This is a genomic window from Acidobacteriota bacterium, assembly GCA_033549365.1.
GTDB lineage: Bacteria > Acidobacteriota > Aminicenantia > Aminicenantales > Saccharicenantaceae > JAWSUF01.
Genome location: JAWSUF010000002.1, coordinates 458,415 through 516,085, shown reverse-complemented (window position 1 = coordinate 516,085; position 57,671 = coordinate 458,415). Strand labels below are relative to the sequence as shown.

49 protein-coding genes (2 of these 49 cut by a window edge) are annotated in these 57,671 nt (G+C 59.5%); 24 read left to right on the top strand and 25 right to left on the bottom strand.

The window, feature by feature from the left end; genetic code table 11:
• The 7 genes from SCM96_05065 to SCM96_05035 all read right to left on the bottom strand — a co-directional run.
• Positions 1-785: the 5' portion of a prolyl oligopeptidase family serine peptidase gene (locus SCM96_05065; GenBank protein ID MDW7759994.1), read on the bottom strand. It extends 1,300 nt beyond the left edge of the window; the window shows 785 of its 2,085 coding nt (coding positions 1-785); it begins with the start codon at positions 783-785; its stop codon lies beyond the left edge, outside the window.
• A 77-nt stretch (positions 786-862) separates the two neighbouring features.
• Positions 863-1,747: a 4Fe-4S binding protein gene (locus tag SCM96_05060; protein MDW7759993.1), complete on the bottom strand. Its 885-nt coding sequence runs from the start codon at positions 1,745-1,747 to the stop codon at positions 863-865.
• A 6-nt stretch (positions 1,748-1,753) separates the two neighbouring features.
• Complete coding sequence (locus SCM96_05055; GenBank protein ID MDW7759992.1) at positions 1,754-1,891, bottom strand: CD1871A family CXXC motif-containing protein; 138 nt, start codon at positions 1,889-1,891, stop codon at positions 1,754-1,756.
• Complete coding sequence (locus SCM96_05050; protein MDW7759991.1) at positions 1,888-2,502, bottom strand: TlpA disulfide reductase family protein; 615 nt, start codon at positions 2,500-2,502, stop codon at positions 1,888-1,890. Before SCM96_05050 ends, SCM96_05055 begins: the two co-directional genes overlap by 4 nt.
• A gap of 118 nt (positions 2,503-2,620) precedes the next feature.
• Entirely contained in the window at positions 2,621-3,961 is a 1,341-nt protein-coding gene (locus SCM96_05045; GenBank protein MDW7759990.1) for an FAD-dependent oxidoreductase, read from the bottom strand.
• The gene (locus SCM96_05040; GenBank protein ID MDW7759989.1) at positions 3,958-4,608 is read right to left on the bottom strand and encodes a CoA pyrophosphatase; all 651 of its coding nucleotides are present in this window, start codon (positions 4,606-4,608) and stop codon (positions 3,958-3,960) included. Before SCM96_05040 ends, SCM96_05045 begins: the two co-directional genes overlap by 4 nt.
• A 101-nt stretch (positions 4,609-4,709) precedes the next feature.
• Positions 4,710-5,723, bottom strand: a complete 1,014-nt coding sequence (locus tag SCM96_05035) for a class II fructose-bisphosphate aldolase (GenBank protein MDW7759988.1) — start codon at positions 5,721-5,723, stop codon at positions 4,710-4,712.
• 134 nt (positions 5,724-5,857) lie between these two features.
• On the opposite strand from SCM96_05035, the gene SCM96_05030 reads away from it, so the two are divergent.
• Positions 5,858-6,847 carry a radical SAM protein gene (locus SCM96_05030; protein MDW7759987.1) on the top strand — a complete coding sequence of 330 codons (990 nt, stop codon included), beginning with the start codon at positions 5,858-5,860 and terminating at the stop codon, positions 6,845-6,847.
• Positions 6,848-6,861: 14 nt separating this feature from the next.
• Here SCM96_05030 and SCM96_05025 read toward each other — a convergent pair whose 3' ends face one another.
• Positions 6,862-8,262 (bottom strand): sodium:glutamate symporter, encoded by a 1,401-nt coding sequence (locus tag SCM96_05025; protein MDW7759986.1) that lies wholly within the window; start codon positions 8,260-8,262, stop codon positions 6,862-6,864.
• A gap of 88 nt (positions 8,263-8,350) precedes the next feature.
• On the opposite strand from SCM96_05025, the gene SCM96_05020 reads away from it, so the two are divergent.
• On the top strand, positions 8,351-11,263 hold the full coding sequence (locus tag SCM96_05020; GenBank protein MDW7759985.1) for a prolyl oligopeptidase family serine peptidase: 2,913 nt from the start codon (positions 8,351-8,353) through the stop codon (positions 11,261-11,263).
• Between the two features lie 26 nt (positions 11,264-11,289).
• Positions 11,290-14,016 (top strand): hypothetical protein, encoded by a 2,727-nt coding sequence (locus SCM96_05015; GenBank protein ID MDW7759984.1) that lies wholly within the window; start codon positions 11,290-11,292, stop codon positions 14,014-14,016.
• An 18-nt stretch (positions 14,017-14,034) separates the two neighbouring features.
• Here the strand turns inward: SCM96_05015 and SCM96_05010 are convergent, their stop codons facing one another.
• The 7 genes from SCM96_05010 to SCM96_04980 form a co-directional block, all read right to left on the bottom strand.
• A complete protein-coding gene (locus SCM96_05010; GenBank protein ID MDW7759983.1) occupies positions 14,035-14,733 on the bottom strand; it encodes a response regulator transcription factor in 699 nt (232 codons plus the stop codon).
• A complete protein-coding gene (locus SCM96_05005; protein ID MDW7759982.1) occupies positions 14,730-16,694 on the bottom strand; it encodes a HAMP domain-containing sensor histidine kinase in 1,965 nt (654 codons plus the stop codon). The genes SCM96_05010 and SCM96_05005 overlap by 4 nt, the downstream gene beginning before the upstream one ends.
• 145 nt (positions 16,695-16,839) lie before the next feature.
• Entirely contained in the window at positions 16,840-17,874 is a 1,035-nt protein-coding gene (locus SCM96_05000) for a DUF6569 family protein (protein MDW7759981.1), read from the bottom strand.
• A gap of 118 nt (positions 17,875-17,992) precedes the next feature.
• Positions 17,993-18,676 carry a tetratricopeptide repeat protein gene (locus SCM96_04995; protein ID MDW7759980.1) on the bottom strand — a complete coding sequence of 228 codons (684 nt, stop codon included), beginning with the start codon at positions 18,674-18,676 and terminating at the stop codon, positions 17,993-17,995.
• A gap of 154 nt (positions 18,677-18,830) precedes the next feature.
• Positions 18,831-20,771 carry a copper-translocating P-type ATPase gene (locus tag SCM96_04990; GenBank protein ID MDW7759979.1) on the bottom strand — a complete coding sequence of 647 codons (1,941 nt, stop codon included), beginning with the start codon at positions 20,769-20,771 and terminating at the stop codon, positions 18,831-18,833.
• Between the two features lie 171 nt (positions 20,772-20,942).
• Positions 20,943-21,122: a hypothetical protein gene (locus SCM96_04985; protein ID MDW7759978.1), complete on the bottom strand. Its 180-nt coding sequence runs from the start codon at positions 21,120-21,122 to the stop codon at positions 20,943-20,945.
• 23 nt (positions 21,123-21,145) lie between these two features.
• Positions 21,146-21,844, bottom strand: a complete 699-nt coding sequence (locus SCM96_04980; protein MDW7759977.1) for a hypothetical protein — start codon at positions 21,842-21,844, stop codon at positions 21,146-21,148.
• A gap of 166 nt (positions 21,845-22,010) precedes the next feature.
• Here SCM96_04980 and SCM96_04975 point away from each other — a divergent pair, with 166 nt between their 5' ends.
• Together SCM96_04975 and SCM96_04970 are read left to right on the top strand one after the other, a co-directional pair.
• Positions 22,011-22,319: a hypothetical protein gene (locus SCM96_04975; GenBank protein ID MDW7759976.1), complete on the top strand. Its 309-nt coding sequence runs from the start codon at positions 22,011-22,013 to the stop codon at positions 22,317-22,319.
• Positions 22,320-22,369: 50 nt separating this feature from the next.
• Positions 22,370-22,891, top strand: a complete 522-nt coding sequence (locus SCM96_04970) for a GNAT family N-acetyltransferase (GenBank protein ID MDW7759975.1) — start codon at positions 22,370-22,372, stop codon at positions 22,889-22,891.
• Between the two features lie 10 nt (positions 22,892-22,901).
• Here SCM96_04970 and SCM96_04965 read toward each other — a convergent pair whose 3' ends face one another.
• Together SCM96_04965 and SCM96_04960 are read right to left on the bottom strand one after the other, a co-directional pair.
• Positions 22,902-24,674: a DUF885 family protein gene (locus SCM96_04965; protein MDW7759974.1), complete on the bottom strand. Its 1,773-nt coding sequence runs from the start codon at positions 24,672-24,674 to the stop codon at positions 22,902-22,904.
• Positions 24,675-25,211: 537 nt separating this feature from the next.
• A complete protein-coding gene (locus SCM96_04960) occupies positions 25,212-25,382 on the bottom strand; it encodes a hypothetical protein (protein MDW7759973.1) in 171 nt (56 codons plus the stop codon).
• Between the two features lie 753 nt (positions 25,383-26,135).
• On the opposite strand from SCM96_04960, the gene SCM96_04955 reads away from it, so the two are divergent.
• Both SCM96_04955 and SCM96_04950 read left to right on the top strand, forming a co-directional pair.
• Positions 26,136-27,146, top strand: a complete 1,011-nt coding sequence (locus SCM96_04955; protein MDW7759972.1) for a hypothetical protein — start codon at positions 26,136-26,138, stop codon at positions 27,144-27,146.
• Positions 27,127-28,158: a hypothetical protein gene (locus SCM96_04950; GenBank protein ID MDW7759971.1), complete on the top strand. Its 1,032-nt coding sequence runs from the start codon at positions 27,127-27,129 to the stop codon at positions 28,156-28,158. The genes SCM96_04955 and SCM96_04950 overlap by 20 nt, the downstream gene beginning before the upstream one ends.
• A gap of 53 nt (positions 28,159-28,211) precedes the next feature.
• On the opposite strand, the gene SCM96_04945 is transcribed toward SCM96_04950, so the two are convergent.
• The 5 genes from SCM96_04945 to SCM96_04925 are packed head-to-tail and all read right to left on the bottom strand — an operon-like array spanning position 28,212 to position 33,260.
• Positions 28,212-28,775, bottom strand: a complete 564-nt coding sequence (locus SCM96_04945; protein MDW7759970.1) for a YeeE/YedE thiosulfate transporter family protein — start codon at positions 28,773-28,775, stop codon at positions 28,212-28,214.
• 16 nt (positions 28,776-28,791) lie between these two features.
• A complete protein-coding gene (locus SCM96_04940; protein ID MDW7759969.1) occupies positions 28,792-29,310 on the bottom strand; it encodes a YeeE/YedE thiosulfate transporter family protein in 519 nt (172 codons plus the stop codon).
• A 12-nt stretch (positions 29,311-29,322) separates the two neighbouring features.
• Entirely contained in the window at positions 29,323-30,702 is a 1,380-nt protein-coding gene (locus tag SCM96_04935; protein ID MDW7759968.1) for an MBL fold metallo-hydrolase, read from the bottom strand.
• A gap of 58 nt (positions 30,703-30,760) precedes the next feature.
• Positions 30,761-32,548: an SLC13 family permease gene (locus tag SCM96_04930; GenBank protein ID MDW7759967.1), complete on the bottom strand. Its 1,788-nt coding sequence runs from the start codon at positions 32,546-32,548 to the stop codon at positions 30,761-30,763.
• On the bottom strand, positions 32,538-33,260 hold the full coding sequence (locus SCM96_04925; GenBank protein MDW7759966.1) for a hypothetical protein: 723 nt from the start codon (positions 33,258-33,260) through the stop codon (positions 32,538-32,540). Before SCM96_04925 ends, SCM96_04930 begins: the two co-directional genes overlap by 11 nt.
• 152 nt (positions 33,261-33,412) lie before the next feature.
• Between SCM96_04925 and SCM96_04920 the strand changes: the two genes are divergently transcribed.
• From SCM96_04920 to SCM96_04905, 4 genes are all read left to right on the top strand, one after another.
• Complete coding sequence (locus tag SCM96_04920) at positions 33,413-34,831, top strand: sodium:alanine symporter family protein (GenBank protein MDW7759965.1); 1,419 nt, start codon at positions 33,413-33,415, stop codon at positions 34,829-34,831.
• Positions 34,832-35,010: 179 nt separating this feature from the next.
• Positions 35,011-36,405 carry a sodium:alanine symporter family protein gene (locus SCM96_04915; protein MDW7759964.1) on the top strand — a complete coding sequence of 465 codons (1,395 nt, stop codon included), beginning with the start codon at positions 35,011-35,013 and terminating at the stop codon, positions 36,403-36,405.
• A 127-nt stretch (positions 36,406-36,532) separates the two neighbouring features.
• On the top strand, positions 36,533-37,909 hold the full coding sequence (locus SCM96_04910) for an MFS transporter (GenBank protein ID MDW7759963.1): 1,377 nt from the start codon (positions 36,533-36,535) through the stop codon (positions 37,907-37,909).
• The gene (locus tag SCM96_04905; protein ID MDW7759962.1) at positions 37,906-38,835 is read left to right on the top strand and encodes a diacylglycerol kinase family protein; all 930 of its coding nucleotides are present in this window, start codon (positions 37,906-37,908) and stop codon (positions 38,833-38,835) included. The genes SCM96_04910 and SCM96_04905 overlap by 4 nt, the downstream gene beginning before the upstream one ends.
• Here SCM96_04905 and SCM96_04900 read toward each other — a convergent pair.
• Complete coding sequence (locus tag SCM96_04900; protein MDW7759961.1) at positions 38,779-40,332, bottom strand: serine hydrolase domain-containing protein; 1,554 nt, start codon at positions 40,330-40,332, stop codon at positions 38,779-38,781. The two genes, SCM96_04905 and SCM96_04900, sit on opposite strands and share 57 nt — an antisense overlap.
• A 150-nt stretch (positions 40,333-40,482) precedes the next feature.
• On the opposite strand from SCM96_04900, the gene SCM96_04895 reads away from it, so the two are divergent.
• The 5 genes from SCM96_04895 (at position 40,483) to SCM96_04875 (ending at position 45,788) form a co-directional block, all read left to right on the top strand.
• Positions 40,483-41,232 (top strand): tRNA-uridine aminocarboxypropyltransferase, encoded by a 750-nt coding sequence (locus SCM96_04895; GenBank protein ID MDW7759960.1) that lies wholly within the window; start codon positions 40,483-40,485, stop codon positions 41,230-41,232.
• Between the two features lie 206 nt (positions 41,233-41,438).
• On the top strand, positions 41,439-41,864 hold the full coding sequence (locus tag SCM96_04890) for a hypothetical protein (GenBank protein ID MDW7759959.1): 426 nt from the start codon (positions 41,439-41,441) through the stop codon (positions 41,862-41,864).
• Positions 41,865-41,882: 18 nt separating this feature from the next.
• Positions 41,883-43,766 (top strand): sugar phosphorylase, encoded by a 1,884-nt coding sequence (locus SCM96_04885; GenBank protein MDW7759958.1) that lies wholly within the window; start codon positions 41,883-41,885, stop codon positions 43,764-43,766.
• Positions 43,767-43,878: 112 nt separating this feature from the next.
• Positions 43,879-45,120, top strand: coding sequence for a DUF1015 family protein (locus SCM96_04880; protein ID MDW7759957.1), 1,242 nt, complete (start codon positions 43,879-43,881; stop codon positions 45,118-45,120).
• Positions 45,117-45,788 carry an HD domain-containing protein gene (locus SCM96_04875; protein ID MDW7759956.1) on the top strand — a complete coding sequence of 224 codons (672 nt, stop codon included), beginning with the start codon at positions 45,117-45,119 and terminating at the stop codon, positions 45,786-45,788. Before SCM96_04880 ends, SCM96_04875 begins: the two co-directional genes overlap by 4 nt.
• Before the next feature lie 18 nt (positions 45,789-45,806).
• On the opposite strand, the gene SCM96_04870 is transcribed toward SCM96_04875, so the two are convergent.
• On the bottom strand, positions 45,807-46,925 hold the full coding sequence (locus SCM96_04870) for an NADH:flavin oxidoreductase (protein ID MDW7759955.1): 1,119 nt from the start codon (positions 46,923-46,925) through the stop codon (positions 45,807-45,809).
• A 244-nt stretch (positions 46,926-47,169) separates the two neighbouring features.
• On the opposite strand from SCM96_04870, the gene SCM96_04865 reads away from it, so the two are divergent.
• From SCM96_04865 to SCM96_04850, 4 genes are all read left to right on the top strand, one after another.
• Positions 47,170-49,368, top strand: a complete 2,199-nt coding sequence (locus tag SCM96_04865) for a bifunctional alpha,alpha-trehalose-phosphate synthase (UDP-forming)/trehalose-phosphatase (protein ID MDW7759954.1) — start codon at positions 47,170-47,172, stop codon at positions 49,366-49,368.
• Positions 49,361-50,569, top strand: a complete 1,209-nt coding sequence (locus SCM96_04860) for a glycosyltransferase (GenBank protein MDW7759953.1) — start codon at positions 49,361-49,363, stop codon at positions 50,567-50,569. Before SCM96_04865 ends, SCM96_04860 begins: the two co-directional genes overlap by 8 nt.
• A 53-nt stretch (positions 50,570-50,622) precedes the next feature.
• Positions 50,623-51,039, top strand: coding sequence for a nickel-responsive transcriptional regulator NikR (gene nikR, locus SCM96_04855; protein MDW7759952.1), 417 nt, complete (start codon positions 50,623-50,625; stop codon positions 51,037-51,039).
• A 194-nt stretch (positions 51,040-51,233) separates the two neighbouring features.
• A complete protein-coding gene (locus tag SCM96_04850) occupies positions 51,234-53,003 on the top strand; it encodes a phosphoenolpyruvate carboxykinase (GTP) (GenBank protein MDW7759951.1) in 1,770 nt (589 codons plus the stop codon).
• Positions 53,004-53,108: 105 nt separating this feature from the next.
• On the opposite strand, the gene SCM96_04845 is transcribed toward SCM96_04850, so the two are convergent.
• Complete coding sequence (locus tag SCM96_04845) at positions 53,109-53,828, bottom strand: hypothetical protein (GenBank protein MDW7759950.1); 720 nt, start codon at positions 53,826-53,828, stop codon at positions 53,109-53,111.
• A 132-nt stretch (positions 53,829-53,960) separates the two neighbouring features.
• On the opposite strand from SCM96_04845, the gene SCM96_04840 reads away from it, so the two are divergent.
• The 4 genes from SCM96_04840 to SCM96_04825 all read left to right on the top strand — a co-directional run.
• Complete coding sequence (locus tag SCM96_04840) at positions 53,961-55,277, top strand: L-serine ammonia-lyase, iron-sulfur-dependent, subunit alpha (GenBank protein ID MDW7759949.1); 1,317 nt, start codon at positions 53,961-53,963, stop codon at positions 55,275-55,277.
• Positions 55,278-55,302: 25 nt separating this feature from the next.
• Positions 55,303-55,761 (top strand): MaoC family dehydratase, encoded by a 459-nt coding sequence (locus tag SCM96_04835; protein ID MDW7759948.1) that lies wholly within the window; start codon positions 55,303-55,305, stop codon positions 55,759-55,761.
• Between the two features lie 79 nt (positions 55,762-55,840).
• Complete coding sequence (locus tag SCM96_04830) at positions 55,841-57,208, top strand: alpha/beta fold hydrolase (GenBank protein ID MDW7759947.1); 1,368 nt, start codon at positions 55,841-55,843, stop codon at positions 57,206-57,208.
• Positions 57,209-57,266: 58 nt separating this feature from the next.
• Positions 57,267-57,671 carry the 5' portion of a hypothetical protein gene (locus SCM96_04825; GenBank protein ID MDW7759946.1) on the top strand. The gene runs 201 nt beyond the window's last position, so only the first 405 of its 606 coding nucleotides appear in the window; the start codon lies at positions 57,267-57,269; its stop codon lies beyond the right edge, outside the window.

The following is a 57,671-nucleotide window of genomic DNA, read 5'->3' as shown; positions in this document are numbered from 1 at the left end:
ACGCCCGAAGTCAGATCGGAAAGCTCCCCGAAACGAAGACCCGGCCGGCGGATGAAGGCGATGCGCCGTCCGTCGGGAGCCCAGACGGGATTCATGTCGTGCCCCGTGTCCGGGGCAATCCAGCGGATCGCAACACTTTCCAGGTTATAGACGCCGACATAACTGTGATCGCCGCGGGAGCTCGTGAAAAGAACCTCCTTCCCGTCGGGGGAAAATGTTGGACCCACGTTCCGGCCCCTGGCGCTGAAGAGCGGCCGGGCTTCGGCGCCGGGAGCGACTTCGGCCTCGAAGATCTGTCCGCCGCGCGAAAACAGGATTTTCCGGCCCTCCGGGAAAAACACCGGGGAACTTCCCGCCGCCACGCGGAACGGTTCCGATCGGCCGGACGAATCGACCGCCCAGATCGCCTGCTCCACGCCTTCGGGGAGACTTGCGGGGTTGGGATTTTCGCCCTGCCGGTTGGGAGATCCGCCGCGGACATAAACCAACCGTGAACCGTCCGGCGAAAAGGTCAAGCCGGAAAGTTCCTGACCGTCGTCATCCGCATAGCGCGTCAGGGGGAAGACCCGGCCCTGAGCGTCGCGTTGATGGATGTTCCGCAGACCGCGCTCATTGAGAATCCAGGCGATCCGCGCTCCGTCGGCCGAAACCGCAAGCCCCGATGCGACGGGATGGCTCAAAAACGTATCCAAATCCATGTCCGGAGCCGCGGCCGGAGCCGATACGATGGGCGGCACGGCGCTGCAGAGAAGAATTCCCAAAATTAAGCCGAAAAGACGTTTCATATCGCACCTCTCCTTCTTAAGTCGAATGATCTCTTCGACTCGGTCCGTTCATGGGCCGGAATCCGGACGGTCGTTTTTCAGGTTGTTTCGCTTGGTATCTTTTCCGACTTAAAGCCGTAGCTGATGGCGCCGTAAGTGCAGGCGTCGGAGCATTTCAGGCAGCGGATGCAGTCGGGGCTGTTCGGCGTCTCGTAAAACTTGACATTGACCGGGCAGGTTTTCCGGCATAGGTCGCAGCGCGTGCACTTCTCCTCGTCGACCTCCATGCGGAAAAAGCTGGCCCTGTTGAAAAGCCCGAAGATCGCGCCGAGAGGGCACACGGTGCGGCAGAACGGCCGCTGGCTGAAAACCATCCAGACCAGGAACAGGCCGAGCAGGACCATCTTCCAAGTGAACATGAATCCGACCAGGCCGCGGAGATCGGCGTTCAACAGAACGAGCGGGATGCCGCCCTCGAGAGTCCCGGCCGGACAAACCCACTTGCAGAACCAAGTCTCACCGAAACCGAACTCGTCAACGATGAGAAGCGGCAGAAGGACAACCATCCCGGCCAGAAAGACATATCGGAAATAATTCATAAATTTGGGAATGCCGATCTTGGGCGAAGGGATTTTATGGACAAGCTCCTGGAAAAGGCCGAAGGGACAGAGCCAGCCGCAGGGCATCCGGCCGACCAGGCTTCCGACAAGACCGAGAAAACCGAGAACGTAAAGCCCGAACTGGAACTCGGCCAGACTGATCTTGAAACGCAGCGAGGCCATGAACGTCTGGATCGCTCCGATCGGGCAGGCGCCGACGGCCGCCGGGCAGGAATAGCAGTTGAGGCCGGGAACGCAGATCCCCTTGATGTTGCCCTGAAAGATTCTTCCTTTGAACAATCCCGGAAGATAGATGTTGAAACCCAGGGCGGCAAGAACCTGAACCCGTCGCCGTGTCACTTGCATATGGGAGAGCTTGCCCATGGCCCGTCATCCGATCCCGATGCAATCCAGGCAGACAATGACCGCCTTTTCCAGAACCGAACGGTATTCCCCCATCAAGAGGCCCACGATCATGAGAGCGAGGGAGACGCCCAGAACAATCCAAGGAAGGCGGCGCTTCTTCATTTGATTTTCCCGGATCCCGGGGAAACCAGGGCCGAAACCGCCGCTTCGAGTTCCGCGGCATGCTCATCCTTGAAGCCGACGTGGACATGGACGATCGTTCCGGATGCATCGATGATATATACGACGGGGATTTCCTGGACGTCGTAGGCCGCGGCGATCTCCTTGGCCGTCCCCAAGACACCCGAAGGAAGCCCGGCGGCCGGCGGATCGGCCAGCATGGGGTATGAGAACTTCATTCGCTCGAAAAATGGTTTGGCGATTCTCGATCCCTTGACATCGAGCGAGATTCCGAAAAGCTTGAGCCCTCCTTCGGTCTCACCCAAAGACGGTTTGTAGGTGTCATGAAGTTTCTGCAGGGTCGGCATGGCCCTGCGGCAGGGCACGCACCAAGTGGCCCAGAAATCCATCAGAACGGCCGCAGGGTGAAAAACGTCCTCCTCCTCGATGACGGTCAGCCGGCCGTCCTGAACAGTGACTGTCACCGGCCTGCCGTCAAGCGCTTTGAGGGAAAACGGCAAGAGGCGGTCTCCCTTGGTCAGAACGGCCTCGGCGGGCAGGGAGACAAGAAGAAGCAGGACGGAAAAAACCGCCGCGGTTCGATGGACAATCATTTTCCACTCTCCTTTTCTCCCAACGGGATCCGTGCAACTCTGCCGGGTATTTTACCAGAAATCGTCAGGAAAAACCCAAGCCCGGCGCCCCTTGTCGATTCGCGGCCGATCGGGTGTCTTAAAGCCGCAAGGCCTTGAGGGCGGCGAGGGACAAGGCATTCCAAACCGGAGCAAACGGCGGCGTGTAGGCGGCATCCAGCCAGGCCAGGTCACGCACGGTCATTCCGGCCGTGACGGCGGCGGCCGCGGCGTCGATGATGATGACGGCATTGTCCGGAGAAACGACCGCGGCGCCGAGAAGGCGCCCGCTTCCCTTTTCGCAGACGATCTCGATCTCGACCGTCCCGGCGCCGGGGTAGTATCCGGGTTTGTCCCGAGCCGCGGACGAAACCGTAAAGGCTTCGAGCCCGGCGGCCGCGGCCTCTTCGGCATCCACTCCCGTCCTGGCCAGCGAGAGCCCGAAAAATTTAAAAACCTGGGTGCCGATGATTCCGGGATATTCCACGCTTCCCCCGGCCATATTGATTCCCGCGACACGGCCCGCCTTGTTGGCCGTCGATCCGAGCGGCATCCAAACGGGATGATCCAGAATTCTGTGGCGCACGGCGGCGCAATCGCCCGCCGCATAAACATCGGCCGCCGATGTCCGGCAGAAAGGGTCCGTGAGCAGAGCGCCGTTTTCGAGCGCCTTGATCTTTCCCCCGCAGAACTCCACGGCCGGCCGCACGCCGACCACGGAAAAGATCACGTCCGCTTCGAAATCGTCTTTGTCCGAGCGAAGCACAAACCCCTCCCCGCGCCGCGCGGTTTCGGCGATTTTCATGCCGCCGGCGAACCGCACGCCGCGGGTCCGCATTTCCCGCAGAACGGCCTCGCGGACAAGGGACGGCCACGTTGCGATCGGGGTCTCGAGAATGTCGATCATCACGACGTTCATGTCTCGGGCACGCAGGGCCTCGGCGAGTTCCAGACCGATATTCCCGGCGCCGACGACGGCGGCTGTCCGCGGCCTTTTCCCGTTCATAAAGTCCAGGATCCGGCCCAGATCATCCATATCATGAAGATTGAAAACACCTTCGGCCGCATAGTCGAGAAAGGGCAGCCGCCTCGGCGTCGCTCCTGTTGCAATCAGCAGGCGGCCGTATGTTTCCCTCGTCACTTCGCCGGTTTCGAGGTTTTTCACCTCCACATCTCGCGCCTCGGGATCGATGCCGACGGCCTCCCGCAGGATCTCCACTTTGATCCCTCTTTCTTTTTCCATCGTCTCCGGGGTGTAGTGGATGAGTTTTTCGGCCTCGACCACATCGCCGGAAATGACATAGGGGATGCCGCAGGCGCCGTAGGAGATGGTCCGGCCTTTGTTGATGACCTTGAGTCCGGCCTGCGGCCGCTTGCGACGGATCTGCACGGCGGCCGAAAGCCCGGCCGCGTCGGCGCCGATGATCAGGAAATCGTTCATGTCCCGCCATCCTTCAAAATGTGAAGAAATTCCGCCAACACCATGGCCGTTGCACCCCATATCTTGTCGCCCTTGAAGGCGAAATGGGGAACCGTCATCTCAAGCCCGCCGACATTCCACATCTCCCGGCACCGGCTTTCGGGAGCCAGAAGCAAGTCCAGCGGAACTTCAAGGATTTCCGCGACTTCGAGCGGGGCCAAACGAAAATCCGGCCGGATGTCGGCCGTCCCGACAACCGGGTAGACACAATAGTTGCTCGGCGGAATGTAGAGAGGCGTCAATTCGCCGAGGATGCGGACGTCGCCGGGGCGGACACCAACCTCTTCCTCGGCCTCCCGGAGGGCGGTTTCGACGACGGTTTCTCCCGGCTCCCGGTGGCCGCCGGGAAAGGAAATCTGCCGGGGGTGATGCAGAACTTTTTCCGTACGCCGGGTGAAAAGCAAATGGGGGCGCCCCTCGAGAGGATAAACAAGAAGAAGAATGGCCGCCTTGAGGCTGATATCCTCGACTTCCTCATAAGTCTGATGGCCGGGCCGGGGTTCGGGAAGCATGTCGAGCTGAGCCTGGAGCCCCGGCTTGGGGCGGCCGAGTCCGGCTTCAAGCCGGCCGACAAAAAACGGCATGTCTTGACCATCACGCTTCAACACTATGCCTCCGTTTCGTTATCCTTAATCCTGTTGATGAAATTCATGCTCCGAAAGACGTCTGTCGGCAAAGCCGCTTTCTCCCGGAGAAACCGGCAAGAGAGTCAGTACCGGTCGGCCGATCCGAGCACATCCTTGTTCTTCTGCTTGTACATCTCGATCAGGGCCGCCCGGGCCGGTTTCAGATATTGCCTGGGATCGAAATCGCCCGGGCGGTCGGCGAAGTGCTTGCGGATGGCCGCCGTCATGACCAGACGCCCGTCGGAGTCGATGTTGATCTTGCAGACGGCGGACGAAGCGGCCCGCCTGAGCTGATCTTCGGGAATTCCGATCGCGTCCTTGAGGGCCCCGCCGTGAGCGTTGATGGTCGCCACCGCCTCCTGCGGCACGGAGGACGATCCGTGGAGAACAATGGTGAATCCGGGGATTTTCTTTTCGATGGCCTCGAGGATGTCGAACCTCAGGGGCGGCGGGACGAGAACGCCGCGCTCATCGCGCGTGCACTGTTCTGGTTTGAACTTGGTCGCCCCATGGGATGTGCCGATCGAGATCGCCAGGGAATCGACCCCGGTGCGCTCGACGAAGTCGAAGACTTCTTCGGGTTTCGTATAGTGAGACGTCTCCGAGGAGACATGCTCCTCGATTCCGGCCAGCACGCCGAGTTCTCCTTCAACGGTGACATCGTGTTCGCGGGCGTATTCGACAACCCGCCGTGTTAGAGCGATATTCTCCTCGTAAGGCAAATGGGAACCGTCGATCATGACCGAGGAAAACCCGGTCTCAACGCATGATACGCAGATTTCGTAGGAGTCACCGTGGTCGAGGTGAAGAGCAATGGGGATTTCTCCCGTGACCCCGAGCTTTTTCTCCAGCTCACGGGCCATGCGGACACCGCCTTCGGCCATGTAGCGCAAAAGAGTCTGGTCGGCATAGGACCGGGCGCCTTTCGAAACCTGGAGAATGACGGGCGATCGCGTCTCGACACAGGCCGTCAGGATGGCCTGAAGCTGCTCCATGTTGTTGAAGTTGTAGGCCGGGACGGCGTAACGCCCCTTAAAAGCGCGTTCGAACATCTCCCGGGTGTTGACGAGACCGAGGTCGCTGAAAATGGATGCCATATTGCTCCTCCCTCATATGGATTATTTCGCTGTTTGTTTATCATACCTTGGACTGATGAGTTTGACAACCTCACCCATCTCCCCTATTAATATGATATGGATGCTATGATGACAAATCGAGATTGGGAGGCCCGGTGACCGACTCATTGACCCGCCGACGATTTCTGAGAAACGCCGCGGGTGTGCCTGCCCTCCTGATGACCTTGAAGGAGAGCGCCATCTATCCCTCATACCTGAAGCTTCACGCCGACGGAACTTTGGCCCGCCGGGCCGAGGAGCTCCGCGCCCACTATTCCGAATGCTCGCTGTGTCCGCGCGACTGCCGGGTCGACAGAACCAAGGGAGAAATCGGCAAATGCCGGGCCTCGGCCAAGGTCAGAGTATCGAGCGCTTTCCCCCATTTCGGCGAGGAACCGCCCCTGGTCGGGACCAAGGGATCGGGCACGATCTTCCTGTCCCACTGCGGCCTCCGCTGCGTTTACTGCCAGAATCACACGATCAGCATCGACGGCCAAGGCCAGGACATTTCAGTGGCGACTCTGTCCGATGCCATGCTCGGCGTTCAACGGCACGGATGCCACAATGTCAACCTGGTGACACCGACACACTTCCTTCCGAGCATCGTCTCCGCGCTGACCGATGCCGTCCCCCGCGGCCTCAAAATCCCGATTGTCTACAACACGGGCGGATATGAAAAGGCCGACATCCTGCGGCTGCTCGACGGTATTGTGGACATCTATCTTCCGGATTTCAAATACTGGAATCCTGAAACGGCCGCTCGGTTGAGCGCCCGGGCCTACAATTATCCCCACTATGCCCGGGACGCCTTCCGCGAAATCCACCGCCAGGTCGGCGTTCTGCAGACGGACGCCCGCGGCGTCGCCGTCCGCGGGCTCATGGTCCGCCACCTCGTCCTGCCGAACGACGCCTCCGGCACACGCGACGTCTTCCGTTTCATCGCCCGCGAACTGTCCCCCGACCATTACGTCAACGTCATGCGGCAATACCGCCCCGAACACCGAGCCAATGAGTTTCCCGAGATCTCCCGGCGCCTGACAAGCAAAGAGTTCAGCCAGGCCTTGGTTTGGGCCCGCGAAGCCGGACTCACCCGCATCTCCCGCTGAACTGCGGCCGTAATTTAAGAGCGGCGGATCGGGTGAAACCCATGAATCCACCCCGACAGCCAGGCCACGCCCAGCATGACCAGGATGGAGGCGAACCCGACGGCATAGGGGATGCCCAGCCCGAAACTGGCAATCAGGATCGGCGAAGACGCGGTGATGAATCCCCCGCCCAAGAAGGGTTCGTAGATGATCTGCTTGAAGCCGAAGGACTCGGCCGCCGGCGTTTTGAAATTGGGATCGGCAACCCGGAGAAGCAGCAACCCCATGGCCGTCACTCCCGTCTGCATGCCGTATTCCGTGATGGCCCGTTCGAACCAGGCGTCGGGCAGCATGCGCGGGGCGATGAACAGCGTACAGAAAAGAAGCCAGGCGATTCCGACGGCCATGAGAATGAGAAACGGCCAGATGTAGGCCAGAAAGACATCAAGCTTGATGGCGGCGATCGCGGCGACGACCAGGAGATCCAGCGCCGTCCCCAGGATGCGATCGAAGGTCTTGCGGTCGAAATAACGGGCCACTCCCGTTTTGGACGCCGCGATCTGGATCAACAGGCCTCCGATCATGGCCAGCGGAAAGAGAGGGAAACTCCGGAACAAATCGGGTTCCATATCGGCACTCAGGCTCTTGATGCCCTGCAGGATATACCAGCCGATGAGGATGGCGACACCCACGAAGGCCCCATGAAAGGCGAAAGGCTCCAGGGCATCCGGCGAAACCGTCATCAGGCTTCCGGGCTGTCTTCGACCCTCGGGAATCAACCCCCGAATGCTGTCGGCCGGCATTTTATCGGGAGATTCGATGACCGTGGTATAGCCCTTCCGGACGGCGTAATTGATGAGGATCATGCCTACGACGACCGCGACGAAAATGCCGACCGTGGCCGACATCAGTCCGAGGTCGGATCCGGCCGGAAATCCGAGTTGCGTGAACGCCTCTTGCATCCCGGCGGCGGTGCCGTGGCCTCCGGAAAACCCGATCTCGAGGAGACAGCCGAAAACCGCAGGCACACCGAAGAGCGGCGTGAGCAGAACAACCGTGATCCCCAGACCCACCATGTACTGCCCCATCCCCGCGACCCACCCGTAACAGAGCTGAGGCCCGCCTTCGCGCCAGATCGTCCGCAGCGAAGGGATGTCGACACCCAGAAAGAGGCAGGCGAAGACGACGCTGATGAGAACGGCCGGGAGCGAACTCCACGTGGCGAGAGTTTCCGGAGGAATGATCTCAACCCCGGTCGAGCCGAGGATATAAGGACCCAAAGCCAGACCGATGAAGCCGGCGATGATCGAGGCCGGAAGAAAGATCTTCTGAAACAGGATAACCTTGGACCGGATGAGCTTGCCGGCGAGAAGAAGAAGGGACAGCCAGCCGAGGTCGATCATGAACTTGGTCAGCACATCGGCGGAAAGGCTCATGCCTGAGACTATAAACCCCGGGATATTTCAAGTCAAGATAGGCTTGTCCTTGTGGCCAAGCGTTGGTATATTACCAATTCCAGGAGGCATGATGTCCATTCACAGCAACATTCCGGTTTTTCTCATCCCGGCTCTCGTCCTGAGCCTGGTCCTTTTTCCGGCCGCCGCCGTGACGGCCGAAGGTGTCAAAAAACCGCTTTCCTACGACGCCTACGATTCCTGGCGATCCATCCAAGGAACCCGGATCTCGAGCGACGGCGTCTGGACCGCATATGCGCTTGCGCCCCAGGACGGCGACGGAGACCTTGTCGTTCGCAACCTGCGAACCGGACAGGAGTATCGCCATGCCCGCGGACGGCAGCCCATCATCACCGCGGACGGCCGATTCGTCGTTTTCGCCGTGGCGCCGCTCAAAGCCGATGTCGACAAGGCTCGAAAAGAAAAGAAGAAACCCGAGGACCAGCCCAAGAGCGGTCTCGGCATCCTCAACCTCGAGACCGGCGATGTCGTCGTCATCGAGCGGGTCAAGAGTTTCAAAGTCCCGGAAGACGCCGGGTCGCATTTCGCCTATCTCCTTGAACCTCCTCTCAAAAAGCCGGAGGACAAGCCCGAGTCCACCAAAGCGGAACCGGAGAAAAAAGCCGAGCCGACGACGGAAGCCGGGACTGCGAAACACGGTGAACCCGCAGCAACTGAACAGAAACCCGGCGAAAAGAAAGAGGAAAAGAAAAAAGACCCCGGCACGGAACTCGTCATCCGTGAGCTTTCGACCGGCACGGAACAGACTGTCTCGGATGTCGTCGACTACACCTGGGATAAGAGCGGCGGTGTCCTGGCTTACGGGACATCATCCAAGACTCCGGACAACGACGGAGCTTTCCTTTGGCGGGCATCCGACGGAAAAACCCTGTCCCTCATGACGGGTCTCGGCCATTACAAAGGATTCACCTTCGACGAGAAGGGCGCGCGTCTTGCTTTTCTCAGCGATCGGGATGATTATCAGGCCAAAACATCCGCCTGGAAGCTCTATCTCTGGACAGCCCCCTCCGAAAAGGCGGCGGAAATCATCCCCGGAACGGCCAAGGGTTTTCCGGCCGGGATGTCCGTCGGTGAACACGGTTCTCTCGAATTCTCCAGGGATTCGGCCCGGTTGTTTTTCGGCCTCGTCCCGGCGCCCCAACCCGAACCTGAGGACGCTCCCGACCCCATCAAGGTGGACATCTGGCACTGGCGGGATCCCTGGCTCCAGCCCATGCAGAAGGCCCGGGCCGAGGACGAAAAAAAGCGAAGCTTCCGCTCCGTTTTTCACATCCGGGACGGCCGGATGGTCCGGCTGGCAACGCCGGACATGCCCGACATCGTTCTCTCCGATGACGGCGCCAAAGCTCTCGGCGTCTCCGATCTTCCCTACCGCAGACTTATCTCCTGGGACACGCAGTACGCCGACTATTATCTCGTCAACATCGCCGACGGATCGCGCCGGAAAATCCTCGAGGCCGGCTCCTCCTCCGTTTCTTTCTCCCCAGCCGGAAACCATCTCATTTGGTACGAGAGGGACGACCGTAACTGGTATTCTTACCGCATCACGGACGGCCGCAAATCCAATCTGACGGCCGGCCTGGACGTCCGCTTCGAAAACGAACTCCACGATTCGCCGAGCGAACCCTACCCTTACGGCATCGCCGGCTGGACCGAAGGCGACCGGACCGTTCTAATTAACGACAGATACGATATCTGGGAGATCCGGCCGGACGGGTCAGGCGCACGGATGATCACCCGCGGGCAGGGCCGCGCCGAGGGCATCGTCTTCCGGTATTTTCGGCTCGACCGCGAAGAAAAGACCATTCCCGCGAAAACCCCCATCCTGATTTCGGCATCCGAGGAGGCCGTGAGAAAATCGGGCTATTACCGGACGACCCTCTCCTCCTCTGCAGCGCCCGAAAAAGTCGTCATGCTCGACAAGCTCTTCGGAGGACTTCAAAAAGCGAAAGCCGCGGATATCTACCTCTTCACCCTGCAACGCTTCGAGGAATTTCCCGACCTCTGGACGAGCGGGCCGTCCTTTGCCGACATGAAAAAAATCAGCGACGCCAATCCCCAGCAGGCGGATTATTTCTGGGGCAAGGCCGAACTCATCGAATACGTCAACGCCGACGGCAGGATCCTGCAGGCCGTTCTCATCAAACCCGACGATTTCGACCCGGCCAAAAAATATCCTCTGATGGTCTACATCTACGAACGGCTCTCCCAGGGCCTTCACCGCTATTACCCGCCCTCGCCGGGAACAAGCATCAATTTCTCGCGCTACGTTTCGAACGGCTATGTCCTCCTTATGCCCGACATCGTCTATGACATCGGATACCCGGGACGAAGCGCCCTCAAGTGCGTCGTTCCGGCGGCCAATAAAATCCTGGAGGAGGGCTATATCGATCCGGCCCGCGTCGGCATCCAGGGTCACAGTTGGGGCGGCTATCAAATTTCCTACCTCATCACCCAGACCGACATGTTCGCGGCCGTCCAGGCCGGCGCCTCGGTCGTCAACATGACGAGCGCCTACGGCGGCATCCGCTGGGGATCGGGGATGTCGAGGGCCTTTCAGTATGAAAAGACCCAGAGCCGGATCGGAGCGCCGCTCTGGACACGGACTCTTCAGTATCTTGAAAACTCGCCCCTCTTCTGGGCCGACCGCGTCAACACGCCTTATCTGACCATTCACAACGACGAGGACGACGCCGTTCCGTGGTATCAGGGCATCGAATTCGTCACCGCCCTCCGGCGTCTGGACCGGGAAGCCTACATGTTCAATTACAACGGCGAAAAACACGGGCTTCGGGAACGCGAAAACCAGAAACACTGGACCGTCCACCAGGATGAGTTTTTCGACCACTTCCTTTTGGGGACGCCCCGGCCGGAATGGATGGAAAACGGCGTCCCCTATCTCGAGCGCGGCAAGAGGGACATCAACGCATTGTTCAAAAAGGCCGAGGATAAGAAAGACTGAGGACGAAAGACGGCAGGAGATAAGATATGAAAGACAAACAACACCGGTCGAAACGGGACGGGACGAGCATGCGGGCCGGCTTGTTCCTTCGCGCCGCATTCCTGAGTTACCTGAGCGCGACGATTCTTCTGATCCTTCCCGTTGCGGGGTCAGCCGGCGCCGCAACCGATGCGGCCGGTTCCGATGCACTTTTCCAGGCCTTTTCCTGGAGAGCCGTCGGCCCGGCCCGCCAGGGCGGCCGCATCCTTCATATCGAGGCTCTTCCCGAACGGCCGTTCACGTTCTATATCGCGCCGTCCACGGGAGGCCTCTGGAAGACGGAAAACAACGGCACAACCTTCACCTCACTTCTTCCCGAAGAGAGCAACGTCCCCATCGGACACTTCGCCCTGGCTCCCTCGAATCCCGAGATCATCTGGGTCGGGACGGGAGACCCGGCCTCGGGCCGGCTCCCTCTGCGGGGCTTCGGCATCTATCAATCGACCGACGGCGGAAAATCCTGGACACACCGGGGACTCGAAGCCACCCGCCATATCGGCCGCATCGCCGTTGATCCGCGCGATCCCGATATCGTTTATGTCGCCGCGGTCGGCTATCATTTCTCTTTCAATCCCGAACGCGGACTCTACAAAACGGTGGACGGCGGACTGACCTGGGAGAAGGTCTTCGACGCCGGAGACAAAGTCGGCGTCGTCGACGTTCTCCTCAATCCCTCGAATCCCGACATCGTGTTTCTCGCCGCCTACGACAAACAGCGCATCCCCTGGAATTTCCAGGACGGCGGACCGGACGGCGGCATCTTCAAGTCGACGGATGCCGGAAAAACCTGGCGGAAAATCGAGGCCGGACTTCCCGGAGGCGGCCTGGCCCGGATCGGACTTGCCGTCTATCCGAAAAATCCCGACATCATGGTCGCCTCCATCGACAACGTCAACATGCGCCCGCCGACCGCGGTCGAGGCCGAACGCGACCGGAGGCTGGGCGGAGAACCCCGGGAACGACCCATCGGCGGCGAGGTCTACCGGTCTGAGGACGGCGGGGAGACCTGGACCAAAATGAGCCGCGACGGGGAAAGCGTCGGCGGGGGCAAGTGGTACGGCCAGATCTATCTCGACCCGAACGACGACCAGGTCGTCTACGTGCCGAGCGTGCCGCTTCTCCGCTCTCTCGACGGCGGCCGGACCTGGGGCGAAAAAGGCCCGGAGAACCTGGCCGATAACGTCCATGTCGACCATCACGCCATCTGGATCAATCCGAAAGATTCGCGCCACATCCTGCTCGGAAACGACGGCGGCCTGGCCGCCTCCTACGATTTCGGCGCGACCTGGGACGTTTACGAAAACCTGCCTCTCGCCCAGTACTACGCCATCGGTGTCGACATGGAGGAACCCTACAACATTTACGGCGGAACCCAGGACAACGGCTCAATCAAATTTCCGTGCAACGGACCGACCGGATTTATCACCCGCGACGATTGGGTTTCGGTCGGCGGCGGAGACGGCATGTTCAATCAGGTCGATCCCGAGGACAGCCGATGGCTTTACAACGCTTCGCAACTCGGGGCCATGCAGCGCGTCGACCAGAAAACCGGAACACGGAAGTTCCTCCGGCCGGCCCGGCCGAAGGGTGAACCTCCCTATCGCTTCAACTGGACGGCGCCCATCCACATCTCCTCTCATAACCCCCGCATCATTTATCTCGGCGCCCAGGTCCTTCTTCGCTCTCTCGATCGCGGAGACGACTGGCGGGAGGCAAGTCCCGACCTCACGACGAACGACCCGGAAAAGATCAAGGGCAACATCGAATTCTGCACCCTGACTTCGATTTCCGAGTCGCCCCTGACGCCCGGCCTCATCTGGTGCGGAACGGACGACGGCAAGGTTCAGGTCACGCGGGACGGCGGCGCCTCGTGGACCGACGCGACGGCAGCCATCGATGCGGCCGGAGCACCGGCCGATTTCTATGTCACCCGCGTTGCGGCATCGCCTCATCAGGAGGGGCGCGCCTTTATCACGAAATCCGGATGGCACCGGGACGACTATCGACCCTTCGTCCTCCGCACCGACGACTTCGGCGCAACCTGGACCGATCTTTCGGCCGGACTTCCCGAGGGCACGGTTTACGTCGTCGGCGAGGACCGGAAAAATCCCGATCTTCTCTTTGCCGGAACGGAATTCGGCGTTTACGCGACTCTCGACGGGGGACGGACCTGGTCGGCCATGGGAACCGGTCTTCCGGCGAACGCCATGGTCCAGGACATGCTCATCCATCCCCGGGAGAACGATCTCATCGCCGCAACACACGGCCGCGGCGCCTTCATCGTTAACATCTCGCCTCTCCAGGAAATCCGCGCCGACTTCGCTTCGGAAAGCGTCCACCTGTTCGAAATCCGTCCGGCCCTCCGCTGGTCATGGCAGAGAAGCATGTTCGACGTCTTCGGCGGGCACAGACATTATACGGTGCCGAACGAGCCCATCGGGCTGACCGTCCACTACCACCTGAAGAGCCGGACGGCCCGGCCGCCGAAAATCACGATCGCCGACGCCTGCGGAGCGCCTCTGGCCGTTTTCGAGGGCAAGACGGAACCGGGACTTCACGCCTTCTTCTGGGATTTGACTTATGCTCCGCCCGCCGAAGGAAAAACGGCGGCCCGGAAAACGGCCGAACCGGGCGACTACCTTGTCGTCCTTGAAGTCGACGGCCTCAAGCTCACACAAAAGGCCATCGTCAGGCCCATGCCTGAAAGGAGATGATTCAGAGAACCGGATCGTTCAGGGTTTGGATCGAAATCGGTAGCCGACGCCGTGGACGGTGAGGATGTGGCGAGGCAAGGCGGGGTCGGGCTCGATCTTTCGCCTCAGCCGGGCGATATGCTGGTCGAGCGTGCGGGTCGTTCCTTCGTAAGTCATGCCCCACACGGATTCCAGCAGGTCGAAACGTTCCACGACTTCGCCGTCGCGGTCCAGAAGATACCGGAGGAGCTTGAGCTCCAGACCGGTCAGGGTGAAGGGCGTCTTTCCTCTTCGCCCTTCGTAGGTCCGGGGATCCACATGCACATCCCCGAAGGAAATGGGGTTCATCCTTGGGATCTCCGGACCGGCCCGGCCGCGCCGCAGAAGGGCCCTGACGCGAGCCAGAAGTTCGGCCACGCCGAAGGGCTTGACGACATAGTCGTCGGCGCCGAGCTCGAGCCCCACCACCTTGTCCACCTCCTGCCCCTTGGCCGTCAGCATGAGGATGGGGGTTCGGGCATCCCGGGACCGGATCTCGCGGCAGACATCGTAGCCGCTCTTTTCCGGGATCATGATATCGAGGAGCACAAGGCTCGGCCGGGACGCGGCGAAAAGCCGCAGGGCCTGTTTTCCGTCTCGAGCCTGTTCGGTTTCGTAGCCTTCGCCCTGCAGCAAATCCGCAAGTCCGGTCAGGATTGCGGCGTCGTCCTCAACAATCAGAATCTTTTCCTTTCTCACGGCGCCTCCGCCTGCGGCAATCGGATTTCGAACCGGCTGCCGCCGCCGGAACGGGGCTCATAAACGATGTCGCCGCCCTGGTCGCGCATCAGGCGCCGGGCGATGGCCAGCCCCAATCCCGTGCCCCGGGTCCGGGCCGTCAGCGAATCGTCCGCCCGGAAGAACTCCTTGAAGATCTGTCCGGCATGCCCGGGGGACACGCCGATGCCGCGGTCAAGGACACGGATCAAAACGTCTCCGGCATCGGATTCGACCTCGATCTCGATCTCCCGTGCCTCGCCCGAGTAATTCTCCGCATTGGACAGAAGGTTGATCACCGCCTGCTTGAGAGCCTCTTCGTCCGCCCGAATGAAGACGGGATCGTCCGGCACGCGGAGAGAGAGTCGGAATCCGCCGTGCTCCAGCCGCGGCCGCTGGCTTTCGGCGATCTCCTGCAGGACCCGGCCGGCGTTCAAGTGCCTGGGAGAATAGGTTTTGTTCCCTTTGTCCATTCGCGAGAAATCGAGAACGTTGTTGATGAGCCGGGTCAGGCGGTCGGTCTCCGAGACCATGAGGCCGAGATACCGGTCTTTCTTGGCCGGATCGTTCTGACGGCCTTCCTTGAGCATCTCGGCAAACATCCGGATGGAGGTCAGCGGAGTTTTAAGTTCGTGGGAGACATTGGCGACAAACGTCGTTTTGTTCCGGGCCGTCTCCATCTCACGGCGAAGCGTTTTGAGGACCAGCGTTCCTCCCGCCAGGATGGAAACGACAAACGCCAGGACGAGGACCCAGAGGACGAAGGCCCGGAAGTCGGCCCGCGAGCGGATCAGGCCCGGATCGGTGAGATAAGCCGCCGCTTCCCACCGTGGCAGGACCTCGCTGATTTCGCGCGAAATAAAAGGTCTCCGCCAATCCCGGGTTTCGTCCTCGGCGGGCATAAAGAGCGGCCGGCCGGACTCGTCCAGAACAGTCAGGATGCGGGTTGTTGTGTAGGCCTCGGGAAGCAGGCCCATCAACCGCGATTTGAGATGACCGGAATCGACGACACAGCCGAGAACCGCCCCGCCGGCAACCTTCTTCCAGAAGAAAAGGGCCAGGTCTTCGCCGAGAAAACGCGGAATCAGCCCGGATTCGCGTCCCTCGATGATCCGGCTGAACGTCATGGGTTCGGAGATAAAGAGGGATTCGGCTTCGGGAACAACGACCCGGCTCATGGGTTCGCGCCCGCGCTGTCGAGCCTGGTCATAGATCTTACGGCGGATGTCCTCGCTGGACTCGAATTCCTTCAAGGCCGTCTGCCGGGCGGCGAAATCGGGAGGCGGCGCCATAGAGATTTTTTCCGGCTCGGAGGCGGCGACGGATGCCTCGGGCTGAATTTCGGCTTCCGCACGGTCTTTCGGCTTCGTTTTTTCAGCGATTGAAGCCTGAGTTCCAAAAAGGGATTTCGGGGCCGGCGACGCCGCAATCCGGATACTGTCCTGTAAATCGGCCAATCCGGCGATCTCCCGGCTGTAGACCTCGACAATGTTCTGATAAACCGGGATTTCCACCCGATCCATCACAAAGTCCCGGTTGAACTTGAGAAAGGCGATCTCATCTTCCGTCGCCGCGGCTGTCGGACGGGGCCAGAGGATTTCGAAATCCGGAGAAAGAAAAAAGGGCGTCCGGACGAGAGGGTTCTCTTTTCTCCACTCGGAAGAAACCGCTCCCGGATCTGCGGAGTCGGCATCGGGCGCCGAACGCTCGATCTCGTCGCGCATCCGATCGAGTTCCGCATTCATCAGGCCCGTGACATGAACAAGCTCGGCGGCAAGAGTCCGTTCGATCTGTTTTTCAATGTAGGCTTCCTCTCGGTTGATGGATCGGACGGCGATGACCGCCAGAAGCGCCGCAGGCAGAACGACGGCGGCAAGGAACAGCAGATGGAGCCGGGAACCGAGCCGTCCCGATCTTTTTCTGAAACGGTCGATGCGCATCATCGTTCAATTCACATCGTCTTGACGGATCCTATTATTATTATACATCCTGTTTTCCTGCAATCTTTTCAACAATCCCCCGTCATCGACCGCGCAACGACCGGCGCCGGCCCTCCGCCGGCGCCGGTCGCTTTGATCCGCGATGCGATCACCGCATCCTTTCCGGAGTGCGGATGACGGGCATCCTGTTCTCCGGAAATCCGGCCAGGTGAATGACCGCCTCGCGGTAAACGAGGGCTTTCACCATGGCCGTTCCGCCGGCGCTTTCGAGTTCATAGCCCAGGTCGAGGGCGGGTTTACGGGAATAGCCCAGGCCGGAGAATGACTTCAGGAATTCGGCCGCAGCCTCGCGACTCAAATCCCCCCGGACCTTTTCGTGAAGAGAGGACAGCGCCGAGGATTTGAGGATTTTCGGCCACTGCTTTTTGAAGAGATGGGTGTTGGCGAAGATGTCCGCGCCGATGACCCGGCCGCCGAGACCGATGACCACGCCGACCGTGTCTTCGTTCAGTTTCAGACCGTCTTTGATTTTATTCTCGATCTCCCCGATGGCGGCCTTGTTTTCTTCCTTGTCGAAGGCGGCCTGGTAAGCGCTTGTTCCCGATGCCACCCCCAGGGTGCGATTCTGAGCCTGGACTTCATCCCAGATTTGGCTTTGCGCCGCCGGTGCCCGCTCGGCCGCCTTGGCTCTCAGTCTGTAAGTGCCGAGATTTTCCTTGGATCCAAAGGTCGCGGACCGGACTTCCCATCGACCCTGTTCGACGCAATAGACGGGCACGAGCAAGTTTCGGGTTCCGGGCGCCAGCAGAACATCCTGGGCCAGAATCCTGTCCTGTTTGCCTCCGGTCAGGATCTCTCCGGCCATGAGAAACAGGGTGTTTCGTGACAGATTGGAGATTTTGACCTGGGGGACGCGGCCGCCGTCGACTTCGGTGATCTCGAGCGTCCCGGACTTCAGGGCGTCTTCGAGGGTGACATAGGATGTTCGATCCACCGTCCGCCGGGCGTAAACGGGAACGATGGTCAGGTTCCCATGGGAGACGGGCCGGCCCACCTCGAGCACCCGGACAAGGGCGTCGACCGGATCGGACGCATGCTGCGACAACGCCGCCCCGCCGCTCCGGATCGTCAACAGAAGAGCCGCCGCCGAAACCATCGCCAGGATTGAAATCCGTTTTCTCATGATAACCTCCTTCAGTGCCTTCGGTCTTTCCACAACAACAATACGCCGGCGGGCGGGGCCCCGTGTCATCAGGAGGTCAAATGTTTGTAAAATAAATGTGACGGATACCGGCAGGTCGTCAACGCAGCGATGTGAGCAGGTTTCGCACCTGATCAGCCTCCGGCGCAGTGGGGGCGAGAGTCAAGAATTTTTCCAGATGAACAATGGCCAAATCCTTGTTTCCGGCTTTATTGTAGGCAAGTCCCAGCTGGTAGTGGGCATAGGCGTGATCGGGCTTGAGCTCAAGACATTTTTTGAAAGCATTGATCGAAAGCTCAAGTTGATTTTGATAACCCAGGGCCGTGCCTTTGAGGTAGTAGAGTTCGGAGTCAAGGGGATCAATGGAAAGAGCCTGATCGAGACGGTTCAGAGCCGATGCGTAATCCTTGTGTTGAATATCAATCATCGCTTTTCCCGAATAGGCCGGAGTGAAACGGGAATCGATCTCAAGACAGGCGTCGAAATCTCTGGATGCCGGGCTCCACTCCTTGAGCTCGACAAGCGAACGCCCCCTGTAATTCAGGGCCTGGAGGTGCCGCGGCTGGGCGGAAATCACCCGGTCGAATATCTCTTTCGCCCGGCCGAATTGTCCCGCCCGATATTGTTCGACGCCTTGAAGAAAAAGATCCTCCGTACTGCTCGACACCGTTGCAGGCGGCGGGGAGGTCTTGCTCCCATACGATATTGACGAACAGGCAGCTCCCCAAGATATCACCCCGGCCGCGGCCAGGATCCATCCCAAGCGACGCGTTGATTGATTCATTTTCGACCTCTTGCTCATTGAGAAATACTCCAAGGTTATTCTATATTGCATTTCTCCCGGTGTCCAATCGCTCGGCAAGGTCTGTGTCGTAAGCCACAAGACCGATACCGGGTTAAGAACACGGATGGTGCCCTCAATTGATAAGCGGACATCGTCAGAGCTGTTTTCTTTTCAGGAGTTGGGCGTTGACCGCCACGACCACCGTGCTCGCCGACATGAAAACGGCGCCGAGCGCAGGCGTCAGCAGGATGCCCTGTGCGGCCAGGACCCCCGCCGCCAGCGGAATGGCGACGATGTTGTAACCCGCCGCCCACCAAAGGTTTTGGAGCATCTTCCGGTAGGTGGCACGGGACAGCGCGACGATCTTGGGGATATCGCGTGGGTCGGAGCGCACGAGCACGATGTGCCCGGCTTCAACGGCAACGTCGGTCCCCGCGCCGATGGCGATCCCGATATCGGCGGTGGCCAGGGCGGGAGCGTCATTCACTCCGTCGCCCACCATGGCTACTTTTTTCCGCTGAGCTTGGAGCTCCCGCACCTTGGACGCCTTATCCTCGGGGAGCACTTGGGAGAACACGATGTCGATGCCCAACTCTTCGGCGACGGCATCGGCCACGGCCTGAGCGTCTCCGGTGAGCATGGCCACCTCGATTCCCCGGTCGTGCAGTTTGAGAACGGCCTCACGACTCTCTTCACGAATGGCATCGGCCACAGCGAAGACCGCCAGGGCCTTGCCGCCTCGAAGCAGGTAGATGGCGGCCTGACCCCGATTCGCCGCTGCTTCGGCCGCGGCTCGAAGTGATTCCGGCACCTGCGCGTTCTCGGCCTCCAGGAGCGCGGGACCACCCATGTGATAGTCAATCCCCTCGACCGAGGCGGCAACGCCCTTGCCGGTTATGGCCCGAAATCCATCCGCCCGGGGCACATCCAATTTTCGATCCTCCGCCGTCTTCACAATTCCCCGGGCGATGGGATGTTCGGACTCCGACTCCACCCCGGCGGCGATTCGAAGCGTCTCCTCCTCCGACTCTCCTTCCGCAACCGCCGTTTCCACCACGCGGAATTCCCCCAATGTCAGCGTTCCCGTCTTATCGAAGATCACGGTGTCCAGATTCCGCGCTTCATCGAGCCCTCGCCGATCCCGAACGAGAAGGCCGTTTTGCGCACCTAGGGACGTGGAGATGGCGACGACCAAGGGCACGGCCAGGCCGAGAGCGTGAGGGCAGGCGATGACCAGGACCGTGACCACGCGGACGACGGAGAAGTCGATGGATGCCCCCAGGAACTGCCAGACAACCAACGTGAGCACCCCGGCGGAGATGGCCACGCCGGTCAGGATCCGGGCTGCACGGTCGGCCAGGTGCTGCGCCCTGGATTTGGATTTTTGCGCTTCAGACACGAGCCTCATGATTCCGGACAGCTTGGTCTTTTCCCCTGTGCCCGTGATTTCCACCCGAAGCGAGCCCTCGCCGTTGATGGTCGCGGCGATGACGTCATCCCCCTCCCGCTTCTTCACCGGCCTGGATTCTCCGGTGAGCATGGCCTCGTTGAGGTCGCTTTCGCCCTTCCGGACGATCCCGTCCGCCGGAACGCTCTCGCCGGGGCGAATCAACACAATGTCGCCCTCCCGGAGCTCGCCGACAGGCACCGTCTCCTCGCCCTGGTTCGTCACGCGGGTCGCGGTATCCGGGAGGAGCTTCGCGATCTCCTGGAGCGCCCCTCGAGCCTGAGAAATCGAGCGCATCTCGATCCAGTGGCCCAGCAGCATGATGGTCACCAGAGTGGCCAGCTCCCACCAGATCGCATCCGCCCGAATCAGTCCGAGCTGCACCACCCACGAGAAGATGAAGGCCACGGCGATGGCGAGGGAGATCAGGGTCATCATGCCCGGCAGGCGCTCCCTCAACTCCCGCAACCCGCCTTTCAGAAAGACCAGGCCGCCGTAGAGGAAGACCGCCGTCCCCAGGACGGGGGCGATCCAGTCGGAGCCCGGGAAGCGAGGCGCTCGATAGCCCAGCAGCATCTGGATATGCGCCGACCAATAGACCACAGGAAGCGTGAGCAGGAAGGAAAACCAAAATTTATCCCGGAACATCCCCGGGCTATGGCCCTCATGTTTGTCATGGGCGGCATCCTCTTTGATCTTGCCGCCGTGGTCCGGGCTCATCGCATGGCCGGCCTGCGGATCATCTCTTGTCTCAACGTGCTTCACGGCGATCCTCCTTGGGCTAAAATTCCATGCGCCCGGCGGACGGGCGTCCCGGCGTCAGTCGGAAGCCGAGGCCAAGCCGGATTTACGGATGGCTTCGATATCGTCGATCTCGACGGGTTTGGGCCGGCCCAACCGGCGGTGACCGTCCCGGGTGATCAGAAAGTTCTCCTTTTTGCGGCGGCCGCCGAAATTCCGGTACATTTCGTGCGTGTCATAGTTGTTGAAACTCGTCAAATCGGTCTCGTGGCCGGAGCGAATCAGCGCCGCGTCTCTTCCCGTCTTACGATAAATCCGGATGTTCCGACATAAACAAGAAAACGGCCGTCTTCCCGGGACATTTGATACACGGAATTTCCATAGACCGTGTTAACCAACGGCGACTTGTGACCGAACCGGTAAAGATAACGCCAGAAGGGGTGATCCTCGTTCTCGACAAGCGAAAAGACGGTCGCCTCCCTGGAAATCTCATCCTTGGCTTCGATATAGCGGCTTCTCAAGCGGGTCAATCGGTAACGGGTGTGCCAACCCAAAAAATTGAGCCCGTTGGCCCATTTCAGAATATCCCCTTCCAGCATCCATTGGTCACCGCTGACAACGTATCGCTCGGATATCTCGGCTTTATCGGGTCCGAATTGCGTCAGCGTCAGGAGGCTCGTGGCGCCGGATTCTCCGGCTTGAGTCACGATCCGGGCAACGGGTTTCCCATAGGTGAACGCATGGTAGGCCCGAAAGAAAAATCCCATAAAAAGTATCATTCCGGAAACGGAGATCCAGAGAAAGATCAACACAAGATTTCGCAACCCGGCCCAAAGTCCGGGCGGCGCCGAAGCTTTGCTGGAGGCTTTGCCGATCAACCGACGAATGCGGCGATATAGATAAATCAGGACAAAAAGGAAACCCACAAGAACGCCCAAGGCACCGGCATAAATCGGCCAATCCTGGACAAGACTCGACATAGAACCCATTCTCTCTAGACATTATCATAAGCCCGGCTGCGTTCCCCTGTCAATCGTGCCGTGGGCGGAGGCGCGCCGGAAAATATGAAGCCGGACCTTGTGACAAGGAATGGAAGATGTTTCGCTTTTATCGTAGAATGTCGAGAAATCGGAAAAGGAGGAGCCCATGACCATAAGAGCCGCGGCGGTAACGATTCTGACCGCATTCCTTGCCATGATCCTATTCACGGCAAGCTGTGCGCCCGGACCCAACACCCTCGAAAAAACAGCGGACGCAAAAGGACAGACCGCGGGATTCTTTCTCGGTCTCTGGCACGGCTTCATCTCCCCGGTCACGTTCATCGTCTCAGTATTCACCCGAAATGTTCGCTTCTACGAGGTCCACAACAACGGGACCTGGTACAATTTCGGGTTCGTTCTCGGGGCCGGGCTTTTCTTGAGCGGAGGAGTTTTGGGACGCAAGAAAAAACGTTGACACAGCCTCCCCGTGTTATGCTATTTTAACGGTCGACAGCGGAGAAGGCCATGACAACATCAGAATTCGAGGTCCGCGAATACCGGCCGGAAGATCAGGAGGGCGTCCTCAATCTTCTGAGGGAGCTCGAGGACGAGATCAGCGAGAGATTCGAAGGTGTCGAAATCCGATCGGTCGAGGACGACTACATCCATCGTTATCTCAAACCGGAACATAAGTACAGGACGTTCGTCGCCCTTTCCGGCGGAACCGTCGTTGGATATCTCATGGGCTTTCCGTCTTTAGGCGCACCGGAAATCGACGACATGTCCGACGTTCTGCCGCCCCTCCAAACTTGGAAGCCCAAAGAGTTCTATCTGAAAATCACTTATGTCTCGAGGCCGTTCCGCCGGCGCGGGATTTCCACGGCCCTGCATCGGGCCGTCATTCAATACGCCCGGAAACAGGGTTTTCAGGAAGTTTATGCCTGTATCGCCAAGTGGAACGAACCCGAACTCGCCGTCCTCAAAGTTCTCGATTTCGAAATGAAGGACCTCGGCTGGCGTTTCCGGACGTGCTTAAAGCTGACGTAACCGCGGACGCCTATTTATCTAGCCCCTCGTAGAATTTCCAGCGGGGCTTGAAGCCGGGGGGAAGGTCCTGCCCGACCAACTTGGCCCGAAGGAGCTCGATCGGAATGCTGTTTTCCTTCAGGACGGCGTCATGGAATTCCCTGGCCGTCATTCGGCCCGAATCCACAAGCTCTTTCGACAACGCGCGGAGCTGAAGTCCGCCGGTCAGATAGGAAATTTGGGCCAGAGGGCGCCCGCCATAGGCCCTTCCGCTGAGATGGGCTTTCACCTCGACCTCGGCCAGCGCGCGTTCATGACCGACCCGGTCGACGAGCAGGTCGATCGCCTCATCGACGCTCATTTTCCCCAGGTGATAGCTCATGGAAAAGATGATCCGGGCGCAGCGGTGCATCCTCCAGAAAAGCATGCCGATCCGGTCTTCAGGGGATCGCTGAAAACCCATGTCCCAGAGCCGCATTTCCCAATAGAGCGGCCAGCCTTCACCGTAGAAACTCGTCTGGAACGGGCGGCGGTAAGTCCGGTGGCGGGCCGCCATGAACCCCTGGAGGTTGTGGCCGGGAACAAGCTCATGATGGACGACGGCGCGGGAGAAGTGAGGGTTGTTTCCGCGCAGCGTGGAGATTTTCCGCTCGAACGGCACGGCATCCGCCGGGTAGGCCACACTGATGACCTCGCCGCCCGTAAAGAACGGCGTCGTCTGTTGCCGTTCGAGCGGCATCATGTCCATGCGGATGAGCTCCTTGACCATCGGCGGGATGGTCACGGCCTCGTGCTCTTCGAGAAAATCGATGGCTTCAAAGGCGAGAAACCGGATCAGCTCCGGCTGACCGCCGGGCTCCACATGGGCATCTTTGACCCGTTCCATGGCTTTCATCCAGTCGTCGCCGAATCCCATTTCACGGGAGGCGGTCAAACGCTCCTTCTCGCACCACTCCAATTCCTTCCAACCGATGGCCAGAATCTCTTCGGGCGTGTAGGGAATGAATTCGAAGGCCAGTTCTTCGAGGAGAACGCCGCGTCCGACGGGATCCTGAATGGCATAAGCCGCCGCTCCGGGCGGGCCTTCCCCCAGGACCTTTCGGAGCGCGGCCTCGTGAGACCGGAGGGCGGTATCCGCAGCCTCGTAGGTCTCGGACGCCCACCAGGTGAACAGGGGATCGTAGCCGTTGTAAAAAGAAAACCAGTCCTTGAGACTTCGGCGCAGACTTCCGGCCATGGAAACGGCCTGCCTCATGGCCGTCTTATCGGCTTTCGACCCTGCGGACAGAGCCCGTTCAGCCCGGGCGGCTTCGGCCCTGATCCTGTTCAGCTCGGCGGCCGCAGCGCGGCCTTCCACCCAAATCATGCGTTTCAGGTCGCGGGCGAGAGCCAGGATGCCTTCGGCATAAGGCAGAACAGGAAGGGCGGCGCGAACGGTCTGCCGTTCTTTTTGAAGCGCCTGCCGGTCCCGGTGAAGAAGGTTCTTGAAAAGCAGAAAATCGATCCGCCCGTCAAGGCTCAGCCCGTCAAAATCGACGCCGTTCAACAGCCCGAGCCATTCCCGGAGAAAGGCTTCCATCCGCTCGAAGCGCTCAGGCGAAAAGGCAAGGTCATAATGCCGTTCCAGGGACCGCCGGTCGGCCGAAAAACGCTCGATCCAGGGTGCGAGTTCGCTCGTTTCCACCATGATTTCCCCGGACGACGGCCGGGTGACCGTCCGATCGCCGGCCTGAACTTGAAAGAACGAAAGCCCCACCGCAATCAAAAGAATGGCCGGAACCCAGACTCGGGCTTTTTTCTTCATCGTCACCTCCGTTCAGAATCCCGGCGGCCGGGCGACGTTGATCACGTCATCGAGAACCGCCGGACGGTTCGAATCCTAAAGTCCGGCGGCCGTGTTGTCAAGAAGTGCCAGAAATCCATATGTCACTGTGATTTCGATATGCAATGTTACTCATGACGATAAGTCCGGATATTGCCGACAGTAACATGTATAACGAGATTTATCTCCCGCCCCGGACGTTGTATGATATAAGAGGCGTACAAGCATGAAAGGCTTCCGGATTTGATTGAAAAGAATTTCGATGTTCCTTTTATTGCCGATCTTGCTCTTCATGAAAAACAGATCCAGCAAAACTACAGGCCGATCATCGCCGTTCACAAGTGGTTTGCACGACGGCCCGGAACACTTTTTCGGGGGTTGTTGCTGTCCGAGTTCTGCGATAACCCTTTAAGGGACATCTATTTCAAGGGAAACAACTTAAAAGAGAAAAAAATCGCCGATCCCTTCATGGGCGGCGGCACACCTCTTATTGAAGCCAACCGCCTGGGATGTGACATCTTAGGATTCGACATTAATCCTATGGCCTGGTGGATCGTCAAACAGGAGATCGAACGTCTCGACTTGGATCAATACATCCCTGCCGCCGATCATTTGCGGCTGAAACTGGAAAACACGATCGGTCATCTCTATCGCACTCAATGCACGCTCTGCGGCAATGAGAAGGCTCATGTCAAGTATTTTTTATGGGTTAAAACCATCTTCTGTCGAAATTGCCGAGAGCCCGTCGATCTGTTCCCCGGATACCTGTTGGCTTCCGATTCCCGGCACCCCAAGAATGTATTTGTGTGTCCGGCTTGCGGACAATTGACGGAGTCCACCGATCGAAAAAATCCGGGGACATGCGGGCACTGCGGTCGAAGTCTCGGCCGGGACGGCCCGGCCAAGCGGGGACATTGCTTATGCTCCGGATGTCAAACCGTAAACTCCTTTCCCCAAAAGGCATCGGGAGCGCCGCGGCACCGTCTGTTTGCAATTGAATATTTTTGTCCTTTTTGTCGAGAACGACATGCCGGACGATTCTTCAAGTCTCCGGATCTTCAGGATTTGGCAAAGATGTCCGAGGCGGAAGATCGATGGGCAGGGATGCCCGCAGAACATGTCCCTGATGATGAAATTCCATCGGGAGACGAGACAAACCGTCTTCACAGATGGGGATATAAGAAATATCGGGATATGTTCAATCCCAGACAACTTCTCGGTCTCGATCTGTCCGCCCAAATGATTTTCCGATTCAAGGATGAGCGTGTCCGAAACGCTCTCGCCACAAATCTTTCGGATCTCTTGCGCTACCAAAATATGCTTTGCCGATATGACTCGGTCTCCCTAAAATCGTTAGACGTCTTTTCCGTTCATGGATTTCCTGTGGGACTTATCCAGTGTGAATCCAATCTTATCGGAATCACGGATCCGGATAGCGGCCAATTGATCGGCAGCGGCGGATGGGCCAATATCATTGAGAAATTCCGAAAGGCGAAAGCCTATTGCGACAGCCCGTTCGAAATTCGGCGCCGGGGGCGGACAAAGGAAACCGTCCCGATTCCGGGAGAATGGATCGGTGACGAATCTCAAGACCACGATCCGGCAAAAAAAAGGAATGTCCGGCTTCTTTGTGAAGATGCCGCTCAAGTTGAGATTCCCCGGGACTTCTTGGACGCCGTCTTCACCGATCCCCCCTATTTTAAAAATGTTCAATATGCAGAACTCATGGATTTCTGCTATGTATGGCTTCGCCGTCTGATCCATGTCGAGAATGGGGTTTTTTCCAGTCCTTCGACCCGCAGTCCTTATGAATTGACCGGCAATGAAGACATGGGCAGAGGACTCGACCACTTCAGTCAAGGTTTGTCATCCGTGTTTCAGAAAATGGCCGCGGCTCTCAAGCCCGGGGCGCCTCTCGTTTTTACATATCACCATAATGATCTGGCGGCCTACTATCCCATCGCAGTTGCTGTTCTCGACGCCGGCCTGACCTGCTCGGGATCCCTTCCGTGTCCGGCGGAAATGGGAGCATCCATTCACATCAATGGAACAGGTTCATCAATCATTGACACCGTTTTCGTTTGCCGGTCGACCGGAGCGTTTCCCCGCAAATGGATCGTCGATTCCATCGAGGGCGTCGCCGGACTCGTCGATAAAGATTTGGCCGGGCTCCAAACCGGAAATGTCAGGCCGACTCCCGGAGACATGAGATGTATCGCCTACGGCCATCTTACTCGATTGGCGATTTGGAACCTCCGCACGACATGGAACAGAAATGCGGATATCCAAACACGCCTGTCGACGGTCTCATCCTGGTTGGCGAAATTCGGCGGTTGGAATGACATCGAAAGACGGCTTCGCAATTATAATGAACCATTTCGAGTGACCCCTTTATTTGCAACACGTGAAAACATGAAAGAATATGGAGAAGATCATGGCGATATATCCTTTTGAAGCCGACTGGGATGAAATCCTGAACAATGCGGACGCCTACGTCGATGCCGTTTTTTCCTGTCTGGAGTCGGAGTTTCTCGTCATGCCGAAAGGCGTCGGGTTTATCGCCTATCCGGTATTCGAAAGGGGATACGAAGCCCTGAAAACAGCGACAAAAGGCTTCTCGAATCTTGAATCGTCACAGGTGTTGCTTACGATCATGAATGAACCGATCGCCCTGGTTGTACTTCGTTCCATGCTTGGGTTCACACCGTCGGAATGGGGTTATGTGACGACCCAAAGAACCGGAGTGTCCGTTTCCCAAGGCTTCGTCGGATCCCTTGACAGAAAGATCCGAATGGCGCCGGAGACATCTCTCAAATCGAGCAAATCAACGTATCCCCGGATTAAAGCCTTGGTGGATACAGCCTGCCTTCTCCTCGCCGAGGGCATGCCGCCCGTTGAGAGAAATCTGTTGCATCGTTTGGACAAAGCCGATTCCAAACTCGGACTCGAAAGCCTGAGGCATATCGCAGGCATCGGGGTTCCCTATGCCAGGCTCCTTTACGAACGGTTTCTCGGAAGACCTTTTGCAGGCCACCGGGATTCGATCAGCGAGTTGATCGGCGACAGTCTGGAATCCGCCATCGAAGATGTGCTGGTCAAGGCCGGCATCAGTTACAGGAAAACGAAGCGAGCCGAGCGCATCGAAGGATTCGATCAAACTCCTGATTTTGTTATCCCAAGCGAATTCAACCCCCAGGTCGTTATTGAAGCGAAAATCACGGAAGATGACGGAACCGCGCGGGATAAGGTGACACGCATTCAGCATCTTGGAGAATTGAGTCTTGCCGGCCGTTCCGCGGAAAATCCGAAATTCGAAGTCATCGCCTGCATCGGCGGGCGGGGATTCGGAGTTCGCAGGGAAGATATGAAAAAGATGATCCTCGCGACCCGAGGGAAAATCTTCACGATCAAGACTCTGGACCGCCTCATTTCATTTTCAAGGCTTAAAGACTTCAAGACTCTATAGAAAAGAGGTCACCCGAGTTAGTCTCGCCGGATATCGGCGCTCCCCCGAAGCCGTCAGAGCCCGGAAGATTCCAGCCAGGCCAGGAGAAGAACGATCAGGGCGGCGACGGGAACGACGACAAACCAATGGTTGGCCTTGAAAAGTTTCGGAAATGTGATGTCGCCGAACCGCCCCAGAACGAGAATCCGTTTGAAACGAGGGAAAAGAGCCGCGAACAGCCCGGCTCCGATCATGATTCCGGCGATTCCACCGATCAGAGCGTCTAGATAGCCGTTTCCCGCAGCTCCGGCGATGGTTCCCGGGCAATATCCGAGCACGGCGAACCCGACGCCGAACACAAGGCCCCCCAGAAGCGACATCCCGACCGAGCCGACTTTCGGATGGAATCGGACCCATCCCAAAGACTTCATCGCGTGGATTCCGACCATTCCGACGACGACGGCGGACAGCATGATCTTGACGACGGTGAAATCCCGGAGAAGAAGCTGCCCGATGATGACGTCGTATTTGGTGGCTCCTCCCTTGTGGAGAAGGAATCCAAAGACGACTCCCGCAACAAGTCCCAGTCCGAGCTGGGCTTTTTTATTGGCATGCAGAGTTTTCAACAGCAGGTCCATAATCGTCCCCCCCGTCTTATCCGAGAACCCGGAAAATCAACCAGGCCGCGGCGATGCCCCCGGCAAAAAACGACAGGGCCGCAACCCAGCTGCTCACCGCAAGCTGCATCGTGCCGCTGATGCCGTGACCGCTCGTGCAGCCGCCCGCCCAGCGCGCCCCGAATCCGAGAAACACGCCTCCGGCCAGAGCGACGATCAGACGCAAGACGGGCGACGGACCGAAAGCGGCGACCCAGACATCCGGCACCCAGACCCAACGGAAGTCCCCGGAAATCGCCGCCGAGATAAAAGCCCCGAGAAAGATCCCCAGGACGAGCATCCACTCCCAGTCGACGACGGGAGGAAACTGCTGGTAGTAGGGTTTGGCCGCGGCCTTGTCGCCGCGGATCTTTTTTTCGATCATCCCGGCCGTCCGGGAAAAGGCCGTCGAACAGCCGATGGGCTTGTCCGAAAGCAGGAATGTCAGCCAACTCAGAAAACCGATGCCCGCGCCGGCCGCATAGGGCGACCAGCGCGCTTCAAACAACCATTCCATATCGCTCCTCCCTTATTTTTTGGTCAGAGGCGCCCCCAGCGCCCGATATCCCTTGATGCCTCCGGCCGAGTTCATGACACCGGCGAAACCGCGCTGTTTCAGCATGGATGCGGCGACACTCGAGCGGTTGCCGCTGCTGCAGAGAACCACGATGTCGGCCGAACGGGGCAGCTCTTTCCAGCTCGTCCTGATGTCCTGGACGGCCATGTTGACCGCGCCCGGAATATGGCTTTCCTGAAATTCGAGCGGGGCGCGAATATCCAGAAGAATGAAGTCGGCCCGCCGTTCGACCATCTCGCGGAGAGCCTCCGCGGAAATCTGCGGGACGGAGGACGTCGGATATCCCGCGGCGGCCCAGGCGCTCATGCCTCCGGCCAAGTATCCCTTGACACCATCCACACCGACCCGCCGGGCCCAGGTTACGGCTTCGACGGCCTGGGTGTATCCGTCGGCCACAAGATAGACCGGCTTTTTCCAGGGAATCAGCCATCCGACGAAGGTCGGGAAGTTGCCGGCCAGGCCGATGTTCCAGGCCTTGGGAATATGCTGCCCGCCGAAGGCGTCGTAATTGCGGACGTCGAGGACAACGGCGCCTTTTCCGGAAGTTTTCTTCATGAACTCGGCGGGATTGAGTTCGAGGAGATCGGGAAGCTTTTCGACCCGGACGGGTCCGCGGCGGTTGATATCGCTGCAGCGGCTGAAGTGGTCGGGCGCCGGCGGCATGTTCGTGGTCAGAGACCGGATGAATTCGGCTTTGTTGCGGATCCGGAGCGCGGGGTTGTATTTCTTCTCGTAGCCGATGGTGCTTCTCTGCTTGGCGCTCATGCTCCGGCCGCAGAGCGATCCGGCCCCGTGGGCGGGATAGACTTCGCAGAAAGCGGGCAGCTTCAGGAGCTTGCCGTGAAGGCTGTCGAAGAGCTTTCCGGCCAGCTTTACGGCCATGTCGGGAAACAGGTCGGGGCGACCGACGTCGCCCACGAAGAGCGTGTCGCCGCAAAAGACGCCGTCCGGGTCCCGTCCCCTGTCGGTATCGGTCACGACATAGCTTCCATGTTCGGGGGTGTGTCCCGGCGTATCGAGGAAATCGAACTTCAGGTGTTCGATCATGAAGCTGTCTCCCTCGGAGAGAGGGACGTGAGGGAAGGCGCATTTGGCGGTCTTCGGAGCATAGATCCGAGCGCCCGTCCGGGCGGCCAGGTCCATATGTCCCGAGATGAAATCGGCATGCAGGTGGGTCTGCAGGATGTGGGTGATCTTCAATCCCCGGGCCCGGGCCTCGCGGATATAGACATCGACATCCCGGCGCGGGTCGATGACGGCGCAGGTCGCCTCGCCTCCCACGATATATGAACTGTGGGCGATTTTCTCGACGAAATCATGAAATAGATTCATTAAAACTCTCCTTTGCGATCCAAGTGTTTTTTATAATATAACATATCCGGATCAGGCCTCAATAAAAGGCAAAGATAAGCCCGACAGCGACGGCGATAAAAATCACGGTCAGCCCGCCTCCCGCCCGCAGGTAATCTCTGTTCCGATATCCGCCCGGTGACATCAGGAAAGCGTTGACCTGGTGGGTGGGGAGAATGAAACTGTTGGATGCACAGACGGCGACGAGAAGCGCCAGCCCCCGGGGATCGAGCCCCGCCAGATCGCCCAGCACCACGACCAGAGGAATGAGCAGGACGGCGGCCGCAACATTGGACATGAAGAGCGAAAAGAGCGTGGCCAGAACGGCGACCGCGACATAAATCAGGACCGAGGGACTTCCCTGTCCTGCGGCCAGGATCTGGCGGGCGATGAATTCCGCGGCACCAGATTTTTCCATGGCGATACCCAGGGGAATCAACCCGCCCAGAAGAACGACGGTTTTGCCGTCGACGGCCCGGTAGGCATCGTCGATGCGGATGACCCCGAAAAGCACCATGGCCGCGGCCCCCGAAAGCAGGCTGATGGAGAGAGGTTGACCCGCCAGGACGAGCGCCATGGCCCCGGCAAAACAAAGCAGCGCTTCGAGAGGTTTTTTCCGGATCCGGGGACCGCCCTCGACGGCGGCCGCTGAAATGAAGTTTTTCCGGTCGGCCATGGCCGAAATCCGGTTCCAGTTCCCATAGACGACGAGGATGTTGCCGACCTTCATGGGAACATCGGAGAAATCCCCCCGCTCGACGGATTCCCCCGTCAGCAAAGCCAGGGGCTCGACACCGAACGTCTTGCGGATGGCGGCTTCCCGGACCGATTGTCCGGCGATCGGCGAGTGAGGCGGGATGACCATCTCGGCGAATCCCGTCTCATCCTCGGCCCGGACGGCGTCGAGAAGGTCGGAATCGGTCACGGAACGAAGACCGAAGTCCCGGATAAACGCCTCCGCTTTGTGCGGCTCGCCCATAAGAACGAGGTCCTGTCCGGGAGCGAACCGGGTTTTCCGGTTGGGAGCGAACAGGATCTCGGAATTTTCCCTGAGGGCCAGCAAATGAAGCTCGTAGTCGATTTCAGGCCGGATTTCCTCCCGGCTCTTCCCCGCAAGACGGCTGCCGGCGGGGATTCGACAGGCAGTCAGAGAAGGGGACAATTCCCAGGTTTCCGCAATTTTGGCCCGGACCGGCTCAACGCTCTGTTTAGAAGAGGCTGCAGGGAGGAGACGCTTCCCGCCTATCAGGAAATACAAGAGACCCACTGCCAGGAGAACAAGTCCGATCGGAGTCACACTGAATAATGTAAAAGGCGTTTGCCCGGACTGTTTCAGAAGATCGTTGAGGACGATCAGGGGCCCAGAACCGACCAGGGTCAGGTTTCCGCCGAGGATGGCCGCAAATCCCATGGGCAGGAGGATCCGGGAAAGCGGAAGATCCATTTTTTTGGCCAGACGCGTGACGGCGGGCAAAAACAGCGCCGCGGCGCCGATGTTCTGCATAAACGAGGAAGCCAGTCCCGTGGCCGCCGATGCGGTGGCGACGACGCCTTTTTCGGTCGAGCCCGAAAACTTCAGAAGCGGCGCGGTTGTCTTTTTCATGATGCCGCTCCGATTGATGCCTTCACTCATGACCATGACGGCGATTACCGACACGACGGCATGGCTGGCGAAACCGGACAAAGCCTGGGCGGGTGTGACGAGACCCAGCCAGGCCAGAATTAAAAGTACGACAAGCGCGACAAAATCGACCCGAAAAACTTCAAAGGCAAAGAGAATGACGGCAAGGGCCAGGACACCGAGAGTCAGGCCGATCTCAGGCGTCATCCCTCATCCTTTCCGGCTTTTCCATCGTGATCAATTTCGGGCCGCGACAGTCGCGGACACAGAGGCCGCAGATGAACTGGCTGACACAGCCTTTTTTGCGGAACTCCTTGAGTTTTTCGTAGCAGGCGAGATGGTCGAAGTCCTCGCGCCTCTCTTTGATGGCGCCGGCCGGGCAGGAGGCCAGACAGGCTCGGCAGTCGCCGCAGCCGCGGATCAAAGGCATGTCCGGTTCGACTGGAAAATCCGTGAGCACTGTGACCAGACGGATTCGCGAACCAAATTCGGGATTGACCAGAAGATTGCTGCGGCCGATCCAACCCAGACCGGCCGCGGCCGCGACATGTTTGTGGGAAAGATGTGCGGTCTGCTTGTTCCAGTCGATAAGCTGAGAGGCAGCGACGGCGACCGCCCCGAAACCCAAACTCTGGATATGATCGGCCAGGAGAAAAGCCCCCCGGTCGAGGAAAAAATTCACCTGCCGATAGTGGTGAAAATACAGCGGGGTCGGATGGTCGCGAAGGTCGTCGAGGACGGCATCGCTGAGGCGTTTGCCGAGTGAAACGGCCCGATCAAAGCGACCCCGCGTTTCCGGTTCAAGGATGAAATCGTCCTTCATCGCGGTCCCATCGGCGATGCCGAAAAGATCGAATCCCAGATCCAGGGCCTTGACCTTCAACTCATCATAAGCTTTCGATCGCCCGTTTTTTTCCATGGCATCATCCATTCTATCGGCGTCCGGTTCGGCCTGTCAAACGGACATTTGTTTTCTTTCGGGGGTTGTGCTATATACCTTTTCCATAGGTCCACGAGTCCAACTTGGCCGCATATCCAATACACCACATGACGCCATAAGGAGTCCCATTCATGGAACAGTTCTACCTTGATCTGACCCAGTGGGTCGACAGCACGGCGACACACATCTGGTCCTTCATGCTCTACATTCTCCTCGCCGCCGGAATCTGGCTGACCATCCGCACGCGGTTCATTCAGTTCCGCCGACTCGGCGACAGTTTCAAGCTGATGTTCGCCGGGCTTCTCGGCCGAAAATCCGGGGAAAAGCGCGAGGGGGACGTCTCGCCCTTTGCGGCGCTTTCCACGGCCCTCGCCGCCACGGTCGGCAACGGAAATATCGGCGGCGTGGCCATGGCCTTGTTCACCGGAGGGCCGGGGGCCATTTTCTGGATGTGGATCTGCGGCTTCGTCGGCATGGCCACCAAATTTTCGGAAGCGCTCCTCGGCGTCAAATACCGGGAGAAATATCCCGACGGCACGATCGCCGGAGGCCCGATGTATTACATCAAGAACGGTTTCCGCAACAAGAAGGCGGCGGCCGTGCTGGCCCCGGCCTTCGCCGTCTGCGGCGCTTTTGCCACCCTCTTCGGCACCGGCAACATGATGCAGGCCAACCAGATGGCCCTGGCCTTCCAGAGCGAATTCGGAATCCCCAAACTGGCCACCGGAATCGTGATCACCATTCTCGTGGCCCTGGTCATCATCGGCGGGATCAAGCGGATCGGCGCCGTGGCCGGGAAGATCGTTCCGACCATGCTGTTTCTTTATTTCGGAATCGGGCTGATCGTCATCATCACCCATATCGACGCCCTGCCGCGGGCTTTTTTCCTGATTTTCGAAAACGCCTTCACTCCGACGGCGGCCGCCGGCGGCTTCCTCGGAGCCACCGTTCGCATGGGCATTCAGATGGGCTTCCGCCGCGGCCTGCTGACCAACGAGGCGGGTTTGGGAAGCGCCCCGATCGCCCACGCCGCCGCCCAAACGCCCTCGCCCGTCCACCAGGGGATCATGGGCATCGGCGAGGTCTTCATCGACACCATCGTCGTCTGCACCATCACGGCGCTCATCAATCTCAGCACCGGGATGTGGATGAGCGGGCTCAACGGAACGGCCATGACCGCCGCCTCGTTCTCCAAAACGTTGCCCTTTGTCGGAGGGCTTGTCGTCGGCCTGTCTTCGTTTTTCTTCGGCTATACAACCTTGATCGGCTGGTATTACTACGGCGAGCAATGCATGAAGTTCCTTTTTGGAATCAAGGTGACTTACCCCTACCGGTTCATCTACGTCGGTCTTTGCTTTATCGGCTCTCTCATTTCCATTCAGCTCGTCTTCTATGTCGGCGACATCGCCAACGCCTTCATGGCTCTGCCGAACCTCATTGCGCTCGTCGTGCTCAGCGGCACGGTGGCCGGCACCGCTCAGGCATTCTTCTCCAAACACAAGCGACTCGAGGACTTCGAAGCCGGAGCGGACGCCGCGCCCGAACGGTAATTCCCGATCCCCGGCCCGCCGGGTCGATATTGCGGGCGGCACAACGTTTATGTTATAAGACAATTTCGAACGCCCGGTCCAGGATAAGCCAGGAACATTGATCAAAACCGGACGAAAACGCAATCCCCAACCCCTTGGCCTGCACGTGCGTTCCGCCCACCATCCGCAAGGAGTCTTGAATGGAACAATTCTACATTGATCTGACGCATTGGATCACCGTCACCGCGGAAAATATCTGGTCCTATATGCTCTACATTCTTCTCGCCGCCGGAATCTGGCTGACTCTCCGGACGCGCTTCATCCAGTTCCGTCACCTCGGAACGAGCTTCAAGCTCATTTTCGCCGGGTTTCTCGGGAAAAAGGGCGGGAAGGACCAGGAAGGCGACGTCTCCCCTTTCGCCGCGCTGTCGACGGCCCTTGCGGCGACGGTCGGCAACGGCAACATCGGCGGCGTGGCCACGGCCCTTTTCGTCGGCGGCCCGGGGGCCATTTTCTGGATGTGGATTTGCGGATTCGTCGGCATGGCCACCAAGTATTCCGAAGCCCTGCTCGGCGTGAAATACCGCGAGAAACACCCCGACGGCATGATCGCCGGCGGGCCCATGTACTACATCAAGAACGGCATCAAAAACCAGTCGATCGCCCGGCCTCTCGCGGCCGCCTTCGCCGTCTGCGGCGCCTTCGCCACCCTGTTCGGCACGGGCAACATGATGCAGGCCAACCAGATGGCCCTGGCCTTCCAAAGCGAATTCGGCGTGCCCAAGCTGGCCACCGGGATCGTCATCACCGTTCTCGTCGCTCTCGTCATCATCGGCGGCATCAAGCGGATCGGCGCCGTTGCCGGCAAGGTCGTCCCCGCCATGCTCATCCTCTATTTCACTCTGGGCTTCATCGTCATCATCGCCCACATCAGCGAAATCCCCAAAGCCTTCCTGCTCATTTTCGAACATGCCTTTTCTCCGTCCGCCGCCTTCGGCGGATTTGTCGGCGCATCGGTCAAAATGGCCATGCAGATCGGTTTTCGCCGCGGTCTGCTGACCAACGAGGCCGGTCTCGGCAGCGCCCCGATCGCCCACGCCGCCGCCCGGACACCCTCGCCGATGCATCAGGGTCTGATCGGCATCGGGGAAGTGTTCATCGACACCATCATCGTCTGCACCATCACGGCGCTCATCAACCTGAGCACAGGCATGTGGACCAGCGGGCTGAACGGGACGGCCATGACCGCCGCCTCCTTCTCCAGCACCATCCCCGTTCTTGGAGGTTTGGTCGTCGCCTTCTCTTCCTTCTTCTTCGGTTACACGACGCTCCTCGGCTGGTACTATTACGGCGAGCAGTGCCTGAAATACCTGTTCGGCCTCAAAGCCACGATCCCCTATCGGTTCATCTTTGTTCTTCTCGTCTTCACGGGATCGCTCATTTCCATCGAACTCGTCTTCTTCGTCGGCGATATTGCCAACGCCTTCATGGCCTTGCCCAACTTGATCGCCCTGATGGTTTTGAGCGGAACCGTGGCCGGATATTCACGGTCGTTCTTCAAGCAATATCCGAAGATCGAGGATTATCCGACGTGAGCACTCGTCCGGGGATCGTCGGCTCCGTCCGGCCTTCCCGGATCGGGTTTTTGACGGCGGAGCCGGCATCATTCCGTGCCGAGCCCGAAGCCGTCTCAGAATGAACTCAGGGTCAGACGGATCGCAGATGTCCCGCAAGGCCGCGGCGTTGCCGCTGTTCTTCGCCGTTCTTTTTCTCTCCTTCGCCGACCAGTCTCTCTTGCCCCCTCTGCTCAATCCGCTTCTCCGGGATTTCTTCGGCGGAACGGCCGATATCGTCCCCCTCGGCTGGACGGCTTTCCTCTTCACGGCGTGTTCCGCCCTGGCCATGCTGGCGGCCGGAGTCGCCGCCGACCGGAGCGCCAGAAAAAAACTTTGCATCGCGGGATGCCTGGCCGCAGGCGCGGCTTCGGTTCTTGTGGTCTTCGCTCCAAACGGTCCGGAGGGATACCGGTTCTTTCTCGCCACACGGGCTCTGGCCGGGCTTGGGGCGGGTGCGGTCGTTCCGGCGGTCTTCTCCATGACCGGGGATGCGGTCGGCCGGGCCCGCCGGGCCTCGGCCTTCGGACTCCTCTCGGCGGCCATGATCGTTGGGCGCATGGGCGGATTTCTGGCCGGCGGTCTCGTCGCACCGTCCTGGAGAACGGCCTACTTCGCCGCCGGATTGGCCAATCTGGTTCTGGCCGCAGGTCTTGTCTTTTTCCGCGAGCCCGCCCGCGGTTCGGGTGAAGACGAACTCCGCAACGCTCTTGACGCCGGAGCCGTCTATCGGTTTCGTCTGAGTCTCAAAGACATGGCGGTTCTCTGGAAAAGGCGGACCAATCTCTGGCTCGTTCTGAACTTCATCGACGTCATCCCCGGCGCCGTCATCGTCTTTCTCATCTTCAAATACATGGAAGACGTCCACAACATGGGCGCGACGGTCGTCAACGGGCTTGTCCTGGCCGTTTTTACGGCCGGGGCGGCCGGCGCCCTGGTCTTCGGCCGGCTGGGGGACATCTGGTTCCGCAGGGAGCGGCGCGCCCGGGTCTTCGTCGCCTTCGCCTGCAATATCGTCCCGATTGTCTTTATGTTCGTCTTTCTCCGGGCCGATTTCCGGCTGATCGACGGCACAACCCTGGCCGCCGCACTATCGCTTCCCGCCGTCCGGCTTCTCGGTCTGGCCGTCGCCGCCGCCGTCTTCATCAACCAGGGCGTCAATCCGAACTGGTACGGGACACTGACCGACGTCAATCTTCCGGAACATCGGGCGACCATGGTATCCTTGGCTACGGTCATGGATATGGCCGGAAACGCCATCGGCCCCCTCGCCGCGGCATTCATCGCCTCCCAAAGCGGCGTGGAGTCGGCCATGGGTTCGGTTTTGGGATTCTGGGCCCTGAACGCCTTCCTCTGGATCCCCGTGATCCTTTATGTCCGGCGGGATCTGGAGAGCGTCCGGCAAACGCTCGAAAAACGGGCGGCTGTGCTGGAGGCGGACGCAGCAACCACGTATCCTGACACACAAAGCGTCTTCCCGACATGAAAAGAATCGCCGTTCTCCTCAACCCTTCGGCCGCAGGCGGCCGGGCCCTTCGCTTGAAACCCGTCCTGGAGTCGCGGCTTTCTGAAGCGGGAGTGGTGTGTGATCTTCATGTTTCGGAAAACGAGGCCCATTTCCGAAGGTTGTCCCGGGATCTGGCGACCCGCACCGGGATTCTCGCGGCGGCCGGCGGGGATTCGGCTCTGCAAATTCTGGTCAACGAAATCATGCGTCTTGAGAAGCGGCCGGCCGTCGCTTTCATCGGTCTCGGTTCTTCGAACGACATCGGTCGCGAATTCGAAACCGAAAGCCTCGACAAAGCCTGCGCGGCTCTTCGCCGGGGACAAAGGCGGCCGATCGACCTGGGCCGCATTTCCTGTCCCGGAACAGACCCGGTCTGGTTTGTCGGCCAGGCCAACATCGGACTCGGAGCGGTCGTGAATGCGCGGATGGAGGCATGGGCAGGCCGAACCCCCCATTTGGCCCGAGCCCAGACCCCGGCCGGGATTCTGGCCGTCATGAGAGCCTTCCGGAGAAAACAGGTTCCCGTTTCCCTGTCGATTTCCGCTGACGGAGACAAAACGATTGAAGGCACCTTCACCGCGGCCGTGTTCTCGAATATTCGATATTGGGCCACGGGAAAACTCATCGCACCCGCCGCCCGGCCCGACGACGGGCTTCTCGATGCCTGCCTGATCGGAGACATGTCTTTTCTCCGGTTGGCCCGGATCGCCCGGCTGGCCGGACGCGGCGGCCACACGGAAATGCCGGATGTCCGTCTGATGACGGGCCGGCGCTTCTCCATCTCCTCGCCGGACGGATTTGAAGTTCAGACGGATGGATTGATCCTCGGCCTCGGAAATCGGACGGAGTTATTTCGCGACATCACCATCGAGGCGGTTCCCCAAGCCATCCACTTCATCGCCTGACACCGATTTTTCCGGAAGGCTGATTTTTCGGGCTTCCTGTTGAAAATCCTGCTGCCAGAGGATCAGCCCCTTGACCCCGCCGGCATCGTCCCGGACAAACTGGATCCGGATGAACGGGTCGACGGAGAAAAAAAAGGCCGGGCTTTCGACATAAAATTTTGTGGCCGTCTGTCCCGTGGGCCGGATGACCAGGTAATAGCCCTCATGGGTGACATCGAGGATGTAATCCGGCGTCACTTCGTATCGCCCGACATATTCGGTATAGACCGAGGGGTCAAGCCTGTAGAGAGGCTTCTCGACCGGCTTGAATCCGGGCCAGTCGTAGGCCGCCGAGAGCGCCCGGAAGATCTCCTCGATCAACACGAATCCGTTCGAACTGTTGGTCATGACGGCGGCGCCCTGACCCCGATAGGGATAGACAAAGAGCCAACAGGCATAACCCTCGGTTTTTCCCATCAGATGAAAGAAGATATCCTGGCCCGAACCTTCGACCATGAAACCGAAACTCCGATCACCGGATTGGGGCGAAAACAGGCCGCGGGCCGAAACGTGAGAAAGCAGATGATCCGGCTCGCCGCGGGCCGCCGCCATCAGGCGGGCGACAAACCGGATGAGATCTTCCGGGGTCGTCCACAGTCCCTTGGCCGCCGATTCGGGATAAATCCGCCATCCGCCTTCGATGAGACGCCCCTCGCGGTCGTGGCCCAGGGCCGCACGTGATTCGAGCCCGGGCGGGGGAACAATCTCGAAGGTGCTGTTTTCCATGCTCAGGGGATCGAGGACATTCTTCTTGATGAGGGCTGCGAATGATTCGCCGTGGATATCGGCAAGAAGCTGCTGCAGAATGACATAGCCGGATTCGGATTCCACCTCCACGACGGAAGGCCGCCGAGGTTCGGCCAAGGGAAGATTATTGGCGGGATGTTCGCCGTTCAGAATCTGCAGGAGGCTGGGAATCGGCCCGTCGGGAGGATATCCTGGAAAAACCTGGAGCAGAAGACCGTCGGACTGTGACAGCAGTCCCCGCAGAGTCAGGTCCGGAACGCCGGGAGGAAGACGCCACGAACGGAGATGAAGGCGGATGTCGTCGGAAAGCGCCAGGCGGTTCTCATCGACCGCCCGGAGGACGGCCGCAGCCGTCACCGGTCGGCTGAGGGCGCCCGCCTGGAACATGGTATCGGGCGTGACCGGATCGAAATTTTCTCCGTTCTTGTAACCATAGGTCCGGGACCAGGCAAGGGCGTTTTCGTCCATCACGGCGAGGGATAAACCGGGCACCCGGTAAAACCGCATCCGTGTTTCGAGGTCCATTTTTTCCGGGGTCGTGCCCTTGATGAAGACCGCATGCAGAAGTCCTTTTTCGACGTTGCGGATCCTTTTTCGCTCCAAGGATTCCTTCGTTTCGCAGGCGGCGGTAAATACCAGGAGAAAGGCCAGGGCCGGAGCGGCGGCTTGACGGGCAATCCGCCTCATTTGAGTTTTCATGGCAGAACTCATGGGTTTCTCCTTAGACATATCTGTCTTTTTAGCATACAGGAAAGACGGCCCCATCGAAAAGCCCCTGATGACTCCGCCTGAATCACCGCCGGCCGTATGGATCGGTGTGTTCGTGTCATCCATGGTATCATGGATGAACGGCAAGGACTCATGAGCAAGAAAATGGACAACCGATCGCAAATCGCCGAAACGCCCAGGAACGTCTGCCCGGCGTGCCGGAGACCGGCGGCCACCTGCCTGTGCGGGCTCATCCGTCCTTTTTTCATTCCCGTTCCTTTTGTCATCCTTATCCATCCCAGGGAGGCGCGCGAACACAAGACCGGAACCGGCCGGCTGACCCATCTCTGTCTTGAAAACTCCCGGATTCTCACCGGAGTTGATTTCACGGCCGATCCGGAAATCAACCGTCTCCTCGCCGATCCGTCCTTCGCCCCCGTCGTTCTTTTTCCGTCCCGCAATCCCGTTCCGCTCGACGATGCCTATTTCACGGACCTCCGAAATTCGGGAAAGACGCCGCTCATTTTCGTCATGGACGGGACCTGGATCGGGACCCGCAAGATGTTGAAGCTCAGCCGGAACCTGGATTCGCTGCCGAGAGTCTGTCTCATTCCCAAAGATCCGAGCCGTTTCGCCGTCAAGCATCAACCTCATCCCTGGTGTTTGTCGACGATCGAAGCCGTCCACGGCCTGATCGACCTGTTCGACCGGCGCGGACTCGTTGAGGCCGGGGGACGGCACAGGGTTCTGCTGGATGTCTTGCAGGGCCTTGTCGAAAACCAAGCCCGTTTCGCATCAGACAAGGAGGGACGGGGTTACCGGAAACGGCCCGCCAAGCCTCCCGACAAGCGATCGGTTTCTCTGAAGAACCGCCGCCGCATCCCTTTTCCCGAAGATAAATGATCAAGTCCCGAAACGCCCTAAAATTCAAATTCGACACCGAAGACGGGCAACAACCCCCACCCTGAAATGCGGCCGGGTTGCCGCTCGATGGTGTTCCAGGTCACAGCAAAGACGTTTTTCCGATTGAAGACGTTCCACAGGCTGAGATAGAGGGTGAGATTGACGCTCCGGACCGAAGCCTCTTGAAAAATGATGCGGCTTCGATTATGTTTGAAACAATCGTTTTAAATAATTCTCCGGAAAGGAGACGTCCTGTTGAAAAAAGCCGCGCCGACCTCGCTCCACACGAAAGGCTTTTGAATTTCTTTCTGGCCCTCATGGAGGGAGGCATCGCCTGGCCGGGAATCGCCAAAGCTTATCTTTACGAACCCCTGATGAAAAACAACTACGAGACGCCTTTCGTCTCCCAATTCAACGATTTTATCGCAGATCTCATGTCGAAGCTGAAAGACATCCGAATCAAGGACGGAGCCGCGGATCCGCGTCTGGTCTTCATTCAAGTCCTGAGCGCCGCGATGCTGCCGGGGCTGATGCCCCGTCTTTTTCACGGCTTCTCCGGAGCGGATTTCAACGATCCCGAGTTGAGACGCGCTTATGCCGTCGACCTTCTGGCCCGCTATTTCGAGACCTGACGGGAGGAGGCGGTCCACATGTCGAAACAAAGGAACGGAAAGCTCGAAGACGCCTCCGGATTCGTCCGGAAGCGGACGTATTACGACGCCCATCCCGACTTTACCCGCCCGCTCGACAAGATCCCCGATGACATCCGCGAGCGCGTGCTGAGGAGACTTCGCTTTCTTTACGGAGATGCGGCCTCAGGCACGATCATGCCCGAGCTGGAGCGGATTCTGCAGGTCCACCAGGCCCATAAACCACCCGAGATGCTGGAAAAAGAGAAAACCTACGATCCGCGCGAACGGTTTTCCGAGCAGGACATGATTCTGATCACCTACGGCGACATCGTCAAAGGCCCCGGAAAAACGCCCCTATCCACGCTTCATGATTTCGTCAACACCTATAACCGCGGCGCCATCAACACCCTCCACCTCCTTCCCTTTTTCCCTTACTCTTCGGACCGCGGCTTCGCCGTCGTGGATTTCAAGCAGGTCGATCCGGAACTGGGTTCCTGGGCGGACATCCGGGAGAAAAAACGCCGTTACGACCTGATGTTCGACGCCGTCCTCAACCATGTCTCTTCGCGAAGCGAGCTGTTCCGGGAGTTCCTCAACGGGAATCCCCGGTTTCGGGATTATTTCATCGCCTATGATTCTCCCGACGACCTCACTCCCGATCAGCGCAGAAAAATTTTCCGGCCCCGGACCTCGGACATCCTGACCCGATTCGAAACCCTCGGCGGCCCGAAATGGGTATGGACGACATTTTCCGAGGATCAGGTCGATCTGAATTTCCGGAATCCCGAAGTTCTGATCCAGGTTATAGACAGCATGCTTTTCTACATCCGCAACGGGGCCGACATCCTCCGCTTGGACGCCGTGACCTATATCTGGGCCGAACCCGGCACGGAAAGCGTCCACCTTCCGCAAACCCACGAAATCGTGAAGCTGCTCCGCGATGTCGTCGACAGCGTGGGATCCGGCGTGGCCCTTGTGACGGAAACCAACGTGCCTCACGAAAAAAACATCGCGTATTTCGGCGACGGCACGGACGAGGCCCACATGGTCTACAATTTCGCTCTGCCGGCCCTCGTTCTCCACACATTTTACCGGGAAGACGGCCGGGCGCTCTCCCGGTGGGCCGCCGATCTCAGGCCGCCGTCCGACACGGCGACATTCTTCAATATTCTGGACACCCACGACGGCATCGGACTCCAGGGCGCCAAGGAGATTCTTTCCCCGGAGGAGATCGCATTCATCGTCAAGACGGCGGGCGCCCGGGGCGCCTACATTTCCCATAAAATGACGGACAATCGGACCGAGGAACCCTACGAGATCAACACCACATGGTGGAGCGCCGTCAATGACGACAACGGCCGGGAAGGCTTGGCCGGGCAGGTTGGCCGCTACATCGCATCCCGCAGCATCGCCCTCGTTCTGCGGGGCGTGCCGGGCATCTACGTCCACGGTTTCATGGGTACGGCCAACGACCACGGACGGGTCAAGGAAACGGGCGTCAAGCGCGATGTGAACCGCGCCTTCATCGACAGCGAACAGGCGGCCCTCGACATGACGGATCCCGGATCCAAACTCTTTCTCATCCGGAGTGCGGCGGCGAAGCTCCATCTTCTGCGGACACGGCATCGGGCTTTCCATCCCCGGGGCGGCCAGAAGGTGCTCCATCTCTCGCCCGGCGTCTTCGCGGTCGTGCGCCTCTCGCCCGAGGGCGATGACCGGATCCTCGCCCTGACCAATGTCACGGGAAAAAAGATCCTTTTAAAAATCCCGCTCACGGACGTGGGGACGGATGCCGGAGTCTGGCTGGATCTGGTGAGTGAAACACGGCGGGAAGCCCGCGGCGGCGCCCTCGAAATCCCCCTTGAGCCTTATCAGGTCGCCTGGCTCAAACCCGAAAGATGATGACGGTCGTTCTGAAGCCGGATGTGAGCCGAGCCGAGGATTGGGAAGTCTTCAAACGAATCGATTGACAATCGGAAGCGATCCCATTTAAAGTTCTTCTCTGGAGGTCCTCATGCCTTATATCAAACCGTTTCGGGGCGTCCGCCCGCGCCGCGACATCGTCCACCTGGTGGCCGCGCCCCCCTACGACGTCCTGAGTTCGGACGAAGCCCGCGACATGGCGAAAGATAACCCCTATTCCTTTCTCCACGTCGGGAAGCCGGAAATCGACCTGCCGCCGGGAACGGATCTTTATTCCGATGCCGTGTACGCCAAGGGCAAGGAGAATTATGAACGCTTCCTGCGGGAGGGCGTCATCGCGCCCGACCCCCGGGATTGCTTTTACATCTACAAGCAGGTCTGGGGCGATCATGTCCAGACAGGTCTCGTGGCCGCGGCCTCCTGCCGTGACTATCTCGACGACATCATCAAGAAACACGAGCTCACCCGGCCGGACAAGGAAAGCGACCGGATGCGGCACATCGAAACGTTGAATGCCCAAACCGGTCCGGTCTTTCTGACCTACCGGGCGTCGGAGGCGATCGACGCGATCGTCGCCGGCGTCTTGAAAGAAAAGCCCGAATGCGATTTCGCCACGGACGACGGCGTCCGCCACATCTTCCATGTCGTCTCCGATCCCGATCTCATCGCCCGGATCCAAAAAGAGTTCGCCAACCTCGATTGTCTCTACGTCGCCGACGGACACCACCGCTCCGCGGCCGCAACCCGCATCAAGGTCAAACGGGAAAAAACCGACCCGAATCACACCGGCGAGGAAGCCTATAACTTTTTCCTGACCGTCATCTTTCCCCACAATCAGATGAAGATTCTGCCCTACAACCGCGTCGTCCGGGATCTCCATGGACTTGACGGCCAAACTTTTCTGAACCGCGTCGCCGAGAGATTCGAAATCGTCGCGGCCGGCCGCAAGACGCCGAATCGGCCCAAAGAGATCTGCATGTATCTTGACGGGACCTGGCATGTTCTCGAGGCCAAAACCGGCACATACGATGCCGCCGATCCCATCGCTTCCCTGGATGTCTCGATTCTGCAACGCAATCTTCTGGAGCCGGTTCTTGGAGTGGCCGATCCGCGGACGGACAAACGCATCGACTTCGTCGGCGGAATCCGCGGCACGGACGAGCTCGAGCGGAAAGTCGACGGAGGCGGATTCGCCGTCGCTTTCAGCCTGTTTCCGACGACCATTGAACAGCTGTTCGACGTGGCCGATTCCGGAAAGATCATGCCGCCGAAATCGACCTGGTTCGAACCCAAGCTCAAGGACGGGTTGGCTGTCCACACCATCGACGAATGAAAGACACATCCGGCGCCGAAACGCCCGCGTCGGATGTCCTCGCACGCATCCATGAAGAGGCGCGGCGCTTCTTCCGCAAAGCCAGGGGCAGCCACGGTTGGGATCACACGGAGCGTGTTGTCAATCTTTGTCTGCGGATCGGGAAAAAGGAAGGAGCCGACCTCGAGGTCCTCGCCCTGGCCGCCGTTCTTCACGATATCGGCCGCGGCGAAGAGGATCGGTCGAACGGCGCCGTCTGCCATTCCCAAAGCGGCATCATGCTGGCCCGTGGCATCCTGAAAAGACACGGCGTTCCGGAAAGGACCGCCGCCCGGGTCCTTCACTGCATCGGCACCCACCGCTTCCGGAAAAAAGCGGGCCGGCGGTCCCTGGAGGCCAAGGTGCTTTTCGACGCCGACAAGCTGGACTCGATCGGCGCGACGGGGATCGGCCGCGCTTTTCTCTTTGCCGGAGAGATCGGGGCCCGTCTCCACGACGCAAACGTCGATCCCGACCGAACGAAACCTTACACCGCGGACGACACGGCCTATCGCGAATACCTCGTCAAACTCAAGACGATCCGGGACCGGATTTTCACCCGGGAAGGCCGCCGCATCGCGGAATCGCGCCACCGTTTCATGGTTCGATTCTTCGACCGCCTGAACAGGGAAACCCAAGGCCGCGTCTAAGAGTTCCGGATATCGAGATCATTCTTTTCGATTGAATCCGTTCTTGCCGGCAAGCTCGGCACAGCGGATGCCGCGCGGGTTGAAGCATCGGTTACAGGAAATGCATGCCGACTTGGCGGCCGCCCCTTCCCTGAAATGTCTGACCAGAAAAGGATCCCGGATGAGCGGCCGGCTGAGAGAGACGAGGTCGGCCCGGCCTTCCCGGACGATCCGCTCGGCGACGGCCAGGGTGCGGATTCCCCCGAGGGCAAAGACCGGGACTTTGACGGCCCGCTTGATCTCGGCGGCGTTTTCGACAAAATAGCCCTCCTCGTCCTCGCTTCGCAGTCCCGGCTGGACTGAGCCGCGTCCCGCTTCGGCCATCCCGCCGCTGACCTCGATGCCGTCGATGCCGTCATTCTCCAGAAGGTGGGCGATCCGGACGGCGTCGCCAAGAGAAAGGCCGCCCTCCAGAAAGTCCGTCGAGTTGAGCTTGACGATCACCGGAAAATCCGAGCCGCAGGCGGCCTTGACTTCGCGGAGAATTTCAACAAGAACCCGGGCCCGGTTTTCGACCGAACCTCCCCAGACATCCGTGCGGCGGTTGGTGTGGGGCGAAAGGAAACTCGAGAGAAGATAGCCGTGGGCGGCGTGAAGCTGAACGCCGTGGAATCCGGCCCTGCGGGCCCGGACCGCGGCCGCCGTGAAGTCGGCGATCAAGATTCGGATCTCCTCGGGGGCGAGTGCGCGCGGTTCGGTCTTGGAAACCGGGTCGGGGACGGCGGAAGGCGAAACGGGGACACAGCCGCAGAGTTTCTCCTTCGTCTGGCGGCCGGCATGGGCGACTTGGAGAAACACGCGCGAGGAAAAACCCGCAACGGCATTGGGAATCCGCGACAGCCCCTCGATAAATCGATCCTCATAAACGGCCATCTGGCGCGGGCTGGCCTTTCCCGAAGGTTGGACATGGGCATGTCCGGAGATGATCAACCCGACTTCGCCCTCGGCCAACTTCTCATACAGGTCAACCTGGGCATCCGTGACAAACCCGTCATCGTCGGACAGGTAATCATGGGTGGCCGACCGGACGAAGCGGTTGGGAATTTCGAGTCCGCCGATCCGGACGGGCGAGAAGAGGATGTTTCTGTCAATGTCCATTTCGTTATGTCCTTTGGAAGGGATGGGACAACGAGAGAATCATGGTAAGGATTTCCGGATGTGTTTGTCAAATTCGTACAAACCGGACAACGGCATCCGGCAAAAATCCCTTCGGGGTTGCCGGAGAAGTCCCGATCGATTAGAATAAAGACACAACACATCGCAAAGAATCGGTCATTCGGACTTTTGTTCTTCGCCGTTCATTCGGCAATACAACAACACGGAATGGCATTCGGGAGGAATAATGTCACGTTTGATTCTCGTATCCAACAGGCTTCCCGTCACCGCGGAAAAAAAGCGGGATGCCCTTGCCTACCACCCCAGCGTCGGCGGCCTGGCGACCGGGCTCGGGTCCTTTCACAAGGGGAAAAAAGACAACATCTGGGCGGGATGGTGCGGTCTTCCGGCCGAGATTCTCAAAGGCGCGGACGACGTAAAAATGCGGGCCGATCTCCGGAGCGGTTTCGGATGCTTGGCCGTCGACCTGTCCCGCCGCGAGATCGAGACCTATTACCACGGCTTCTGCAACAAGACGATCTGGCCGCTGTTTCACGGCTTTTCGTCCTATGCGACTTTCGACAAAGCCCAGTGGGAAGCTTACAAGCGCGTCAATCTGCGCTTCCGCGACGAGCTGGCCGGGGACCTCCGCCCGGGCGACACCGTCTGGGTTCACGATTACCATCTCATGCTTCTGCCCTCCCTTCTTCGGGAGGTCCAACCGGAACTGTCCATCGGCTTTTTCCTGCACATCCCGTTTCCCGCTTCCGAGCTCTTTCTCCAGATCCCCTGGCGAAGCGAGATCCTGGAAGGTCTTCTCGGGGCGGACCTGATCGGTTTCCACACCTACGAATACGCTCATCAGTTTTTTGACACTTCACTGCGGCTGCTTGAACTCAAGCACAGTCTCGGCCGCCTCATGTACGGCAACCGGCTGATCAAGGTGGACAGTTTTCCCATGGGCATCGATTACGACCGGTGGGCGGGCGCATCCGCCCTGCCCGATGTCGGGCGGGAGATCGAAAAACTTCAAAAACGGACCCTGGGGCGGAAAGTCATCATCTCCGTCGACAGGCTCGACTACACGAAGGGCATTCTCCACCGTCTTCAGGCCTTCGATATCTTCCTGGAGAAATTCCCGCAGTACCGGGAAAAGGTCATCCTGATCCAGGTCACGGTGCCCTCCCGGACCAAGGTCGAGCAATACATGACCCTCAAAAGGAGCGTGGACGAGGCGGTCGGCCGGATAAACGGTAAACACGGCACAATCGGTTGGATGCCGATCTGGTACCTCCATCGCTCGCTGCCGTTTCCTTCGCTGTCCGCCCTTTATGCCCTGGGCGACGTCAATCTCGTCACACCCCTCAAAGACGGCATGAACCTCATCGCCAAGGAATACGTGGCCGCCAAACCGGGCAACCGCGGCGTCCTCGTTCTCAGTGAAATGGCCGGGGCCGCCCAGGAATTGGGCGAGGCCCTGATCATCAACCCCAATGATACGGAAGGCATGGCCGCGACCCTGAAGCAGGCCCTGGAGATGCCGGAGGACCATCAGGCCGAACGGATGACGGCCATGAAATCGCGTCTCAAGCGATACAGCCTCGATAAGTGGGCCGCGGATTTTCTGGCCCGGCTGTCCCAGACGAAACAGATCCAAAACGATCTCGGCGCAACACTGATCACGGATAAGACCAAAACGGAAATCCTCAAAGCCTACACGGCGGCCCGAAAACGGCTGCTTCTTCTCGACTACGACGGGACGCTTGTTCCCATCGCCGAAAGGCCGGAAAAAGCCCGTCCCGACACGGACCTCCTCGACATGCTCGAAAGACTGGTCCGTCCCAAGGACAACACCGCGGCCATCGTCAGCGGACGGACGCGTCAAGCCCTGGACGAATGGTTCCGAGGCCTGGATCTTCACCTTGTCGCGGAACACGGCGCATGGATCCGGGATCCCGCCGGAGCCTGGACGATGACGGAATCCCTGAGGTCCGATTGGAAGCCGGAGATCCGTCCCATCCTCGAGCTTTTCGTCGACAGAACACCCGGAGCCTTTATCGAGGAAAAAGAATTTTCACTCGTCTGGCATTACCGGGGCGTCCCCTCGCGCCTGGCCTCGACACGGGCCGGGGAGCTCAAGGAAGCCCTGTTCCATCTCGCTTCCGGCTTGAACCTGTCCGTCATGGAAGGCCGAAAAGTCCTCGAAATCAAAAACGCCGGAATCGACAAGGGGAGCGCGGCCGAAAGACTGCTCCATGCGGGCAACCATGATTTTATTCTTGCGGCGGGAGACGACTGGACGGACGAAGACCTCTTCGCCGTGCTGCCCGACTCCGCTTTCTCCCTCAGGGTGGGTCGGGAGCCCTCTCGGGCCCGGAACCACGTCAAGTCGGTCGAGGAATTCCGCGGCCTTCTCGAAGATCTGATAAGGAGCGAAAATGCATAATCTCGAAAGCTACCTCGGCATCGTCGGAGACGAGACGATCGCCCGGATCCACCGCCGGGCCCGGACACTCTACGACAAGCATATTCTTCATATCAATTCGAGTTTTCAGGGAGGCGGCGTGGCCGAGATTCTGTCGTCCCTCGTCCCCCTGATGAACGACGCCGGCCTGGACGCCGGATGGCGCATCCTTCACGGCAATCCGGATTTTTTCGGCATCACCAAGAAATTTCACAACGCCCTCCAGGGCGGAGCGATGAATTTTACGGAGATGAAGAAGCGCGTTTACCTGCAGACGAACCGCGACTTCTCCATCTATTCGCACTTCAATCACGACTGCCTGGTCGTTCACGACCCTCAGCCCCTGCCGCTTATCAACTTCTTCAAGAAAAACCAGCCCTGGGTTTGGCGATGCCATATCGATCTCTCCTCGCCGCATTCGCAACTGTGGGCGTTCCTGAAGACGTTCATCCTCCGCTACGATCTCGTCATCGTGTCGAGCGAAGCCTACAAAAAGGCCGACCTTCCGGTCGAACAGCGGGTCATCGCGCCGGCGATCGATCCCCTCTCAGCGAAGAACATGCCGTTGACGCCCGACACCATCGCCAAGTCTCTCAAGAAAAACGGCATCCCCACGGACAAGCCGATCATCACGCAGATCTCGCGCTTCGACAAATGGAAAAACCCGGAGGGCGTGGTCGAGATGTTCAAGATCATCCGCAAGGAAGCGGACGTCCGCCTCGTCCTCTGCGGAAGCATGGCCATGGACGATCCCGAGGGTTTTCGGATTTATGAGCGAGTCCGCAATAAGGCGCGGGCTCTCATCGAAAGCGGAGACATCATTCTGCCGACAACCGAAAACCAGATTCTGGTCAACGCTCTCCAGCGGAGTTCGGCAGTCGTCGTCCAGGCATCGCTCCGCGAGGGATTCGGCCTGACCGTGACCGAGGCCATGCTCAAGGGCCGGCCTGTCGTCGCCTCACGAATCGGCGGCATCCCTCTTCAAATCGACGACGGCGTGGACGGATTCCTGCTCGAACCCGAAGATATTCCGGGCTTCGCCGCCCGTGTCCTGGAGATTCTCCGCCTTCCCGACGGCGGCCGGGAGATCGGGGAAAACGCCAGGGAAAAAGTCCGGAGGAAATTCCTCATCACCCGCCTGCTTCTCGACTACCTGGACCTGATGAACGAGCTCCTGGCTTGACGGATCAGCCGCCCTGTGCTAATCAATCGATATTCCATGGTGCGGGGCACGACATGACGAAACTGGCCCGATTCGGCGTTTCTCTCGAGAGGGACCTTCTCGACAAGTTCGACCGTCACATCCGGCGGATGAACTATGCCAACCGGTCCGAGGCTTTCCGCGACCTCATCCGCCGGGAACTCGTGCGGAGAGAGTGGGAGGAAGGAGAGGATGTGGCCGGCGCCGTCACCATCATCTACGACCACCACCGGCGGGAGCTCGTCACAAAACTCATGGACATTCAACACGACTTCCAGAAAAACATCATCTCCACCCAGCACGTCCATCTGGACCACGACAACTGCCTGGAGATCGTCGCCGTCCGCGGAAGACCCGACGATGTCCGCCGGCTGGCCGATAGCTTGTTGTCCGTCAAGGGCGTCAAACACGGCACGCTGAGCATGTCCAGCACCGGCCGGGACATCCCCTGAGTGATCCGGCCGTCACAGCCTTCGGCTTTTAGAAAGCCTTACTCTCGGCCATAAGTGCGATCCAATAAATGAACCGTCCCCGGTTGGGGTGCTCAACAGGAAAACCAATAACACTACGGGTTTGATGACAAGCTGCCGACAGCTTGTCACGCGCCGGGCGGGTAGGCTATAGTAGGAAATGAGGAGAGACGCCCGTGATATCCGCCGCGGAAAAATGGATCGAAGAACAGGCCCGGCTGGCCAAACCGGACCGCATCTATTGGTGCGACGGCAGCGAAGGCGAGGCCTGGCGCCTCCTTGAGATCGGCTGCCATGAGGAACAGCTCAACGCCCAGCCCGTCTTCCGGGAACTCAACCACCGCAAATGGCCCAACGCCTATCTCCACCGCAGCCATCCGACCGACGTCGCCCGGACGGAACATCTGACGTTCATCTGCCACCCCGACCGGGAAACGACCGGCCCCAACAACAACTGGAAAGATCCTGATGAGGCCAAGCGCATGCTTCGCGATCTGAGCGACGGCTGCATGCGCGGACGGACCATGTACGTCCTCCCCTATATGATGGGAAACCCCGAATCGCCCTATGCCAAAGCGTGTCTCCAGATCACCGACTCCACCTATGTCGCCGTCAGCATGCGGATCATGACCCGCCTCGGCCGGGCCGCCTTCGAAAAGTTTCGCAACCGCGACGACTTTATCAAAGGGTTCCACTCCATCGGGGATCTCGATCCCGCCCGCCGCTATATCACGCACTTTCCCGAGGACAGCCTTGTCTGGAGTGTCGGCTCGGGTTACGGCGGCAATGCCCTTCTCGGTAAAAAGTGCATCTCCCTGAGGATCGCCTCCTGGCTCGGTTACAGGCAAGGCTGGCTCGCGGAGCACATGATCATCATCGGGATCGAAGATCCCAAGGGCCGAATCACCTACATCACCGCGGCCCTGCCGAGTGCCTGCGGCAAGACCAATCTGGCCATGATGGAATCCGCTCTCCCCGGTTACAGGATCTGGACTTTGGGCGATGACATCGCCTGGCTCAATATCGGTCCGGACGGAAGGCTTTGGGCCATCAATCCCGAGGCCGGCTATTTCGGCGTCGCGCCCGGAACATCGATGGGCACCAATCCCAACATGATGAGGACGCTGATCGGCGGCCGCTTCAACCCGACCTTGTTTACAAATGTCGGGTTGGACACTTCAAAAAACGAGCCTTGGTGGGAAGGTCTCAGCGCGCAGGCCCCCGACGCCATGCTCGACTGGCAGGGGCGGCCGTGGAGCCAAGATGCCGGCTTGCCCGCCGCCCATCCAAACTCCCGGTTCACCGTCTCCACGATCAACACTCCCACCCTCTCATCGGAATACGACAATCCGCAGGGTGTTCCCATCTCGGCCGTGATCTTCGGTGCCCGGCGGTCGCGGCTCATCCCTCTCGTTGTCGAGAGTTTCGATTGGGGGCACGGTGTCTTCATGGGCGCGCGCATGGGATCGGAAACGACCGCGGCGGCCACAGGGAAGGTCGGCGTCGTCCGGCGAGACCCCATGGCCATGCTGCCGTTCTGCGGCTACAATTTCGGCGACTATCTCCGGCATTGGCTGAACATGGGCCACCGGATGTCCCACCCGCCGAAGATTTTTTCCGTCAACTGGTTCCGGACGGACGAACGCGGCAAATTCATCTGGCCGGGCTTCGGGGAGAATATGCGCGTCCTCAAGTGGATTATCGACCGGGTGAGCGGCGAGGCCGGCGCCCGGGAGACGCCCATCGGTCTCGTGCCCCGTCCCAAGGATCTCGAACTCGGAGGGCTCGACCTGTCCAAGGACCGCCTCGAAGCCTTATTTGATGTCGACATGTCGCAGTGGAGAGACGAAGTCGAGGAAATCCGGAACTTCCTCTCGCCCTACCGCGGCCGCCTGCCCGGCGAAATCCGCGAAAAAACCGAACAGCTCGAACGCCGGATCCCCTGAAGGACGGGCAAGCCCGAAAAGCGGAAGCCGATCAAATTCAGGCTTTCGCGGGGCGCAGGGGGGATCCCGGAGCAAGCCGTCGGAGGGTTGAGCGGGCACGGAACGTCAGATCACGAACCCAACACGGAGTTCGAGGGCCAATCCCTCAACACGAAGAAAGCGGCTGCGGAGGGCCCCGGTCTGTTCGATGCGCAGATTCGAGACATCGCGGCTCCGTCCCAGCCCGTCGACATACATGAATCCCATCAGCCGGTAATTGACGCCGCCGCTCAAAATCAGCACGTCACCGAGCTCGACCACAAGACCCGTTCCGGCCTTCACACCCAGCCCGAAATACGTGGCGTCGCAGACCCTCACATCCCTGAGAACACCGTCCCTGACCGTGATCCAGGGCACGTGAAAACCCAGAAGAACATAGGGCCTGACGGGGAAGTTCCTGATCAGGAAGGCTTTCCCGTCGACATCCAGGGCGTTGAATACGGCCTTGCCGCCGATCCCCCGGAAGTCCGTTCTGTGGATGGATTGCGTGTAGGCGACACTCCACATTCCGGACGGCGTCATGCTGCCGAAGGCCAGCCCGAACCCCTCTTTGGGTGCAAGTTTAGGGATGTTGAAAATCCTCTGCTCGTTGCCGAGAATGAGATTGCCGTCGAATTCCCCTGCAAATGAAGTCTTCTGGGTGACGGCGCTGAAAAAAAAGCGGCCGGGCTCGGCCCGCTCATCCCGGGGAAAAGCATGGAGGGCCAATAGACAGAGGGCCGGGAGAAGGACAGCGGCGATCCGCAGATCGGATCGACCGGTTTTCCGAACTCGTGTTTGGTTCATCGCATTGCTCATTCAATCTCTTCCTAATGTTTAGTATACAGGGGGGGGAAAAAATTGAAAAGACCTCGCCGCTAAGACAAAATCGGGGAAATCGGGTATAGTAGGTCCCCAAAGAAACAGAGAGGTGCCGTCATGGCCTATACCATCAAAGACATCCTCCGGCTGGAAGTCGCGCCGGCTTTGGGTTGCACGGAGCCGGCCGCCGTCGCCCTGGGCGCCGCGGCCGCCGCGGCCCTTCTCCCCGACCGGAATATCGACTCCATCGAACTTGAGCTTGACCCCAACATTTACAAAAACGGTTTGGCCGTGGCCATCCCCGGAGCCCGCGGGGCGGCCGGAATCGATCTGGCCGCCGCCCTCGGCGCCTTCGGCGGAGATCCGTCCCGCCGCCTCCAGGCTCTCGAAACCGTAACTCCCGAAAGCCTGAAACAGGCCGAGACTTTCGTCCGCGAAGGCCGCGTTCATATCAATGTTCTGCGGGACCGCCGATCGCTTTTCGTCAAAACCCGGATTCGCAGCGGAGAGAGAACCGCCGAGTCCGAAATCTCCGATCTTCATGACAACATCGTCTCCCTTTCTCTTGACGGCCGGGTCTTATCGGACCACCCTCTGCTTGCGGCGAAAGCCCGGGAAAAATCCGACGTTCGGGAGGCGGAAGCCTGGCTGGCCGGCTTGACGCTCGAACAACTGGTCGCCCTGCTCGACGGTCTGGACGCGGATGATCTGGCTTTCCTCAAGGAAGGCATCGATTGCAACATGAAACTGGCCGAATACGGCCTGGCCTTCGGCCCAGGGCTCGGCGTGGGATTGACCCTGGAACGGCTCGTTCGAGAGGGCCTCCTCAAAAAAGACATGATCACCGCGGCCAAGATCCTGGCCTCGGCCGCGGCCGACGCCCGGATGTCCGGAGTCGAGCTTCCGGCCATGAGTTCGTCGGGAAGCGGAAACCACGGGCTGACGGCCATCCTTCCGGTGCGGGCGGTCCGGGATTACATCGCCGACGTCGACGAGACGCGGCTTCTCCGGGCCGTAGGGCTGAGTCATGTCATCACGGCCTACATCAAGGCCCACACGGGACGCCTGACCGCCGTCTGCGGGTGCTCCATCGCCGCCGGGGCCGGGGCCACGGCCGGCATTGCTTACCTTATGGGAGGAAACGTCCGCCACATCGCGGGCGCCATCAAGAACGTCGTCGGCGACCTGGCCGGCGTCATTTGCGACGGGGCCAAGGCCGGATGCGCCCTCAAGCTGGCCACCGCGGCCGGAAACGCCGTCCAGTCCGCGCTCTTCTCTCTTCACGGGCTGGATATCAAGGGCACGGACGGCATCGTCGCCCATTCGCCCGAGGACACCATGAAAAACCTGGGCGAACTTTCGACCCAAGGCATGATCGAGGCCGACCGGACCATCCTGGACATCATGATCCGCAAGCGTTTCGACGTCCCGTGAGCAAACCCAGCGGAAACGGCCGACGATGACCGAAAAACTGACACCCCGGAAGCTCAAAACCCTCGTCGGCCGGGAAATCGGACTTACCGAATGGTTCGCCGTCACCCAGGAGAGGATTGACGCCTTCGCCGCCTGCACTGAGGACAGACAGTGGATCCACATCGATGCGGAAAAGGCGGGAAAGAGCCGCCTTGGGGGGACCGTGGCTCACGGCTTCCTCCTTCTGTCTCTTCTTCCCCATTTTCTCGCCCAAACGCCCCTGTTTCAAATGACCTTCCGCATGGCCGTCAACTACGGCTTGAACCGCGTCCGATTCATCACATCGGTCCGCTCCGGCAGTCGTGTCCGGAACCGGGTTGCACTCAAGGGCCTGGAAAAACGCGGCTTTCGCAAATGCCTTCTGACCCTCGAAAACACGCTCGAACTCGAGGGCGGGAAAAAACCGGCCCTGGTCGCGGAACTTCTGGTCCTCATCGTCTTTTGATCAAATGAATTCCCGGACCGGAGTGTATACTCTATATCCGGCCGAAACACGGAGGAGAGAAATGGAAAGGAGATCGAATATGAAAAAGGTCTTTGCGATAGGAGCGGCGGCCTGTCTTCTGTGCGGCATCCCTGTCGCGGCCTCACAGGAGGCCGATCAGGCCGAAACCGGCATCGACATGATCGAGCGGGCCAGGGACATGGTGGGGAATTTTTTCGCCGGTGACGACATCTCCGCCGGGCGACACTTCGACGAGGCCATGAAGAAGGCCGCTCCGCCCGAAATGCTCAAGATGATCCGGGACGGCCTGGCCAAGCAGGTCGGCCCGTTCAAGGAGATGACAAGCACCCGCGTTGAGCGCTCCGGAGGGTACGTCATCGTTTACGTCGCCTGCATGTTCGAAAAGGCGAAGCTCGACGCCCGTGTCGTGTTCAATGCCGAGGGAGAGATCGCCGGTTTGAACTTCGTTCCCCATGTGGAATCGACGGAATACCGGACGCCGTCCTATGCCCGGCCCGAGTCGTTCCGCGAAACCGAAGTCGAGGTCGGAGACGGCGAATGGGCGCTTCCCGGAACCCTGTCCATGCCCCAGGGGACAGGTCCTTTTCCGGCCGTCGTCCTTGTGCACGGATCGGGGCCCAACGACCGTGACGAAACCATCGGCCCCAACCGGCCGTTCAAGGACATCGCCTGGGGCCTGGCCTCGCGGGGCATCGCCGTTCTCCGCTATGACAAGCGGACCAAGGTCCACGGCCAAAAAATCGTCATGAACCCCGACCTGGCCTCCCGCCTCACCGTCTTCGAGGAGACCGTGGAGGACGCCCTGGCCGCGGCCGATCTGTTGCGAAAGACGGACGGCATCGATGCCTCGCGGATCTTCATTCTCGGGCACAGTCTCGGCGGGATGCTCATTCCGAGAATCGCCGCGGCGGACGAGCGGACGGCCGGATTCATCGCCCTGGCCGGACTGACCCGGCCTCTCCCGGAGACCATGCTTCAACAGACACGGTACATTCTCGGTTTGAAGGGAACGCTCTCTGAGGAGGAAAAGAAACACCTGGCCGAGATGGAAGAACAGGTCGCCCGCATCAACGCCCTCGATCCCGTGAAGGACATCCCGGGAGAACGAATCATGGGCGCTTTCCCCGCCTATTGGCTCGACCTCCGCGGTTACGATCCTCCGGCCGAAATCCGCAACGATGCCCGTCCCCTGTTCATTCTCCAGGGCGGCCGCGACTACCAGGTCACAAAGCAGGATTTCGAGAATTGGAAAACCGGCCTGGAGGGACGCCGAAAAACAGCCTTCAAACTCTATCCGAAAGCCAACCATCTGTTCATGGAAGGGGAAGGCCTGATCACTCCCAACGAATACCTCTACGTCGCCGGCCACGTGGCCGAGGCGGTTATCGATGACATCGCCGATTGGATAGCCGGGCGGGTGGACTGAGTCGGATTTCGCTGGAATCCCACATCTTTTCCCTTTATAATTCCGGAGGGAGGTCCCGATGAAAAAACTCATTTTTCTTCCGATCGCGGCTTTGATTCTGGTTCCGGCCTGGCTCATCTCCGGCCGGGACAACACCGTTTCCATCGCCGCCCACGATGCCTTTTTCGATCATTTGGCTGCGTTGTGCGGGCAGGCCTTTGAAGGAAAGGTGACCGTCGGCAATGAAGGCGACCGGGCCTTTTCCGATCACAGGCTGGTCATGCACGTCTGGAAGTGTTCCAAAAACGTCCTGCACATCCCCTTCCATGTCGGGGAAGACCGGTCCCGCACCTGGATCATCACCAAAACAGGTTCCGGTCTGCAGCTCAAGCACGACCATCGCCATGAGGACGGCAGCGACGACGAAACGACGATGTACGGCGGGCACACCGTCGACGCCGGCTGGCCCAACGCCCAGGCCTTT

What these genes read in the sequence shown, in the direction of transcription:
- SCM96_04930 (MDW7759967.1), bottom strand. Translation starts at nt 32,548, where the DNA reads ATGACGCCTGAGATCGGCCTGACTCTCGGTGTCCTGGCCCTTGCCGTC.
- SCM96_04905 (MDW7759962.1), top strand. Translation starts at nt 37,906, where the DNA reads ATGAAAAGAATCGCCGTTCTCCTCAACCCTTCGGCCGCAGGCGGCCGG.
- SCM96_04975 (MDW7759976.1), top strand. Translation starts at nt 22,011, where the DNA reads ATGACCATAAGAGCCGCGGCGGTAACGATTCTGACCGCATTCCTTGCC.
- SCM96_04980 (MDW7759977.1), bottom strand. Translation starts at nt 21,844, where the DNA reads ATGTCGAGTCTTGTCCAGGATTGGCCGATTTATGCCGGTGCCTTGGGC.
- SCM96_04835 (MDW7759948.1), top strand. Translation starts at nt 55,303, where the DNA reads ATGACCGAAAAACTGACACCCCGGAAGCTCAAAACCCTCGTCGGCCGG.
- SCM96_04890 (MDW7759959.1), top strand. Translation starts at nt 41,439, where the DNA reads ATGTTTGAAACAATCGTTTTAAATAATTCTCCGGAAAGGAGACGTCCT.
- SCM96_04990 (MDW7759979.1), bottom strand. Translation starts at nt 20,771, where the DNA reads ATGTTCCGGGATAAATTTTGGTTTTCCTTCCTGCTCACGCTTCCTGTG.
- SCM96_04965 (MDW7759974.1), bottom strand. Translation starts at nt 24,674, where the DNA reads ATGAAGAAAAAAGCCCGAGTCTGGGTTCCGGCCATTCTTTTGATTGCG.
- SCM96_04875 (MDW7759956.1), top strand. Translation starts at nt 45,117, where the DNA reads ATGAAAGACACATCCGGCGCCGAAACGCCCGCGTCGGATGTCCTCGCA.
- nikR (MDW7759952.1), top strand. Translation starts at nt 50,623, where the DNA reads ATGACGAAACTGGCCCGATTCGGCGTTTCTCTCGAGAGGGACCTTCTC.
- SCM96_05015 (MDW7759984.1), top strand. Translation starts at nt 11,290, where the DNA reads ATGAAAGACAAACAACACCGGTCGAAACGGGACGGGACGAGCATGCGG.
- SCM96_04865 (MDW7759954.1), top strand. Translation starts at nt 47,170, where the DNA reads ATGTCACGTTTGATTCTCGTATCCAACAGGCTTCCCGTCACCGCGGAA.
- SCM96_04995 (MDW7759980.1), bottom strand. Translation starts at nt 18,676, where the DNA reads ATGAATCAATCAACGCGTCGCTTGGGATGGATCCTGGCCGCGGCCGGG.
- SCM96_04895 (MDW7759960.1), top strand. Translation starts at nt 40,483, where the DNA reads ATGAGCAAGAAAATGGACAACCGATCGCAAATCGCCGAAACGCCCAGG.
- SCM96_05050 (MDW7759991.1), bottom strand. Translation starts at nt 2,502, where the DNA reads ATGATTGTCCATCGAACCGCGGCGGTTTTTTCCGTCCTGCTTCTTCTT.
- SCM96_05000 (MDW7759981.1), bottom strand. Translation starts at nt 17,874, where the DNA reads ATGAGAAAACGGATTTCAATCCTGGCGATGGTTTCGGCGGCGGCTCTT.
- SCM96_04860 (MDW7759953.1), top strand. Translation starts at nt 49,361, where the DNA reads ATGCATAATCTCGAAAGCTACCTCGGCATCGTCGGAGACGAGACGATC.
- SCM96_05055 (MDW7759992.1), bottom strand. Translation starts at nt 1,891, where the DNA reads ATGAAGAAGCGCCGCCTTCCTTGGATTGTTCTGGGCGTCTCCCTCGCT.
- SCM96_04970 (MDW7759975.1), top strand. Translation starts at nt 22,370, where the DNA reads ATGACAACATCAGAATTCGAGGTCCGCGAATACCGGCCGGAAGATCAG.
- SCM96_04845 (MDW7759950.1), bottom strand. Translation starts at nt 53,828, where the DNA reads ATGAACCAAACACGAGTTCGGAAAACCGGTCGATCCGATCTGCGGATC.
- SCM96_04880 (MDW7759957.1), top strand. Translation starts at nt 43,879, where the DNA reads ATGCCTTATATCAAACCGTTTCGGGGCGTCCGCCCGCGCCGCGACATC.
- SCM96_04840 (MDW7759949.1), top strand. Translation starts at nt 53,961, where the DNA reads ATGGCCTATACCATCAAAGACATCCTCCGGCTGGAAGTCGCGCCGGCT.
- SCM96_04940 (MDW7759969.1), bottom strand. Translation starts at nt 29,310, where the DNA reads ATGGAATGGTTGTTTGAAGCGCGCTGGTCGCCCTATGCGGCCGGCGCG.
- SCM96_04915 (MDW7759964.1), top strand. Translation starts at nt 35,011, where the DNA reads ATGGAACAATTCTACATTGATCTGACGCATTGGATCACCGTCACCGCG.
- SCM96_04960 (MDW7759973.1), bottom strand. Translation starts at nt 25,382, where the DNA reads ATGAGCCTTCTCATTGCCGCAGAGCGTGCATTGAGTGCGATAGAGATG.
- SCM96_04935 (MDW7759968.1), bottom strand. Translation starts at nt 30,702, where the DNA reads ATGAATCTATTTCATGATTTCGTCGAGAAAATCGCCCACAGTTCATAT.
- SCM96_04830 (MDW7759947.1), top strand. Translation starts at nt 55,841, where the DNA reads ATGAAAAAGGTCTTTGCGATAGGAGCGGCGGCCTGTCTTCTGTGCGGC.
- SCM96_04920 (MDW7759965.1), top strand. Translation starts at nt 33,413, where the DNA reads ATGGAACAGTTCTACCTTGATCTGACCCAGTGGGTCGACAGCACGGCG.
- SCM96_05025 (MDW7759986.1), bottom strand. Translation starts at nt 8,262, where the DNA reads ATGAGCCTTTCCGCCGATGTGCTGACCAAGTTCATGATCGACCTCGGC.
- SCM96_04950 (MDW7759971.1), top strand. Translation starts at nt 27,127, where the DNA reads ATGGCGATATATCCTTTTGAAGCCGACTGGGATGAAATCCTGAACAAT.
- SCM96_04945 (MDW7759970.1), bottom strand. Translation starts at nt 28,775, where the DNA reads ATGGACCTGCTGTTGAAAACTCTGCATGCCAATAAAAAAGCCCAGCTC.
- SCM96_04910 (MDW7759963.1), top strand. Translation starts at nt 36,533, where the DNA reads ATGTCCCGCAAGGCCGCGGCGTTGCCGCTGTTCTTCGCCGTTCTTTTT.
- SCM96_04885 (MDW7759958.1), top strand. Translation starts at nt 41,883, where the DNA reads ATGTCGAAACAAAGGAACGGAAAGCTCGAAGACGCCTCCGGATTCGTC.
- SCM96_05035 (MDW7759988.1), bottom strand. Translation starts at nt 5,723, where the DNA reads ATGGCATCCATTTTCAGCGACCTCGGTCTCGTCAACACCCGGGAGATG.
- SCM96_05020 (MDW7759985.1), top strand. Translation starts at nt 8,351, where the DNA reads ATGATGTCCATTCACAGCAACATTCCGGTTTTTCTCATCCCGGCTCTC.
- SCM96_05060 (MDW7759993.1), bottom strand. Translation starts at nt 1,747, where the DNA reads ATGGGCAAGCTCTCCCATATGCAAGTGACACGGCGACGGGTTCAGGTT.
- SCM96_04900 (MDW7759961.1), bottom strand. Translation starts at nt 40,332, where the DNA reads ATGAGTTCTGCCATGAAAACTCAAATGAGGCGGATTGCCCGTCAAGCC.
- SCM96_05045 (MDW7759990.1), bottom strand. Translation starts at nt 3,961, where the DNA reads ATGAACGATTTCCTGATCATCGGCGCCGACGCGGCCGGGCTTTCGGCC.
- SCM96_05005 (MDW7759982.1), bottom strand. Translation starts at nt 16,694, where the DNA reads ATGATGCGCATCGACCGTTTCAGAAAAAGATCGGGACGGCTCGGTTCC.
- SCM96_04925 (MDW7759966.1), bottom strand. Translation starts at nt 33,260, where the DNA reads ATGGAAAAAAACGGGCGATCGAAAGCTTATGATGAGTTGAAGGTCAAG.
- SCM96_04870 (MDW7759955.1), bottom strand. Translation starts at nt 46,925, where the DNA reads ATGGACATTGACAGAAACATCCTCTTCTCGCCCGTCCGGATCGGCGGA.